This is a genomic window from Alteromonas sp. ABV2_168, assembly GCF_056161165.1.
The window spans coordinates 1-57,671 of sequence record NZ_JBSWYQ010000012.1 but is presented as its reverse complement, the minus strand read 5'-3'; the positions used below and the strand labels follow the sequence as shown (position 1 = coordinate 57,671).

The following is a 57,671-nucleotide window of genomic DNA, read 5'->3' as shown; positions in this document are numbered from 1 at the left end:
TGATTCTATTGCTTCTCCAAGCTACAGCGATAAGCGTTACGGCTTTAATGTAGGCTTTCCGCTGCTTAAAGATACTGTGTTCGGTTTCGTTTCATATGAAAAGTATGAAGGTTCAAGCATCTTTACCCGTGGCGCAATTGGTTCCGGTGCCATTAATGAAGTTGGCCTGCGTCAGGAAGATCTGGATGAAATCGTCCGTATTTCTAACGAGCTGTACCAGTATGACCCGGGCCCGGTGCCTACCAGCATTCCTGAAGAAGATGAAAAGCTGCTTGTTCGTCTTGACTGGAACATCAATGATGCACACCGTTTAAGCTATACCTACAACTATAACGACGGTAACTTCTTTGCTGAGTCCGATGGTGATCTGGATGAATTTGAACTGCAAAACCACCTGTACGAAGTAGGGACTGAATTACAATCTCACGTACTGTCATTGTACTCTGACTGGAGCGACAAATTCTCTACCGAAATCCGTTACTCTTACCTTGATGTTGATAACCGTCAGAACTCTCTGGAAAACCAGACCGGTGCTGTTGGTGGTATGAACTTCGGTGAAATGCAGATTTACGTTGAGAACCCGGATACCGGTGAAGAAGTTACTGTGTATATCGGTGGTGACGACAGCCGTCAGGCTAACGATTTGAACTACGATGTGACGGGTCTTATTCTTCGTGGTTATTACGCTCTGGATAATGGTCATGACCTGACATTCGGTTACGAGCGCGAAGCCCTCGATGTATTTAACGTGTTCGTTCAGCACACTGAAACAGAAATGCGTTTCTACGGCGGCATTGAAGCATTTGAAGCGGGTTTACCGGGTGCGATTTACTACAACAACGCACCATCCGGCGATCCTAACGATGCAGCTGCGGTTTGGAGCTATGAAATTAACGCACTGTATCTGGAAGACGAGTTTGCCTTTAACGATGACCTGACTCTGACAGTCGGTTTACGTTATGACTGGTACACCACAGATTCAGCGCCGGAAGAAAATGCAGAATTCGTAGAAAGCTACGGTTTCTCTAACAGCGGAACGCTGGATGGCGAAGGTCTGCTGCAGCCACGTATCGGCTTTAATTATTACCTGAACGACAGCACTGAACTACGTGGTGGCTTGGGTCTGTTCTCTGGTGGTAACCCTAACGTTTGGTTATCTAACAACTTCTCAAACAACAACGTATTGCAGTTTGGTGCCCGTGGCCGGGACTACGGTTACACAGACGGCTCACGCTCACTGTTTGACGCAGACGTGGTGTATCTTGGCGTAGAAGACGGTGTACCAGCCGGTCCCGGTTACGGTATCCCATCTGAAATGTTCAATGCCGTTGCTGCAGGTACCGGAGCGAATAACGAAATCAACTATCTTGACCCTGATTTCGAAATTCCGTCAGAGCTTAAAATGGCACTGGGCGTGACTCACCAGACCGAAGACAACTATATCCTTCAGGCCGACCTGTTAGTGTCCCGCACACAAAACCAGGCAATTGTTTTGCGTGGCGATCTGGACCAGGTTGGTACTACAGATGATGGTTATGCCATTTACGAAAGCAACCGTGTTGGTTCTTTTGTACTGACTAACTCTGATGTTGAGTCTACCTCTTACACAGTATCTTTCGGTGTAATGAAGCAGTACGAAAACGGCATCAACCTGGCCGGTGGTTATGCGTATAACCATGCTGAAGACGTTCAGCCTATGACCAGTTCTGTGGCGTTCTCTAACTATCAGTACCGTGCATTTACCTCGCCGAATGAGCAGGTTTCTTCGCTGTCTGATTACAACATTGAACACCGTTTCACGCTGAATGTGAGCTATGACATCGAACTGATTGATGGTTACCCTACAACTCTGGGCGCCTTCGGTCTTATTCAGTCTGGCAAGCCGTACAGCTACACGCTGTCCCGAAACGACTCCAACGGCGTATTCGGCTTTACACCATACCTGGATAGTAACAACGTGCTGCCAGTTGGCGGAGAGCGTAACGGCGAAGACGGTTCATGGTGGAACAAGATTGACCTGCGTTTAACTCAGCAACTGCCGGGTTTCACAGATGGTCACAGTGCCAGTGCATTTATCGTATTTGATAACTTCACTAACTTCCTGAATGACGACTGGGGTGTCGCTGAGCGTGTGCTTTTCAACACTGTTGAAGTCGGTGCCTCAGAACCTGAAGCCCGTATGGGTGATGCGTCTCTGTGGGAAGTACGTGTAGGTGTAAACTACAACTTCTAATCTGACGACAGGTAGCTCAGCTTCTTAACTCAGAAAAAAGCATATAAACCGCCGTTTTTACGGCGGTTTTTTTTAGCTTAAAGAAAAACTACCTCAGCATTTACCCTCCGGCAGTTTCAGCACTGCCATCATCAACATCACCCAGACCTCCGCCCATCACCCGGTAAAGGGTAATGCGGTTGCTTAAGTCAATTAACTGTGTAGAAATCAGCGACTGTTGTGCACTGTACAGGGTTCGTTGTGAGGTGAGGGCATCCTGAAAACTGTTCACGCCATTTTCATAGCGGGCCAGTGACAGGCGGTAACTGTCTGATGCGACATCGACTAAATCCTGCTGCGCGCCAAGCTGACGGGCAATGGTGCCCCGTCTTGCCAGTGCATCTGCCACGTCAGAAAATGCGGTTTGGATGCTGTATTCATAAGCGGCAACCATTTTGTCCCGATTGGCCTTCGCGTAATCAAGTTGCGCATCGTTGGCGCCACCAGTGAATATTGGCACCGATACTGAAGGGATAAGACTCCAGATTGTGGACGCGCCACCGCTAAAAATGTCTGCCAGCACATTACTGGCCAGGCCGCCGGTCGCGGTTAGCGTAACAGACGGGAAGTAGTTTGCCCTGGCGGCACCAATATCTGCATTGGCGGATTTAAGGTTATGCTCAGCGGCAAGTATATCCGGTCTGTTGAGTAAAATGTCGGACGTCAGCCCTGCCGGGATCACGCTAATGAAATCATCGCTCTCCGGCAGACCATCAGGTAACCATTGCTTATCTATGCCACTGCCTGCGAGTAACATGAGCGCATTAATATCCTGTGCGACCTGCGTGGTGTAGCTGGCAATATCTGCCATTGCAGTGTGGTAGGTGGTTTGCGCATCCAGCACATCCACTTTTGAGTCGACGCCCAGCTCATTACGGCGGCGGGTGATCTCCATGGCTTTCTGTGCGTTTTGTGCGGTTTCTTCCGCCAGTTTCAGCAAGCTCTGATCCGACGCCAGCGTCAGCCAGGCATTGGCGGTTTCGGCAATAAGCGTGATCTTTGCCGCTCTGGCTGTTTCCACAGAATAAAGCAAGCTTTGCTTATCAGCTTCGGTTGCGCTCTGATTCTTGCCGAACAAATCAATTTCGTATCCGCTTAGGCCGGCATCAGCTTCATAGCTGGTGCTAACGGAGCCGTCTGACGATTTCGCCCGCGTACCGGTTACACTCGCATTCAACGTAGGAAACAATTCAGCCCGCTGAATGCGGTAGGTGGCTCTTGCTGCCTCTACATCTGCAAGGGTTTGTCGTAAATCGCGGTTGTTATCCAGTGCCGTCTGAATCACTTTCTGCATTCTGCTGTCGGTAATAAACGACTGCCAGGGAAGCTGCAAAATGGCGTCAGCATTCTGCAGCGACGTTTGTTCAACATTCGTTGAATCAGTGTAAGCCTCGCCTGCCGGCCACTCAGAGGGCACCGGTGATGCAGGGCGCTCATAATCCGGCGCCAGGGTTGCGCAGCCGCTCAGCGACAGGGCGACAACGACGGCGCACAGAGATATCTTGCTAAAATGACGTGTAGGTTGCATTGATTACTCCTTATCCGCAGCAGTGTCATAAACGGGCTTTCTGGCCGGAAACGCAGTTCTTACCAGTACGAAAAACATGGGAATGAAGAATATGGCCAGCAAAGTCGCGGTTAGCGTACCGCCCAAGATACCTGTTCCGATGGATATCCGGCTGTTTGCTCCTGCACCCGATGCGATAACAAGGGGGAAAATACCAAAGACAAAGGTAAGCGAGGTCATAATGATCGGGCGCAGACGTTGTGCTGCTGCCTGAATGGCGGCATCCACGGCGCTTTGCCCTTTTTCATAAGCGGCTTCGGCAAACTCAACAATCAGGATGGCATTTTTAGCGGATAACCCGATGGTGGTCAGCAGCGCAACCTGAAAGTAAACATCGTTTTCAAGGCCACGGAAAGTGGCTGCCAGTGCTGCACCAATTAATCCTAGCGGAATAACCAGCATTACCGAGAATGGAATAGACCAGCTTTCGTAAAGTGCTGCCAGTGCCAGAAAGACTACCAGAATAGAAATGGCGTACAGGTAGACAGATTGCCCGCCGGACAGATTTTCCTGATAGGACAATCCGGACCAGGCATAGGTCACCTTGCCGTTACCCACTTCATCTGCAAGGCGCTCCATTTCCGCCATCGCTTCGCCGGAACTGACGCCCGACGCTGCGTTGCCTTGAATCTCATAGGAAGCCAGGCCGTTAAAGCGGCTTAAGGTTTGCGGCATCTGCGACCAGGAAACACTGGAAAAGGCACTGAATGGTGTCATGGTGGTGTTGCCGTCACTGTCAGTACCACGCACGTGCCACTGGCGCAAATCTTCCGGTTTGGCGCTGTAGTTACTGTCGCCCTCAATGTAGACTTTTTTCACCCGGCCGCGGTCAAGAAAATCGTTCACATAAGAACCGGCCCAGGCCGAAGATAAGGTGTCGGCCACATCTGACAAACTTAACCCCATGGCAACCGCTTTCTCGTTATCAATATCGATATCCAGTTGCGGGGTTTCACTTAGCGTACCTTCACGCACACCACTCAGCAGCGGATTGGTGCGGGCTTGTTGTAAAAAAGCATTCTTTATTTCTGTCAGTTCGTCACGGGTTGTGCCCGCTGCTGCCTGCAACTCAAAGGTAAAGCCGTTACTTTGACCGAGACCCTGAATCACCGGCGGCAGCATAGCTATAACACTGCCATCGCGGAGCTCGCTCATCTTCATCATCAGGCGACCGGCAATGTCTGATGCCGATTCACCGTCGCCGGTTCTTTCGTCCCAGTCTTTCAGTGACAGGAAGCCCATACCTGCGTTCTGGCCGCTACCGGAAAAGCTGAAGCCTGAAACTGTAAAGAAGTGATCAACCAGATCCGATTCCTCTTCCTGAATATAAGTCTGAATTTCATCGGCAATGGCGGTGGTACGGGTAATCGATGCACCGGCAGGTAAGTTAAACATCACCATTACATCACCCTGATCTTCTTCTGGCAAAAAGCTGGAAGGGAGTTTCACCATCATCAGGCCCATCACCGCAATAATTACCACATAACCGGCCAGCCAGAATTTAGGGCGCTTAATCGCCGATACCGCACGCAGGTTATATTTGTCGGCAAACTTATCGAACATACGGTTAAACCAGCCGAAAAAGCCCCCTGTCTGACGGCTTGCGCCGGTATCTTTTAGCAGTGATGCACACAGCATTGGGGTTAGCGTTAACGCTACAAATACCGATAACAGCATGGACGAAATCACGGTTACCGAAAACTGACGGTAGATAACGCCGGTTGAACCACTGAAAAAAGCCATAGGCAGGAACACGGCGCAGATCACAATGGATGTACCGATAAGGGCAGAGGTGATCTCTTTCATAGATTGGATCGTGGCATCCCGGGGCGACATCTTTTCCTCTGACATCAACCGTTCCACGTTTTCAATCACTACGATGGAGTCATCTACCAGTAAGCCGATGGACAGCACCAGGCCAAACATGGTCAGGGTATTAATGGAGTAGCCCATTGCGGCCATGATGCCGAATGTACCCAAAAGCACCACGGGCACGGAAATGGTCGGGATAATTGTTGCCCGCCAGTTTTGCAGGAACAACCACATGATCAATACCACCAGAACAATGGCGATGATCAGGGTTTCCACGACTTCCAGAATTGATAACTTGATAAACGGGGTAGCGTCTTTCGGAAACGCCATTTTGTAGTTGTCCGGGAAATTCTTTTCCAGATCACTCAATACCGCTTTAACCCGTTCTGATGTATCCAGCGCATTGGCACCGGGAGCCAGCATAATGGCAATACCGGATGCAGGATGACCGTCGAGACGGGGAACAGCTGTGTACGATTCACTGCCCATTTCAACACGGGCAACCTGAGATAACCGTACATCGGTGCCCTGGCGGTCAGACTTCACAATGATGTTTTTAAAATCGGAAACACTCTGCAGCATGGACTGAGCCGTTACGGTAGCATTCAGCTCCTGCGTATCGGGAGAGGGCATGTCACCGATTTTACCGGCGGGTACCTGCACGTTCTGGGCGCTCAGGGCAGAGGTAATATCTGAGGGCATCAGTTCGTATGCCGCCAGCTTTGCCGGGTCGAGCCATATGCGCATGGCATACTGGGAACCGAATACGTTGATATCACCCACACCTTCAGTACGGGCAATGGTGTCCTGCATATTTGAGGCGATATAATCCGAGATATCGAACTCAGAGTCCTCGTCGGTTTCGTCGTAAACAGCAGCAATAAGCAGCATATCGCTTTGCGATTTGGTTACCGTCACCCCTTCAGATTGCACGGCAGAAGGCAAGCGGGAGTTCACCTGTTGCACTTTATTCTGAACCTGTACCTGCGCGTAATCGGCATCCGTTCCCTGCTCAAATGTCAGCGAGATACTGGCACTGCCGCTGGATGAGCTGGAGGAAGAAAAATATAATAGTCCGTCAAGACCAGTAAGCTGCTGTTCCAGTACCTGCGTGACGCTGTTCTCCACGGTTTGGGCGTCTGCACCGGAATAGTTGGCACTGATGCTCACAGTAGGCGGCGCAATATCAGGGTATTGGGCAATGGGTAAAGAGAGTATGGAAGCGGTTCCCGCCAGCATAATAATAATGGCGACAACCCAGGAGAATACGGGCTTATCTATGAAGAATCGGGCGAACATTACTCATTTCCTTCCTGATTTTTTGCTTTCGGCGCTGCCACTCTGCCATCTTCGTTCAGCGTGACTTCAGTAACGGTGATGTCTGCGCCGTCCTGTAAACCGTCGATGCCTTCCACTATCACTTTTTCACCGGCCTTGATGCCGGACTCAGTCAGCCATTTATTACCGGTGGCTTCCTGTAAGGTCAGCGACCTTTTCACTGCTTTACTCCCTGAAGCTACCCAGGCGAAAGCATTGCCTTTATTGTCAAACTGCACGGCTTGCTGGGGTACAAGAATCGCGTTTTCGTCTACCGCTATGGTGACTTTGGTGCGGATAAACATGCCAGGCATGAGAATGCCGTCCGGATTGGGAAAAGTCGCCCGTAAGGTAATAGAGCCGGTGGCTTCATCAACAGCTACTTCATGCATAGTGAAGGAGCCGGTTTCATCATATTCAGTATTGTTTTCCAGCATGGCGATAACATCACTTGAGCCGGATGTTACGCCCTCACGCTGCATCATGGCACGGCGCTCAAGCACACCTTCGCTGGTTTCTGTCATATCTATATAAATCGGGTCGAGTTTGCGAATGGTGGTTAACGCCGTGTCCTGGCCCTGAGTAAGCAATGCGCCTTCGGTCACATTAGAAATACCGGTACGGCCACTGATGGGTGCAGTAATGCGGGTGAAAGCAAGATTAACGTTGGCAGAGTCCAGTGCCGCCTGCGCTTTCGCCAGTGAGGCCTGAGCAACCAGATAGTCTGCATGGGCGTTATCGGCATCTTGTTGGGAAATGCCTTCTATCTTTAATAAGTTCTGGTAGCGCTCATCAATAAGCCGGGTTGACTCCACAGACGCTTTGGCGCTCACCAAGTCTGCTTTGGCTTCGTTTACGCTGGCGCGATAGGTTGAATCGTCAATCTGATAGAGTAGTTGCCCTTTTTCTACAAAACTGCCTTCTTCAAACAAACGCTGTTCGAGCACGCCGCCGACCTGTGGCCTAATCTGAGCGGTTTGTTGTGCAACAACACGGCCTTGCAGCGTGCGGGTAATCGGGAACGTTTGTGTGGCTATGGTAATTGCACTAACGGCGGTGGCGCGGGGCGCAGAGCTTTGATTTTGTGTTGTGTCACTGCAGGCTGAAAGGGTAAGCAGGCTGGTGAGAACACAGAGGGTGGTGGCGATCTTCATGGCGATTCCTTGTTTAATCCGGAGCTGACGGCACTAAGCGCTTTCCCGTCAGTTTGCTGAAGCAGAGTGTATCGACAAGGAGGGTTAAGGCAGGGTTAACGCGGTTTTATGAGAAGGCAGATTAGCGAAAAAGCGGGACGAATTTACTCATTCACCGGCGTTTTTGCCGTGAATGAACGCGCCATTTACAAAGGGGGTACAATGCTGAAGGAATAAAAAAAGCACCTGAAAAGGTGCTTTGTGCAATAGCAACTGTGTCAGACGTTTTCGAACAGGTTCTCTACGCGCTGACGAATTTCTTCGATACGGGTGACGTCAGCCGGGGCGATAAAAATCGTATCATCACCGGCAATGGTACCCAGCACGCCGTCTTTCTGACTCAGAGAGTCAAGCAATCTTGCGATAAGCTGTGCGGCACCGGGGCTGGTTCTTATGATTACCATCACATTATTGTGTACAATGTCGAGCACGAGCTGTTTAAGCGGACTTTTCGCCGTAGGCATGCCAAGTTCAGGTGGTAAACAGTAAACCATATCACCGCGGGCATTTCGCGTTCTTACCGCGCCGAATTTACTCAGCATACGGGACACTTTTGATTGGCTGATGTTATCAAAACCCTGTGATTTCAGTGCTTCAACGATTTCACCCTGAGACCCGAAGCTTTCTGCTTTCAGGATCTCTTTGAAGGCTTTGATCATCTTTTCTTGTTTTACGTTAGCCATATTTTCCTGTCGTATTTGGTGTTTAAGGGTACAAACCGCTATTATTGTGCCGTAGTCATCACATTTAAGCAATATTTATGCATATCCATTCAAATTATTGCATAATCTTGCGGCTTATACCCATTATGCATGCATAAGACCATTGGGTGATTGAGTTTTTTTACGCGTTGATTTACTGTGACGCTCCGTTTTTTTGACGAGTAACTATTCCATAGGAGAAATGGTATGAAAGTAGCCGTGTTAGGTGCTGCCGGTGGTATTGGTCAAGCGCTGTCATTGTTGTTGAAAACACAATTGCCAGCAGGTTCTGAATTAGCGTTATATGACGTTGCGCCAGTTGTTCCTGGTGTTGCTGTTGACCTGAGCCACATCCCCACCGCGGTGAAAGTTACCGGTCATGGTAAAGATGATCTGGCTGATGCGCTTACCGGTTGTGACGTTGTTCTTATTCCGGCCGGCGTTCCGCGTAAGCCTGGTATGGACCGTTCTGACCTGTTCAACATCAATGCCGGTATCGTTAAGAACCTGATTGAAGGTGTTGCTGATAACTGTCCTTCTGCTTGTGTTGGTATTATCACTAACCCTGTAAACACTACTGTTGCTATCGCTGCTGAAACGCTGAAAGCAAAAGGCGTTTACGACAAGAACAAGCTGTTCGGTGTTACTACTCTGGATGTGATCCGTGCTGAGACTTTCGTGTCTGAACTGAAAGGTCTGGACGTATCAAGCGTACATGTTCCTGTAATCGGTGGTCACTCCGGTACGACTATCCTGCCTCTGCTGAGCCAGGTTGAAGGTGTTTCTTTCACTGACGAAGAAGTAGCAAGCCTGACTACACGCATCCAGAATGCAGGTACAGAGGTTGTTGAAGCGAAAGCTGGCGGCGGTTCTGCGACGCTTTCTATGGGTCAGGCTGCAGCACGTTTCTGTCTGTCTCTGGTTGCTGCAATGCAAGGTGAAAACGTTGTTGAGTACACCTATGTACAAACTGACGACAGCGATGACGCGGCATTCTTCGCACACCCTGTACGTTTAGGTCCTAACGGCGTTGAAGAAATTCTGCCATACGGCGAGCTGAGCGCTTTCGAACAAAAGGCGAAAGACGACATGTTGGAAGGCCTGCGTGGCGACATCAAAATTGGTGTTGAATTCGTAAACGGCTAATCCCGTTTCAATAATGCATTGAAAACCGGCTTTCAAAAGCCGGTTTTTTTATGCCCTGATTTCAGGCACAGAATGAATTGTTTGAAAGTACAGGATGATTTAAGGATGACTGCGTTCCACAGCGATATCAGAGCGACTTAATACACATCCCTGTGATAACGGTGGCTGTCGGTTAACTGTTGCACCTGTTCCTCTCCGAGCATCCTGATTAATGTGTGGTGTACGCCTTCACCCATACCATCGTAGCTGCCACAAACGTATATCTGGCCGTCATTGTTTACCACATCACGCAGCGCATCTTCGCTTTGTTGCAGTGCTTGTTGCACATACATGGGATGGTCCGGACAACGTGAGAATACCCGTTTCACGTTAACATTGGCTGCGTTCAGCGCCTGTGCAGGAATAACTTCTGACAGGATGTCATCATGTTCCCGTGTGCGTTCACCGAATAGTACATAGACCGGTGCTGTATGTTGCTGTTCTGCTGCCTGCATCCACTGAGCACGAATACCTGCCAGTCCACTGCCGGCAGCTATCAGAAGTAGTGGTTTGTTGTTAAGTGTAAGGTGGCATGCGGGGTTTACATGCAACTTAGCTTTAACTGTGTTGTTAATCTTCAACTGCTGTGTCAGCCACCCTGAGGCCAGGCCCTGACTGCCGTCCTCTTTTATCGCCAGCCTTATAATCAATTTAATGATGTTACTTTCGCTGCTTACAGAGGCGATAGTATAGCTGCGGGCGATTTCCCCTGATGTATTCAAAGGCAGTACATCAAGAATATCACCGGCTTGCCATTGCTGAACATTGTGCCCGGCGTACAGATCGATTTCAAAAAGCGGGTGACGGGGACCACTGTTGAGTTGTCGCCGGCGGATAAGCGTGAAATCCTCATACGCGGGTACAGCCACATTTGCAGATGAGTATTGTGCCAGTGCGGCAGTCTCTTCACCTTTACTGTGATCAAGCTTAACCAGTGGTGCAACGGGGCTTGCACCCAATGCATTCAACCGCTTATCAATATGTTCGCCGAAAGCACAAAAATGCGGATACTTACTGTCTCCCAGCGCGACGACTTCATACTCGAGATGAGATAATTCAGTTTCGTTCCTGCGGGTGCGGTTCAGGGCTTTAAAAAATGAACGTCCGTTATCGGGCGGCTCACCATGACCGTAAGTGCTTACTACAAATAAAGCCCTTTTGAATTCTTTCAAACGCTCCGGTGTGATGGCTGATAATGGCATCAGCACACCGTGTTTAAATTCACTGTGGTTTGCAGCATATGCTTTTGCCAGTGCCTGTGCGGTACCTGTCTGGCTTGCCCAGGCAATCACAATGTTGCTTTCCTGAGTGTGCTGCCTCAGCAAGTTCTTCCCTTTGTTTTTCCAGAACAGATAGCCAACCCAGAGGGTGTAGGCCGCTACCATAAAAAGACCCGTCAGCAGACGTTCAAACTCGGTCACAACCAGAATACCTTAATGAATAAAAACCAGCATAATAAAAACAGGGATGAGGAAACCCAGTGCCGTTACCGGCCAGGTTGACGCTTTGTGCGGCGCCTGTTTAATCAGTAATTGCAGTCCGGTGACGGTGAAAATAATCACTACCACAGAAAAAATATCAATAAACCATTGCCACACTGTGCCGGTATTCCGGCCTTTATGTAAATCGTTAAAGTAAGCTATCCAGCCGCGATCTGAGCCTTCGTACACTAATTCACTCATTTCGGTATCCACCGACAACCAGTGATCCTGACCGGGACCGGGCCAGGAAACATACAGCTCAACACCATCCCATTCTCCTTCCTTATCTGACGGCGGCGTGATGCGCTGAGCGTCAGCCAGCCAATTTCTTAATGAAGCGGGCAGAGCGACAGAGCCTTCAGGCAACTCACTGATATCAGACAGCACATGATCCGGTAATTCCGCCTCAACATTTCTTACCTGCGGGGCGACTTCAATATCCGCCGCGTGATTAAGCGTGATACCGGTTATGGCGAACATGAACATGCCAATTATACAGATGGCGGCTGAGATCCAGTGCCATTGCCGGGCACTGCCAAGGGAAAATCGCATAGTGTTACTCTAATTCGGGAATACAGGCTTTGTAACATAATTCAAAGCAGGATAGGGATATGATAATGGGAATTATTATTTTTTGAAGTGAAGCCGGCCCGCATAGCAGGCCGGTTATCGTCATATCAGAGTAATTTGCTTATCAGAAAGTGTAAGTGATATAGGCACTTGCGCTTCGTCCCGGTTCAGAGAACCGCTGGTAACCGGTACCGCTGACACCTGAGAAGAAACCACCATTACCTGAGCGAAGATTGTCCACAACACCCCAGTTGTAGAACTCCTTATCTGTCAGGTTGTAGATAGCCGCTGTGAGTGTCAGGTTTTCTGTGATCGCATAGAAACCTGTGAGGTCAAACACGGTATAGCTTTGCGGGTAGAAGAAAGGGCCACTGCCGTTGTTCAGCGAGGTGAAACTCTTCTGATCAGACTCATCCATTCCGGCTGAATAAACCATGTGGGCTTTAATACCCCAGTTGCGCTCGTCTGAAAGGTAACCAACGCTCACCGTCGCAGAATCAGGTGCCAGCGTCTCAAGATCATCTCCTTTATCATAAAAGTCGAAATCACCCTCGCTGGCCGGCGTGTATTCAGACAGGTATTCACCGTCCAGGGCAGAATACGTCAGGCGACCGGTAATGTTGTCTGTGAATAAATAAAAGGCACTGAATTCAATCCCTTCAACTTTTATTTCACCGGAGTTCTGTGCCTGGGTATAGACGTCTTCTGTCAGTACTTCACTTGTACAGGTACCGGTGTAGTAACTGCAGGTCTCAATATTTACTTCAGCATCGTAAGGGGTAGAAAAGGTTTCGCTTTGGATGCGGTTTGTATAGTTTGTTCTGAACGCGCTCAGGCTGATAAAGCCTCGTTCGAACTGAGCCAGGTAGCTGATTTCATAGTTAACAGACTTTTCCGCATCCAGGTTCGGATTCGATATTTCGTCAATGTCCTGATAAACCGTGCCGGTAACTGTATCCGTAATTTCTTCGCCGGAGTTAGTACCAAAATAGAGTTCCTGCAGCGTCGGTGCTTTATAGCCCTGACTGATTTTTGCCTGAATTTCCTGACCGGGTATGAATTCATAGCTTAATCCTACTTCACCGATTAGAGCGTTAAATTGTGCATCGGAAACGCTCTGGCCCAGCGGATCGGAAAAACTGTCATTTAATTCCGGCTCATAGTCTGTTTTGTCGTAGCGTGCACCTACATACAGTTTTACTACTTCGTTCAGTGCCATGGTGTCGGCAGCATACACAGACAGGACATGTTTATCTGATGCAGGAACAAAGCCCTGATCCAGAATAGGGTAACCATCCAGTACCGGGTCGCTGGTGGTTTCACCATCGTAGCGGCGGTCATACATGATGTTTTCTACAGACACAGATTGATAATTCACACCATAAGCAAAGTCATGGTTGATATCTCCCTCAACCGACTTTTTAAGGTCGATTTTCAGACTGGTGGAATCCTGTTCAAAGCTGCGATCTTCCTGACGAAGGATCACGGCACCCTGGCTTGAGTAAAGAAAAGAGGTCAGGCCGGATGTGTACAGTTGTTGATAATCTGCTTTCACTTCAATGCTGTCGAAGAAAAGGTTACCGGCATTGTCCTGTTTATAGAAAATACCCGCGCGCTCGCGGTTATTTTCGTCATTACTGCTGAAATTGTAATAGCTGGCAGTTTCACCTTCAGCCGGTTCACGGGATAACGGCGTGCCATCTGAAGAGCGGTCAGTTTTTTCGTAAACCACACCAATTTGTGCATCTTCAGATAAGTTATAGGCCAGCTTCAGCAGCACGGCATCTGAAGTGTTATCCATCGGATCGGCCTGTCCACGTGCAGGTCCGGAAATATCTGCACCGTTGCTGTGGGCTTCCGTTTCATTGCCGTCACGTCGGGTGTATTGCAACAGGCTTTCAAAATTGCCGGTACGGTTTGCAACAGAGCCGTTGATCAACCATTCGTTTGAACGTGAATCGAAACCGGTTTTGACTCTGCCGCCGGTTGCATCGCCGGACACAGGCAGAAAATCTGCGGCATCATTAGTGACATAGGTTACTGCCCCGGCCAGTGCGCCTGAGCCGTTTGCGACAGCACTTGGACCTTTCGAAATTGTTACGGTTTTAACGTGTTCAAGTTCTACCTGACCACGGCTCGAACCGAACATACCGTAAGCCGCAAAGCTTGACGGGTTAAGGGTTTCACCCTGAGAGATACCGTCTACGGATACGGCAACAGCATCGCCTTCCAGACCGCGGATATTGAATCCGTCATCACCGAAGCGGTTTCCCGAATCATTAATTTGAACGCCGGCTTCATAGCGGGCGGTATCTTCGATGTTGGTAATTGATTGTTCTGCCAGCGTTTTAGCATCCAGAGTAACCGCAGTGGATGTCATTTCTTTACTGTCTTCGCTCTGTACTTTGGTTGTGGCGAGTTGTTCTTTTTCTTGTGCGAAAACATTACCAGACAAGATCGCCGTGACTGCAAAAAACAGGGCTGACCGTTTGAAGTTCATGAGTGGCTCCGTGCAATATTAATAAAAGTGCAAATAATTAGTATTTAGATCTAAGTGGCGAAAAAAGGAGAGTTATGCGATGCGCAGAAAAGGTGTTTAACACTATCGCCGCTCAGATTTGATTGAGGATGATATTGATAACAATTCCCATTTGCAATAAGATCGGGAAACTTTTTACAACCTAAGTACTAAAAAATGAAAATAAAATCCTTAGCACTGGCAAGTACAATGATGATGCTTGCACCCATAGCGAACGCCCACACTCCTTACCTGAAACCGCTTAGTTTTGAGCCGGTTAGCCGTGACTCGATGACCCTGGATGCGTCATTCGCAGAGCAGTTTTTTGTGCCCGAAGTGGCCATCAGTAATGCACCTTTCGAGGTTGAGCAACCCGATGGCAGTATCGTACCGGTAGAAACGGTGGTGAATCTGAAAACCCGTAATGTCCTTGAACAGACACTGGAACAGGAAGGGACCTATAAGTTTTCCACCGGTAAGCGGTTGGGGGCGATTTTTCGCGTTTACGATTTGAATGGTGAGCGCGGTTCGGTGAGAGGAAATGAAGAACCTTTACCGGAAGGGGCTGTGTTGACAGAGCACTTTCAGTCGGTGACCAGCGCGGTTGCCTATGTAACGAAGAAAGGCCCTACTGAAAAAGTATTAGCCGGCACGGGTAAAGGACTGGAGATTGTGCCAGCGACCCATCCTAATGGTTTGTTTGCGGGAGACCGGTTTGAATTCACCCTGCAGTACGAAGGCAAACCACTGGCTGAGCAGACGGTAACGGTGTATTTCGCCAATGATCAGTTCAGCGAAGAAGCAGATTTTCAAAAGTTAACGACCAACTCAAAAGGTGTTGCATCGGCCACCCTGGATAAACAGGGATTGTACTTGCTGCAGGTCCGCGTGAAAGAAGCCGCACCGGAAGGCGAAGCGGTACCGCTTTACAGCTACACAACCACGTTAACGTTAGAAGCTTTTTAAGGAGCCCATCATGAAAACACGTATTTCTTTTATCGCTACAGTTTTAACCCTGCTTAGCTGCACCTGCCCACTGGCCGCCCCTCACAGTGCCAGCGGTATTATTTTAACCTACGATCTGGATGGTAACGAAAAGCTGTCTCTGGAAGAATTTGTTGATGCCCGCAGACAGCGCTTTGCCGCAACGGATACCAACCACAACGGTACCATCGAAGAAGATGAGTATGTTTACGAGTGGGAAGGTCATATGAAAACACGCATGGCGGCTGACAGAAAAGCATCGGTGAAACAGACACATATTCGCTTCAACGCCATAGACAAAGATGACGATAAACAAATCACCAAAGCTGAAATGGATGCAGTGGGCGGTCGGGGCTTTGACTTCATGGATCAGAATAAAGACGGATTGATCCTGGCCTCTGATCCTGACCCGGTACGCGAAGGCCGCAGTGCAGACAGTGATGACAAGCCAAAGCTGGAGCAGCGCCCCATGTTGCGCATGCCGACCACACATAATATCAAAGGCTTCATGGATTTATATGACACCAATGGTGACGGCAAAGTCGATAAGGCTGAATTTCAGGCTGTCAGAGATGAGCAATTTGCCCGCACTGACGAGAATGGCGATAAGGTACTGACTGAGCAGGAATATGTGCTGGAGTTTGAAGACCGTCTGGACGCGCAGTATGAAAAAACCTATGAGGGACAGGTAAAACAAACTTACGTGCGTTTTGGTGTACTGGACAAAGACGAAAGCGGGCATATGACATTTAACGAATACATGCAGTCCGGCTTCCGTTCTTTCAGCCGTTACGATACCACCGGTGATGGTTTCATCACCATCGACGATCCGGCTCCGGTATTTGAACGTGAAAGCAATGATAATGACGACAAGGCAACGCAAACTGCGAGTGTCAGTAATCCATGAAACGTCGCTTCATTATCTGCCTTCTGAGTGCCTGGACAGCGGCAACTGTTCAGGCCGCCGGTTCAGCTCAACCTGAGCCGGCAAAGCAATCTTTCCACATTCAGCAGCCCGGTTACGACGTCACGGTTATCATGGAAAGTGGCCATGCAAGTGTTGAGCAGGAAGCGCTGAATGCACTGGTGCACGACACAGCAGAGGCTACAAACCCGCAAGGCAGCTTACTGACTAAACTCTCCCGCGGGGGAACGCATGAATTGCCATCCTGGTTGTATGAGGGCATCGCGAAATGTGAAGCCTGGTTTCAACTGACTGAAGGGAAAGTCAGTTGCCGTAATGGTGCGCTGTACCGTTACTGGGTGCAGTATGTTGCCGGGAACGAGTCTTTGGAACGGCGGGATGCACGGAAACTGGCGAGAGCATCCAGAGTTACGGCAGTGTCATTAACTGCGCCGGCACAACTTACCATGCCGCAGGCTATGCCTGACGGACCATTCTGGAACACAGGCATTATTGGTGATGCGCTGATGGTTAACCGGATTTCCGGTTATCTCACTGAGAAAGCCGGTGCCGGGGCTGCGTTTTCCGTTCAGGTGAACGATACAGTGTCCTTTTACGGGGCGTCGCCGCAGGACCGTATGCTATTTGGTGAACCTGTGGCTGATCATAACGAACCCTTTTCCGGCACGGTCATAAATACTGTCACGAGAAAGGTTGTTGCCGGAGCAAAGGAAGCCGGCGTGCTGGACAGCAGTGATGGCTGGCCTTCCTCCGGTTTAACGTCTCATGTGGTGGCGAAAAATGTGTTTGATGCGGCTCTGGCCGCTCAACTGGCGGTGATAACCACAACGACACAGATGCAGGATTTACTCAGCGACAAACAGGATGTGCTGGTAAAAACCACTGATAAGAAAGGCAGGGTGAATACGTCAGACGGTTACTTTGCCTTCTGGCGGGGGAAGGATGATGCCGGTGTGACTGCGCTGGATATCGATGTGACGCTGCCCCGTTTTAATGTCAGTAATTATCATGGTCCCTATGCGTCGGTATGGCTTACCGGTGAAGATGCTCAGCTGGTGAAAAGCTTATTAATTCGCGGAGACAGCCAGCGCTGGCTGACAGAATTAAGAGTGTGGTGGCGTAAAATTGGACGTACACATGAAGATTTCATTGACGGTTTTGCCGGTGCGACCCGCAAGAACAAGCCTCTGCACGTACACTGGGACGGATTTGACGAACAGGGAAGGCCGGTAACGGATAAGAAGCTTGTGCTGAATGTGGAAGTTGCAAGAGAAGATGGCGGTCGTAACTATCAGAAAATCCCGCTGGACCTGGATGCCCTGATCAAGCAGCCCCTCCATACAGCCGGTAAAGGGGAGATTGGTGACATAACCGTATCGTTGTAAGTGTGTGTGGCGGACAAGCCGCAACAGAAGCAAAAAAGCCGTCATAATGACGGCTTTTGCATTTGGCACCGCCGACGGCGGATTAACCGGTGTTCCGCATACCGATTGCGATACCTGCGATGGTTACCATCATGGCACGTTCCAGCACAGGGTTTTGCGCGTCGTCACCGGCGGCACGGATACGTTCCAGTAACTCAATTTGCAGATAGTGCAGAGGCTGTAAGTAACCGGCGCGGATGTTCATGGACTCTTTACCCATAGGATCTTTATCCATGATGCTTTCCTGGCCTGTAAGACTCAGCAGCGAGTCAATACTTTCCTGCAGCTCATCACGCAGTGCTTTACCGAAGTGTTTCAGTTCCGCAGGTACCAGACGCTCATCATAGGCTTCACTGATTCGCGGATCGGCTTTGTTGAATACCATGTCCAGCATAGACAGACGGGAACGGTAGAATGGCCATTCAGCGAACATTTCCTCAACCACTTTCGGGTCGCTATCCGCTTTAACGGCATCGATGGCGCGCATTACGCCAAGCCATGACGGCAGAACCAGACGGGTTTGCGCCCAGGCGAAAATCCACGGGATCGCACGCAAACTTTCAATCCCGCCCTGCGGCTTACGCTTGGAAGGACGACTACCTAAAGGTAACTTACCCAGTTCCTGTTCGGGTGTAGCAACACGGAAATACGGCACAAAGTCTTTGTCCTGACGAACGGTACCGCGATAGTTATCGCGACCATTTGCTGCCATCTTGGTGATCAGCTCTCGCCATTCCGGTTTTGGCTCCGGTGGCGGGAACAGCATCGCTTCGATAATGGCTGATGCGTAAATGCCCAGACTTTGCTTCGCCAGTTTAGGCATACCGAACTTATAACGGATGGTTTCACCCTGTTCAGTCACACGGAAGCCACCGTCTAACGAGCCCGGAGGCTGAGAGTGAATAGCTGCGTGTGCAGGCAGACCACCACGACCAATCGTACCGCCACGTCCGTGGAACAGGGTCAGTGTGGTTTCAAATTCGTCCGCCACTTTTACCAGCGCTTCCTGAGACTCGTACTGTGCCCAGCCCGCTGCCAGTGCGCCGGCATCTTTTGCTGAGTCAGAGTAGCCAATCATGACAAACTGTTTGCCTTTGATATAGCCACGGTACCAGTCGATAGACAGCAGCTTACGCATGACGGCAGGAGAGTTGTTCAGATCGTCCAGCGTTTCGAACAACGGCGCCACCGGCATTGGCCAGTCTACACCGGCTTCCTGAAGCAGCAACTGCACAGCCATAACGTCAGACGGTTCACTGGCCATGGAAATGATGTAAATGCCGAAGCCTTCCTTGCCGTGCTGGGAAATAACCTTACAGGTATCCAGCACTTCTTTTACGTCGGCAGACGCATCCCACTCGGCAGGGAACAGCGGACGCTTCGAGCTCAGTTCGCGTAACAGGAATGCCTGTTTGTCAGCTTCACTCCACTGCGCGTAGTCACCCAGACCCAGATAGCGGGTGATTTCACTGAATACATCAGCATGACGCTCAGAGTCCTGGCGCACATCCAGTTGCAGCAGGTGAATACCGAAACATTTCACCCGGCGGATGGTATCAAGCAATAAACCGTTGGCGGTTACACTCATGCCACACTCAACCAGTGAGTCGTAGCACAGTAACAGAGGCTTCAGCAGTTCATCGTTATGTTGTACCCAGTCAGACTGGTCGACTTTTTTGCCGGACAGATAATCTGCAATACCGTCGCGGGTAGCACCACAGCGGCGAACCAGCGGACGCAACAGAGCGCGGTATGGTTCGTTAGCTTCTTCGCCCACTTCTTCACGAAGGGCAGCGCTGCAATCGAACATGGACAGTTCGACCTGTAAGCGGTCGAGGTCAGAGGCAAACAGTTTTGCGGCGCGTTTACGGGCCAGCAGCAGAACCTGCTCAGTTACTTTTGCGGTAACAAACGGGTTACCGTCACGGTCACCACCCATCCAGGAGCTGAAGTGCACAGGTGCTGCATCCAGCGGCAGACTAACGTTGTAATCGGCTTTTAAGCGCTCATCCAGATCACGGAGGAAATCCGGTACGGCTTCCCACAAAGAGTTTTCGATGACGGAGAAACCCCAGCGTGCTTCATCAACAGGTGTCGGACGAACTGAACGGATTTCTTCGGTATGCCATGCCTGACTAATCAGATCAGCGATACGGGTTTCAATACGCGTACGCTCGTGATCATCCAGAGATTCCTGGTGAATGCTTTGCAGGCATTGGGCAAGTTCTTTCTGTTTATGGATTAGCGTACGGCGGGTCACTTCTGTCGGGTGAGCCGTGAGTACCAGGTCGATGTTCAGCTTCGACACTGCTTTTTGTACGTTTTCAACTGACAGATCAGCTTTATCGAGGTGTTTGAACAATGCATCCATAGATGCATCAACACTCATTGCACTGTTGTATTCCTGCTCGGCAATATTACCTAATGTCAGGAACTGTGCGAAAGCTCGTCCGACCGTCAAAAGATCAGAATCCGTCAGATTTTTGAAAATTTCTTTCAGATTTTCGCTACGGGTTGCATCGCCCTGAAATGAAGAACGACCATCTTTTCTGATGGTCTCAATGCGGTCTAACCATTCCTGACCTAGTTCAGCTTTAATGGTTTCGCCAAGGACTTTTCCCAAGTACCGGACTGTGTCTTTCAGTTCGGCATCATAGTGTGATTGCATAGCATCCTCCTACTGTATATGCCCATAACCTTACTTCAAAATTGTTAAACTTGTCTAACCACTTTGAGTTATAAATTAAACCTTAATGAAAAGTTCATTTAACAAATCCCAAGCCCCAAGCATGTTGCAGCCCGATATGATAAACTTGCCGGCAGGTTATTTCTTGGCCTTCAATGTAGTCATAATTAGCCCAAAAAATAAACAAATCTTGTAATTTAATTTCAGGAGTCAATGTGACCGATAAATATACCAGCGTAGAAACGCAAGCAAGTTACGGTGTTGGTTTCCAAATGGGAGAGCAACTTAAATCTAACCCATTCGAAGGCCTTGCGCTAGAAGCAGTTGTAGAAGGGTTAAGCGATGCGTTTAACGGCCAGGCTGCACAGGTTGACACCGATACCCTGCGTAATGCGTTCGGTGAAATCCATCAGCGTATGCAGGCTGCTAAAGCTGAGCAGAGCAAAGCGGTAATCGAAGAAGGTGAAGCCTATCTGGCAAAGAACGCCGAGCGTGAAGAAGTCACTGTGACTGAAAGCGGCCTGCAGTATGAAGTCATCGAAGCCGGTGAAGGCGACAAGCCTGCTGCTGACAGCAACGTGCGTGTTCACTACCACGGTACACTGATTGACGGTTCTGTTTTCGACAGTTCTTACAAGCGCGGTCAGCCTGCTGAGTTCCCGGTGAACGGTGTTATCCGTGGCTGGACTGAAGCACTGCAGCTGATGCCTGTTGGCTCTAAGTGGAAACTGTATATTCCTTACGAGCTGGCCTACGGCGAGCAAGGTGCAGGTGGCGCAATTGCACCGTACTCTACATTAGTATTTGATGTAGAACTGCTTGATATTCTGGGCTAACTGCCTGCTGCGGCAGTCACCGGACTGCCGCTCTTTGCATCTTTGACGACTTTTCTCTTTAATAATTCAGAGCTGGATCTGCTCAGAGTTGTTATCCCGACAGACGCTATTACAATACGCGCACAATTAATAAAGGAAAAACTACTATGGTTATCAAGCCTAAAGTCAGAGGCTTCATCTGTACAAATGCGCACCCGGCAGGCTGTGCAGCTTCCGTAGCTGAGCAAATTGAATACGTTCGCCAGCAGGGCGTTGCGGGTGAAGGCCCGAAAAATGTTTTAGTGATCGGTTGTTCAACAGGGTACGGTCTGGCATCGCGGATCACTTCCGCCTTTGGCTATGGTGCTAAAACCTTAGGTGTTTGTTTCGAAAAAGAGCCGTCTGAGCGTAAAACAGCTACTGCTGGCTGGTATAACACTGCTGCATTTCATCAGCAGGCAGAGAGTAACGGACTGTACGCGAAAACCTTAAATGGCGATGCGTTCTCTGACGAAATGAAGGCGCAGGTGATTGAGCAAATTAAGGCAGACCTGGGTTCTGTGGATCTGGTCATTTATTCACTGGCATCTCCCCGCCGTACCGATCCTGTTTCAGGCGAAACCTATAAGTCTACGCTCAAGCCTGTTGGTCAGGCGTATACCACTAAAACCTACGACACAGATAAAGACAAAGTTCATGATGTGACGTTAGAGCCTGCCAATGATGAAGAAATTCACAACACCATCAAAGTGATGGGGGGCGAAGACTGGGAACGCTGGATGGATTTCCTCGGCGAAGCCGGTGTTCTGGCTGAAGGCTGTAAGACCACTGCCTATACGTATATCGGTAAAGAACTTACCTGGCCGATATATGGTCAAGCGACTATCGGTAAAGCCAAAGAAGACCTCGATCGCGCAGCCGCTGCGATTATTGGCAAACACACAGAAAAACTGGTTGAAGCGAATGTATCTTCACTGAAAGCGCTGGTCACCCAGGCCAGTTCTGCTATTCCTGTGATGCCTCTGTATATCTCTCTGATCTATAAAGTGATGAAAGAAGAAGGTACCCACGAAGGCTGTATCGAACAAATCGCCGGCTTGTTCAGCGAGTGCTTGTACAGCGACAGCCCGACACTGGACGAAGCGAACCGTTACCGCATGGACGGGAAAGAAACCAATGATGCAACACAGGCGAAAATTAAAGCGCTTTGGGATCAGGTAACGCAGGAAAACTTCCATGAGTTAAGCGATTATGCCGGTTATCATCATGAGTTCCTGAAACTGTTCGGCTTTGACATTGACGGTGTTGATTACGACGCCGATGTGGATCCGCTGGTGAAGTGGTAATTCATTAATATTTTGCAGAAGCCGTCGTGACAGACGGCTTTTTTGTACATTTTTTAATGTATCTGCAAAGTGTGTTTTGACAATGTGGATGAAATTTGTGCAATAAGGGTTAACACGCAGTAATTAGGCGTTAAGTCTTAGTCAGTTTCGAAAAACTTTGTGGTAAACTTTCGCCGCCAATCCCAACCAGTGACTTATGTCATGGCATTACAATGTGTGACCCCGTTAAGCGTCAGACCAAAGATAGACTACAATAGAAGAGTTTTGGCTGAGGCGGATGTAACGATTACATAGCGAAATACACACAGTGGTTATATTAAAAATTAACAAAAATTGTGGATAATCCATTATTTGCATAGCCTAAAGTGCTGCGATAATGCTAAAATCCCGTAGTTAAGTAGAGGGTATTTATATCCCTGCTTCCGGCTCACGCTTCAGTACCGCACCGGCAATAGCATGTGTGCAGGTTTCAGCTGATGTCCGGCCCTATAAAAATATAACGATAATATCCCGGCACGTATCGAGGTTTGCAACGCCGCAAGGTGAGTGCATGAACGCTGCAACGGAAAATCAATAAATAGTTTAGGTGACGGATACCTAATTTAGTAAGTGCGCTTCTGCATGCAGGCAGCGGATGCTGCAGTCATGCATAAGGGTTCTTCTATTAGAGTAGTGCGATTACGTATGATAAAAATCAAGAAAGGTCTCGACCTCCCTATTAAGGGAGCGCCGCAACAGCAAATCTCCGATGGATCTGCTGTCACGCGCGTTGCCGTTCTGGGAGAAGAATATGTTGGCATGCGTCCTACCATGCATGTCCAGGTTGGTGACAAAGTGGCTAAAGGCCAGATTCTTTTTGAAGACAAAAAGAATCCGGGCGTTAAGTTTACTGCACCAGCTGCGGGCGAAGTGGTAGAGGTAAACCGTGGTGCTAAACGTGTTCTTCAATCTGTAGTAGTGAAAATCGAAGGTAACGAAGCTGTTACTTTTGAGAAAATTGCTGCAGACCAGATCGCAAACGCTTCTCAGGAACAACTGCAAACCTTACTGGTAGACTCCGGTCTGTGGACTGCGTTACGCACGCGTCCGTTCAGTAAAGTACCTGCTTTAGGTTCTGTACCATCCTCCATTTTTGTGAATGCAATGGATACCAACCCCCTTGCTGCAGATCCTGCGGCAATCATCGCTGAGCGCAGTGATGATTTTGTTGCCGGCCTGAAAGTGCTGAAGCAACTGAGTGGTGGCAAGGTTTACGTTTGTAAAGCCGCAGGCGCGTCAGTGTCTACCGGTGATGCGACTGTAGACGTTGCTGAGTTTGGTGGTCCGCACCCTGCAGGTCTTGCGGGAACGCACATTCATAACCTTGATCCGGTTGGCGCTAAGAAAACAGTCTGGTCTGTTAATTACCAGGATGTTCTTGCGTTTGGTGCTACCGTGACTACCGGTGAACTGGATAACCGTCGCGTTGTTTCGCTGGCAGGTCCTGCTGCGAAAAATCCTCGCCTGGTCAGAACACTTCTGGGTGCTGACATTGCAGAGCTGACAGCCGGTGAACTGGTTGACGGTGAAGTACGTACAGTGTCAGGTTCTGTCCTGAACGGTACTACAGCGCAAGGTGTTCACGGTTTCTTAGGCCGTTATCACTTACAGGTTTCTGCGTTAAAAGAAGGTCGTGAGAAGAAATTCCTCGGCTGGATCACGCCGGGTTCTGATAAGCACTCTGTAACCCGTGCTTATTTGGGTCACCTGTCGTCGAAAGATTACGACATGACAACCACCACTAATGGTTCAGAGCGTTCAATGGTACCAATCGGTAACTATGAGCGTGTTATGCCATTAGATATTCTTCCTACACTGTTGTTACGTGATTTGATTGCGGGCGATACGGACAGTGCTCAGGCAATGGGTTGCCTGGAATTGGACGAAGAAGATTTAGCTCTGTGTACTTACGTGTGCCCGGGCAAATACAGCTACGGTCCAATCCTGCGCAGTTGTTTAACCACCATTGAGAAAGAGGGTTAAGTCATGGGTTTGAAAGCGTATCTGGAAAAAATCGAGCCGGATTTTGAACCGGGTGGTAAGTATGAAAAGTGGTATGCACTGTATGAAGCAGCGGCAACGATTTTTTATACTCCCGGTAAAGTAAACAAAGCCGGTACTCATGTTCGTGACAGCATCGACCTGAAACGTATTATGATCATGGTATGGATGGCAACATTCCCGGCCATGTTCTTCGGTATGTACAACATCGGTTTGCAAGCGCAAGACGCGCTGGGTGCCGGTGCAACTGTACCAGACAGCTGGCAGGCAGCTATTTTCACTGCATTAGGTGGTGATTTGGCCAGTGCCGGCGGGTTAGGCCTGTTCTTTTACGGTGCCTGCTTCTGGTTACCAATCTACGCAGTAACGTTCGCAGTAGGTGGTTTCTGGGAAGTCCTTTTTGCATCAGTTCGTAAGCACGAAGTTAACGAAGGTTTCTTTGTTACTTCTGTTCTGTTCGCACTGACACTGCCCGCAACGATTCCATTATGGCAGGTTGCCCTGGGTATTACTTTTGGTGTTGTTATCGCTAAAGAAGTCTTTGGTGGTACTGGCCGTAACTTCCTTAACCCTGCACTGTCTGGCCGTGCTTTCTTATACTTTGCGTACCCTGCACAAATTTCAGGTGACCAGGTATGGGTAGCAGCCGATGGTTTCTCAGGTGCTACATCTTTAAGCCAGGCGGCTTCCGGTAACTTAGATTACAGCAACATGGATCAGTGGATGAACAGCTTCATCGGAACCATTTCAGGTTCTGCGGGTGAAGTATCTGCACTGGCTATCATGATTGGTGGTCTGTTCATCATGTATATGCGAATTGCAAGCTGGCGTATTGTTGCCGGTGTTGCAGTAGGTGTAGCCTTCTTTGCTACTCTGCTTAACATGATTGGCAGCGACACGAACCCGATGTTTGCAATGCCTGCTCACTGGCACTTCGTTGTAGGTGGTCTCGCCTTTGGTATGTTCTTCATGGCAACTGACCCTGTATCAGCGTCGTTTACCAATAAAGGTAAGTGGGCATACGGTATCTTCATTGGTTTCATGACGGTACTGATCCGCGTCCTCAACCCTGCCTTCCCTGAAGGTGTAATGTTGGCCATTCTGTTTGCCAACCTGTGGGCGCCACTGTTCGACTATTTCGTCGCGCAAAGCAATATCAAGCGGAGGGTAGCTCGTGTCGGCTAAGAAAGAATCTTTAGGAAAAACAGTTGGCGTAGTCGTTGCCGTCTGTCTGGTTTGTTCAATTGTTGTGTCGGGTGCGGCTGTTGGTCTGCGCTCACTGCAACAAACAAACGCCCAATTGGATAAGCAAACAAACATTCTTACTGCTGCAGGTCTGTACGAGACTGGCATGAGCAACGACACCATCAATGCAAAATTTGATGAGTTTGTTGAGCGCCGTTTTGTCGACTTAGACTCTGGTGAATTCACTGAAATGCCTTCACCTGATTTCGACATGTACAAAGCTGCAAAAGTAACTGAGACAAGTACGAAAGTGGTAAACAGCAATGTTGGCTTCCAACGTCGTCCTAATGTTGCCAGTGTCTATCTGGTGCACAATGACGCCGGTGAAGTTACCCGCGTGATCCTGCCGGTACACGGTAGCGGTCTGTGGGATCTGATGTATGGTTTCCTGGCAGTTGATGCCGACGGTGAAACTGTGAAAGAACTGATTTACTACCAGCAGAAAGAAACGCCGGGACTTGGCGGTGAAGTGCAAAACCCTGCATGGCAGGCAAAGTGGGATGGCAAGAAGCTGTATGAAAACGGTGATGTTGCTATCGAGGTTAAGAAAAATGCTAACCCTGATAATCCTTACTCTGTAGATGCACTTTCCGGCGCAACCCTGACCAGTAATGGTGTTGAAAACACGATTCAGTACTGGGTAGGCGAGCAGGGCTTCGGTCCGTTCCTTAAGAAACAAGCATGGCGTTCATAAAGGGGTCTTATCGTGGCTGACACTAAAGAAATGAAAAAGGTCCTCTTTGGACCGATTTTAGACAACAACCCGATCGCCCTGCAGGTACTGGGTATCTGTTCTGCACTGGCGATTACAACTAAGCTGGAAACAGCTCTGGTTATGTCGCTGGCGCTGACAAGCGTTGTGGCGTTCTCTAACCTGTTTATCTCGGCAATCCGTAACCAGATTCCGTCAAGCGTACGTATCATCATTCAGATGACCATCATCGCTTCTCTGGTAATCGTGGTAGACCAAATCCTGAAGGCTTACTCTTACGAGGTATCCAAACAGCTCTCAGTATTCGTTGGTCTGATCATCACCAACTGTATCGTAATGGGTCGTGCAGAAGCGTATGCGATGAAGAGTCCTCCGCTGATGAGCTTCCTGGACGGTATTGGTAATGGTCTGGGTTACTCTTTCATTCTGATTTGTATCGGTACAGTTAAAGAGCTGTTCGGCTTCGGCACCATCCTTGGTTTCGAAATTCTGCCGCTGGTACAAAACGGTGGCTGGTATCAGGGCAATGGCCTGTTGATCCTGCCATTCAGCTCATTCTTCCTGATCGGTGGCATGGTATGGATTATTCGTACTTTCCGTCCGGAACAAGTCGAGCCTAAGGAGTAATTCGTGGAACATTATCTGTCTTTATTCGTTCGCTCGATTTTTATCGAGAACATGGCGCTGTCGTTGTTCCTGGGTATGTGTACGTTTCTGGCCGTATCTAAGAAAGTAAAAACAGCGATGGGTCTGGGTGTAGCCGTTATTGTGGTACTGGGTATCTCTGTACCGGTAAACCAGGTTATCTATGTAAACATTCTTGCTCCGGGTGCGCTGGCATGGGCCGGTTTCCCTGATGCAGACTTAAGCTTCCTGAACTTCCTGACGTTTATCGGCGTTATCGCTGCGTTAGTACAGATTCTGGAAATGGCGTTAGATAAGTTTTTCCCTGCGTTATATAACGCTCTGGGTATCTTCCTTCCGCTAATCACAGTTAACTGTGCAATCTTCGGTGGTGTGGCATTCGCGGTTCAACGTGAATATAACTTCACTGAAAGTATTGTCTACGGTGTAGGTAGTGGTATGGGCTGGGCGTTAGCTATCGTTCTGCTGGCCGCTGTTCGTGAAAAACTGAAATATGCTGATATGCCAGATGGTGTACGTGGTCTGGGCTCTGTGTTCATGATCGCAGGTCTGATGGCGTTAGGCTTCCAGTCTTTCACTGGTATCGCACTGTAATAACGCAGAGGAGCATATAAATGAGTATAGAAATGTTACTTGGCGTTGGCATGTTCATTGTCATCGTTCTGGCGCTGGTATTTATTATCATGTTTGCCAAATCTAAGTTAGTACCAAGCGGTGACGTGACCATCATGATCAACGATGATCCTGAAAAAGCGATTACCACGCAGCCTGGCGGTAAACTGCTTGGCGCACTTGCTGAAGCGGGTATTTTCGTATCATCTGCATGTGGTGGTGGTGGTTCTTGTGGTCAGTGTCGTGTAGACATCAAAGAAGGTGGTGGTGAAATTCTGCCAACCGAACTTGACCACATCACTAAGCGTGAAGCCCGTGAAGGTTGCCGTTTATCATGTCAGGTTGCTATTAAGCAGGACATGAAGATCGAACTGGAAGAAGAAATCTTTGGTGTTAAGAAGTGGGATTGTGAAGTTATTTCTAACGACAACAAAGCCACGTTCATTAAAGAGCTTAAGCTTAAAATTCCTAACGGTGAAAGCGTACCTTTCCGTGCTGGTGGTTACATTCAGATTGAAGCACCTGCTCACCACGTGAAGTACAAAGATTACGACATTCCTGAGAAGTTCCGCGGTGACTGGGAGCGCTTTGGTTTCTTCGACATCGAGTCTAAAGTCGACGAAGAAACTATCCGTGCTTACTCCATGGCGAACTACCCGGAAGAAGAAGGTATTATTATGCTGAACGTGCGTATTGCTACGCCGCCGCCTAATAACCTGACTCTGCCTGCCGGTAAAATGTCTTCGTACATCTGGAGCCTGAAAGAAGGTGATAAAGCAACGATTTCTGGTCCGTTCGGTGAGTTCTTTGCGAAAGAAACTGACGCAGAAATGGTGTTTGTTGGCGGTGGTGCAGGTATGGCACCTATGCGTTCACACATCTTCGACCAGCTTCGTCGTCTGAAAACCGATCGTAAGATCACATTCTGGTATGGTGCCCGTTCACTGCGCGAAATGTTCTACGTAGAAGATTTCGATGAGCTGGCTGCCGAGAATGAAAACTTCGAATGGCATGTTGCACTTTCTGACCCTCAACCTGAAGATAACTGGGATGGCTATACCGGCTTCATCCACAATGTCTTGCTTGAGAACTACCTGAAAGATCACCCTGCTCCTGAAGATTGTGAATTCTATATGTGTGGTCCTCCCATGATGAACGCAGCTGTTATCAACATGCTGAAAGATCTTGGGGTAGAAGACGAAAATATCCTGCTTGATGACTTTGGTGGTTAATCAGCAAACGGTATAATTGAAAAAGGGGGCATCGCCCCCTTTTTTAATAGATAAGGATAAGAAGTGATTAATCAGTATCTGCGTTTTAGTGTACTTGCTTTCGTTGTACTCTTTCTTAGTGCCTGTGGTGAGGAAGCCAAACAGGTTGTGCATTTACACGGAAATACCATGGGCACCACATACAATGTTAAGTATGTAGTGGATGAGCGTGGTCAGGTTGATGGTCTGCAAGAGGCCATTGATGCCCGGTTAGTAGAAATTAATAAACTGATGTCGACCTATGACCCTACATCAGAATTATCCCGTTTTAACCAGAATCGTTACACCACGCCCTTTCCGTTAAGTGACGAAACGTCATTGGTGGTGACTGAAGCTATCAGGCTCGGCAAGCTAAGTCATAACGTACTGGACGTAACTGTGGGGCCGCTGGTGAATTTGTGGGGATTTGGTCCGAACAAACGTCCTGAAAAGGTGCCATCTGAAGAGCAGATTTCTGAAGTCCGAGAGTATGTCGGGCTGGATAAAATCAGTATTTCAGAACAGGGTCTGAAGAAAACGCATCCAATGGTTTATGTCGACCTGTCGACTATTGCCAAAGGCTACGGTGTAGACCAGGTTGCTGCGATTATGGAAAAGCATGATCTGCACAACTACCTGGTGGAAATCGGCGGTGAAATGCGTGTTAAAGGCGAGCGGGGGAATGGTGAGGAATGGTTAATAGCCATTGAGAAGCCGGTCTCAACGGAACGCTCGGTGCAGAAAATTGTCTCTATTGGTACGAATGCCATTGCCACCTCAGGGGATTACCGCAATTACTATGAAATGGACGGTAAGCGTTATTCTCATCTGATTGATCCCCGAACCGGTAAACCCATTACTCATAATCTGGTATCGGTAACGGTGGTGGACCCGTCATCTATGACTGCTGATGGCCTTGCCACTGCGTTCAATGTGATGGGGTGGGATGAAGCTAAAGCGCTGGCGGAGAAAGAACATCTTGCCGTTTTCTTAATTCGTCGCACAGCAGATGGCTTTGAGGAGTATGCATCTCCTGAGTTTGATACTATGGTTGAAGTTAAGAATTAGGAGACGATGATGTCTACATTTATCCTCGCGTTTGTGTTTTTTCTTGCCATGGTACTGGCAATGGCCGTGGGTTATCTGATCCAGAAGAAGTCCATTTCCGGTAGTTGCGGCGGTTTAGGCGCACTGGGTATTGAGAAAGCCTGTGATTGTCCTGAGCCGTGTGACCGTAAGAAGATGCGCCTGGAGCGTGAAGAAGCCAGACAGAAAAAAATTGCTGAGTGGAAGGATAACCAGATCCTGTAAATTTTCAGGTTTATCAGTACACATCAAGTGATGATAAAAATGGCCGGACGAATGTCCGGCCTTTTTTTTGTTTCTACTCGTAGCTGTAACTTAACGTTACGTTACTGTAAGTGCTGTAAGCTCTCAGGCCGATATGCCAGGTGCCGTCAGCCGGTGCAGTAAACGTGCATACCTCACTGTTGCCGTTCTTGTAAGGACGGCAATCATAGGCCGATGTGGAAGGCTGGCTGCCGTATCTCACATACAGATCGGCATCACCACTGCCGCCGGAGATTTGAATTGTCATCGTGGAAACGCCAGCCGGGATATCCCAGGTGTAGCGATCCCAGGATGACCGTGAACCTGATAATCCTGTTAATTGTCCTGATACCGGTTCCACACCCGGATCGGTCGGGTCTCCACCGCCGTTACTGCTGCCATCACAACCGTTGTTATTCAGGTAGCTGTTCGCCTCCGCTACCCGCACAATGCCGTAACCGTACTGATTATCTCTGCCTGAACTGCCACGATCTTCTGCGGTGGCATTTAACGCGTTTCTAATCTGCGTGGCGCTGCACTGGGGATGAAAGCTCCACACCAGGGCCGCCGCACCGGCAACGTGTGGCGTGGCCATAGATGTGCCGCTCAGGGTGGCGTAGGAGCTGTCCGGATAGGTGGAGTAGACTGAACTGCCGGGGCCGGCAATTTCCACCTGTGAGTTGTACTGTGAATAGCTGGCGCGGTTTTTACCGGAATCAACTGCTGCAACAGACACTACGGCATCGTAGGAGGCAGGGTAAGACAGTGAACTGTTGCCGGCATTACCGGCTGCGGCGACCAGCAGCATGTTATCGTCTGTGAAACCCTGCATGGCAGACGCTTCTGCCGAAGACGAGCCTGAACCCCCTAAACTCATGTTAACCACATCAGCGCCGGCATCCTGACACTGGTCGATAGCAGTGATGATGTCAGAGGCGTAAGTCCAGTCACCGTTGTCGTTGAATATTTTCACAATATGCAGGCTGGCACCGGGATAGACACCGATCACACCCTCTGAATTGTCATAGGCGGCAATCGTACCGGCAACATGTGTTCCGTGGCCGTTACCATCGTTATACCAGTTACCCACTGCACTGTTATTGCCAATTCCGGTTACCCCGTCATTGGTGCCCGGTAAATCCGGATGACCCAGATTATAACCGGTATCAATAATACAGACTTTGCGGGCGCTGGTATCAGACTGGATTAGCTGATTCGCCTGTATCATAGTGTAGCCATATGGCGTGGACTGGGCCATTAACTCCCGCACCGGATCAGGGGCGATATCAACATCTTTATTCTTGCGCAGGGCGTTAAGTGCTTTCTTGTTTAATGTGACGACAGCCATGCCATGGCGTTCCATCACTTTAAGAGTCTTGCCACCTGCCTGTTGTATGGCAGATTTCACTGATGCTACATCCAGCGCCTTATCACTGGCATTAATGCTGCCTTTGCCCGCCACTGCGCCTTTACCATTTTTAAAGGTGACAATGTAGCGTTCATTGCTTTCCTGTAAACGCAGATCCTGGCGCAGGTTCTTTAACTGCTCAAAGGTAAGTGGTTCAGGGGAAACACTGACCGGCCCGTTGCCGGCAGACGCTGCAGTAGCGGTTAATGTGATTAAACTTAACGATGTAGCGAGTAACGATTTGGATGGTAATGTGCGTAATATGGACATTATTTTTTTCCTGTCTTGTTGTTATCCCCTCCCGCTCTGTGGCGTGTTACTACGGGGTATTTTTACCGGGTCTGTACACATCGGTTTATCTGCTTTAGTGATGACAAAAACTGTTCCGTCAGCTTGTCATTCAGGAGAAATAAACCGGCTATGCACAAACGTTGTAAACGCTGCTTTTTTCTGCAGCTCGAAATCCATACTACTTAAGTCTATCGGGAGTTACGCATATAGCCGTATAACTATGAATGGCATTTAATACGTATAAAAAACGGGGGTATTGGTATGCCGGCCAGACATTACGGGCAGCGGAGAAACAAAAACTGACTAAAATTTAAGTTAAGAAAAAGATAAATAAAAACAGATTTATCCCGAAATCCAACTTAAATTTTGTGTAAATATGTAATCAGGAAAAAGGGACGATAGCGTATCTGGGGGCGGAGCCGGAAAGGTTTGCTATGCAATACCTTTCAGTGTCCGGTTTATCCAGCCAAGAAGGAACTTTGCCTGTGAGGGATTATGATTAACAATTTCCGCATAACGGGCGACTTTCTTGAGTGCATAGCCATGCAGAAATACTTCCGGTGGCATGTTGTTGATGGCCTTTAAGGATTTCGTACCGATGATCCCGTCAACGTACACATCAGCAACTTCCTGAGCCAGTTTCGACGCTGCAGACAGGCCGGCATTAACGGCGAAATCAAAGAGGGTTTCAGCTACACGTTGAGAATCAATAAAGTCTCCGCGGATCCGTTCCCAAAAGTGCTGCTGGTAGAACGCTGCGACATGAGGCATCAGTTGACTGTCGGGGACGCCGGCATCAAGTAGTGGCCAGCCTTCCCAGTCAGGATGAAAATTGCGGGCTATACCGGCGTAGGTAGCGCCACCGCGGTCACCCTCCACACGATGAAGTGTATAGCCCCCTTCGTTATCAATCATTTTTTCAAAGGCGGGTAAAAAAGCAGCCATGACATCCTCCCTGATGAATGGTTAAATTTTACGCTTATTACCAGTTTATCTTTTCAATAAGGTTTTACAATCCTGTTGTATTAACTTTTTGCAATATTTTGACCTTTTATTCGGTGTTGAACTTTGCACTGGCATAGTTGACATAATCCGCTAAAATGCTGTTCATATATACAGTGTGGTGGCAGAGTGCGAAAGATTATTCACGTTGATATGGATTGCTTTTACGCTGCAGTTGAAATGCGCGACAATCCGTCATTGATCAATAAGCCCATAGCGATTGGCGGCAGCGCCGATCGCCGTGGCGTGATATCAACGTGTAACTATCCGGCAAGAAAATTTGGTGTGCGCTCTGCCATGGCAACAGCCTATGCAAAGCGTTTGTGCCCTGAGCTCATTCTTGTACCCGGCAGAATGGATATGTACGTCCGCGAGAGTCAGCGTATCCGTGAAATTTTCAATGACTATACCGACCTCATCGAGCCTTTGTCTCTGGATGAGGCCTATCTGGATGTCACTCACACCACTTTGTTTAACGGCAGCGCCACACTCATAGCACAGGATATCCGCCGGCGAATTAAAGAAGAACTGAATCTGACTGCCTCGGCTGGTGTGGCATCATGCAAATTCGTGGCTAAGGTAGCCAGTGACGAAAATAAACCGGACGGGTTATGTGTGATCACACCGGATAAGCTGGATGCATTTGTCAGAAATATGTCGCTGTCAAAAATTCCCGGCGTGGGCAAAGTCACACAGCAGAAGTTGCAGCGTCTGGGCCTGACTACCTGTAATGATGTCCGGCAATATCCCTTTGAACGTCTGCAGAAAGAGCTGGGGAAATTCGGTTCAGTGCTGTGGAACCGTGCTCACGGTGTGGATGAGCGGGATGTCAATGTCAGCCGGGTAAGAAAATCAATCGGAGTGGAACGTACCTTCAGCAGCGATTTGCATACACTTGATGAATGCAAGGCGGTACTGCCTGTGTTGTGGGAGAAGATGCAGCAACGCATTGAAGGGCATTTAAAAAAGACCGGTGAGCGGAAATGTCTGATAAAATCTCAGGGCGTGAAGCTCAAGTTTCAGGACTTCCAGCAAACCACCGTTGAGCACCGTCATCACGATATCGAAGAAGCATTTTTTTATGAATTGCTGGATGAAGCGTGGCAGCGGGCCAGAGGCCGGGGTGTCAGGCTGGTGGGCATTCACATTGGATTAGCCGGCGGTTTGCCGGCAGAGCAACTGCTATTGCCACTGGAGGATGAATAATATGTCAAAGCCGGTTGTGCCCGGAACGTATCAACATTACAAAGGCAACTTTTATACTGTCATCGGTGTGGCTAAGCACTCAGAAGATGAATCGGAACTGGTGGTGTACCGGCCGGAATATGGTGAAAAAGGGCTTTGGGTCCGTCCGCTGACCATGTTCACTGAGCAGGTGGAAGTGAACGGAGAAACGGTTCCCCGCTTCAGACATATTGAAGAGCAGGACCGGGATTAATCATCCGGTAGAATAAAATCACAAAAGGGGCGCAAAGCGCCCCTTTTGAATTACTTGTATCCGCTGTTTTGGCCGTTACTGGTTGCGTTCAGCATCAAATACCTTAATTCCGGCTGTCCAGGTTTGCAGCACCCGGGTGCGCCAGATATCTTTCGGATCCACATCGAAGATATCCTGATCCACAAGAATAAAGTCAGCCCATTTCCCCGGGGTCAGCGTACCCAGACTGTCTTCCATATGTGCGGCGTAGGCAGCATCCAGCGTAAAACCTCTGAAAGCCTGCTGAACGGTCATCGCTTCGTGAGCATACCAGCCCTTTACCGGCTGGTTGTTTCTGTCCTGACGGGTAACGGCAGCATGAATACCGTAAAACGGATTGGCCAGCTCTACAGGAAAGTCTGAACCCAGCGGAATGGGGATCCCTGAATCCAGCAACGTCTTCCACGCATATGCACCGGCCATGCGATCCTTTCCGAGGCGGTCTTCTGCCATATTCTTATCGCTGGTAGCGTGGGTGGGCTGCATGGAAGGCAGTACACCCAGCTCCGCAAACCGGGGCAGATCGTCGGGATGAATCACCTGAGCATGTTCAATACGGTTTCTGAAGTCAGCATCAGGATGTTTTTTCATTTCCTTTTCAAATTGATCCAGCGCCATACGGTTTGCTCGGTCGCCGATAGCGTGAAAGTTGAGCTGAAATCCGGCGTTCATGACTTTACTGAACAGGGGAGCCATTTCTTCAGGCTGGGTAAGCAGTAAACCTGTCTGATGGGGATCGTCGGTATAGGGAGCCAGCAAAGCCGCACCACGGCTTCCAAGTGCGCCGTCACCATAAGCTTTTACGCTGCGGATAAACAGAAAATCGTCACTGCTGCGTACCGGTCCGTTATCCAGCATGGCGTCCAGGTCCTTGTCTGTAGCACTGACCATGGCGTAAATACGTACCGGCAACGATTGTTCTGCCGCACGGGCCAGATAAAAATCGTAAACCTGATGAGGTACACCGGCGTCATGCATGGCGGTAACACCCACAGACAGTAAATGCTGACCGGCGGCATTTAACTGCTGATGGTAAAGTTCTGCGCCCGGGGCAGGCATCACCTTTTCCATCAATCCCATGGCATTATCAATCAGCACGCCAGAAGGATTACCACCGGCATCACGCATAATTTTTCCGCCCACCGGGTCTGGCGTATCACGGGTAATACCGGCCAGTTTTAATGCGGCTGAATTGGCCCAGCCTGCATGGGCATCAACTCTGGTCAGCCACATCGGGCGACGCGGGATCGCTTTATCCAGAATGCCTGCGTCCGGGAAGCTGCGGTCCGGCCACATTTCCTGATTCCAGCCACTGCCAGTGATCCAGCGCTGTTCCGGATTGGCAAATGCGTAGGCAGCAGCCAGCTTAGCCGCATCCTGCGCACTTTTACTCTCACGGACATCCACTTCCAGTAAACTGCTGCCAAGGCCAAGCAGGTGACCGTGGGCATCAATAAGACCGGGCAGTAAGACATTGTTATAGCCATCTACAACTGCATCGGCGCGGGGAGACTCCGGATCCAGTTTTTTCACTTTGCCGTTTTCTATCAGCATTGAAGAAAAGGCGATCAGCTCGCCTTTTTTATTCAGGGTATAGCCGCTGATATTATTGATTAATGTCGTGCCGGCAAGGGAGTTAAATGAGGCAGTAAGCAATACGGCGGCACTCCACCGTAATGAACGTTTAAACAATGACATGGCTTAGTCCTGCTCCTGTTCAGTTAAGTTAGGTGGCTGAAGTAAATAGTCTGTCGCCCAGATTTTTTGCATGCTCTGCTGGCTGATATTACCGCCGGTAAGTATTACCAGGGCGGTCTGGCCTTTTGGTGCTTCCAGTGCCCATGAGGTTACCGCTGCCATGCTCATGGCACTGGTGGGTTCTACATGCAGTTTCAGCAAATGTTGTAACCATTGGGTCCAGTAGGCAATCTGGATTTCATCAACTTCGTAAAAGTCATCCAGTTGCTGTAAAAGCGGGAAGGTATGCAAGCCAACTGCAGGTGTGGCCGCACCGTCTGCGAGCGTGTTTGCGGGCCCCGGTAGTGATTCAATAATACCGCTTTGCAGAGAACGCGATGCATCGTTGGCTACCTGAGGTTCTGCGCCGATGACTTTGGCATCCGGTTGCAGGGCTCTGGCAGCAAGTAAGGTGCCACTGATAAGGCCACCGCCGCCGCAAGGCGCAAATACGGCATCCACTTTACCGGCATCTTCCAGCGCTTCCATACATGCTGTGCCCTGACCGGCGATAATATCCGGATGATCAAAGGGCGGGATCCATACAGTTCCTTCTTCTTTTGCTGCTTCGGCCACCGCTGCATCGGCTTCGGGCCGCGTAGGGTACAACGCCAGTGTCGCGCCATAGCTTTTAGTCGCAGCGGCTTTTACCGCAGAGATATTTTCAGTGGAGTAAATCGTTGCTGGAATATTCTGTTGTGCAGCAGCATAAGCCACGGCCTGGGCATGGTTACCTGAACTGTTTGCCACAATGCGTGAAGGGAGAGCATTTTGCTCTGCCAGCTTGCTGATAAAGTTTGTTGCACCGCGCATTTTAAATGCGCCGGTAGTTTGCAGGCATTCTGCTTTAAACAAAATACGCTGACCCAGCCAGCGGTTTAATAATGAGGATTCCAGCAGAGGTGTGCGGCTTACTTTTCCCTTAAGCCGTAATGACGCCGCATGCACGTCATCGAAGGTGGGAAGGCGGATATCTGTCACTTTTGTTCCTTGATAGTCTTCGCTATTTCAACCTTCTACACTATCACTGTTTCTGTGATGCTGCGACTTAATAAAAGCTTCATACTTTTGTAGTATTTTTCCCGGTTTCAACATAGCCGGGTAGTGATGTGATGCCAGAACGAAAGAAAAGCAGGGTTTACCTGCTCCCGTTCATGCTGTTTTTGTTATTGAGTTTCCTGTTCGTCGCGGCAGGCTTTTACCTCATTAACGATGAACGCCAGTCACGTATATCCAAGGCCACCTCACTGGCCAGTCAGCTGAAAAACAGCCTTGAACTGTTTTCTGCAGAGCGTCGTCAGGCAATGATCAGTCTGATGCAGACCTGGCCTGCTTTCTCTCCCAATGAAATTGACTGGTTCAACGTTCAGGCTGTGTCGCTGATGAATATTCAGCACGGCTATACGTCATTGTCTGTGACAGACAGAAGCGGGAAGATCCGCTGGATGACTATTCCGGAAGGGCAGGGGGCAGAAGCTGCCGGCTTTGCAAAGCCTGAAAGGAAAGAGTCGCCGTTACGGCTCCCTTCACTTCGCCTGTCTGATGATTTTCAGAGTATGCTGGTGCAGTCACGGACAAGTGGCCATTATTTCTTAGTATACGCCCGCGCCATCAGTACGCAGGAGCCTGAACTGGGTTTCCTGGTAGCCACTTTCGATGTCAGTGAAATTCTTAACGCCATGGTCGGGGAGCTGGTTGGGCCTCAGTTTAATTTCATGATCCGCGATATTGATGCACATTTACTGGAAGCCGGTGATTTTGCTGATGACGGTTCAATTGTCGAAACCGGCAAAATTGCTTTTCTGGGGCGCGACTGGTCACTGCAAATACAGAGCCGGCCCGCCAGGTTCGACGCCGGATGGTTGCTGGGCGCGGCGGGTGTGCTGATGTCGTTGCTGGTAAGCTGGATTTTCCATAAACAGTTAAAAGGTGCAGTCAGGTTATCTGTCAGCCAGAAGCGCTATCAGATAGCCAGCGAAGCCGGTCTGGATGCACTGATGATTTACCAGCCCGCGTCCGGTGGCTTTGTACTGCTTGAAGCCAATACCGTTAGCTATGAACTGTTTCCCTCTCTGAAAAACCGGCAATTGCCACACACACTGCACTACCTGATGGCATTTCTTGGTCATCCTGAGCTGACAACCGCAGCAAGGGAAGTGTCAGACTCGGGAGTGCCTTACGAGACCTACGTAAAAGTCGATACAGATGCTACGGCGGCAGGATGGCTGAAAATTCAGATGGTGAAGGCGGGAGAAACCCTGGCGCTGACCATGCGGGATGTATCAGAGCGGTTCCGTGCACAAATTGATTTAAAGAAAAGCGAGGAGCGTTACCGGCGTTTACTGGACAACATGCAGCGCCACTTCGTGTACACCAGAACACCTGATCACCGGTTTGTTTTTGTCAGTGCCGGTCTAAGCGCCATCACAGGATTGAGTGCAGACGAATTTTGTGAACAGTCTGCCAGTCTGACTTACCGCGTACCGGATAATATTCACGCTGTTACAGAGGCTATCGAAAAGGGGGTTAAGCCCGAACCCTATCTTGTTCATTATCAGGGAAAAGACGGAGAGATTTTTGTCATTGAATTCACCGACACACCGGTGTGTGACGACAACGGCAAACTCATTGCCGTGGAAGGGATTGCCAGGGACGTGACAAAAGAGCAGGCTCTGCAGGAAGAGGTGGTGTTTCAGGCCAGTCATGATCAGCTCACAGGACTGGTGAACCGGTATGCTTTTGATAACGAACTGCACGTGTTGCTTGAAAGCGTTAAACGGGGAGAGCAAACCGGTGTGATGTGTTTTATCGACATGGACAGATTTAAACTGGTGAACGACAGCTGCGGTCATCCCGCCGGCGACCGTTTACTGAAAGAAGTCGCCGGTATTTTTGCCCGCCATCTTACTGAAAATGAATTGCTGGCGCGCATTGGCGGTGATGAGTTCTGCATTATTTTTTCCAATCAAACGCTGAAAGCAGTTACGGCAAAGCTTGATGAAATTATCAGAGCCGTGTCTGAATACCGTTTTGTCTATGAAGACCGGCTTTTCTACGTAGGCGCCAGTATCGGCGTCATTTCTATTGATCAAAACAGCGGTTCAGCGGCAGAACTGATCCAGGCGGCTGACAACGCCTGCTATCAGGCAAAATATCAGGGCCGCAACCGCTATGTGGTGCATCAGCCTGATGGCTGCGGAAGCGGGCTGAATAAAGAAAGCAGTGTGTTACATGCACTGCAGCGGGCAATCCAGCACGGGCTGTTTGAATTGCACAGTCAGTCCATAGTGCCAATGCACAAAGAAGAGCAGGCGCTGGAACACTACGAAATATTGCTCAGGCTGCCGGATGGCAATGGCGGGCTGATTAGTCCCGCATTGTTCATTCCGCTGGCTGAAAGACATGGCCTGATGAATCAGGTTGACGGCTGGGTGGTTGACCGCACCTTGTCGGTACTGGAAGCACATCCTGCTCACCTGGAAAGACTGGGTAAAGTGGCAATTAATTTGTCCGGTCTGACTTTAGGCGACCCGTCGGGGCTCGCGGGCATCGTCGACAGGGTAATGCGCTCAACAGTGCCTGCACACAAAATCTGCTTTGAAATAACGGAAACTGCCGCAGTAACCAATATTAATGCAGCCAGACATTTCATTGAGACTTTACGTAGTAAAGGTTGCCTGTTTGCACTGGATGATTTCGGTGCAGGGATGTCATCGTTTACCTATCTGAAAAATCTGGAAGTCGATTTTGTGAAAATTGACGGCTCTTTCGTGAAAAATATGGCCAGAGACAGTATCGACCATGAAACGGTGAAAGCGATCAGTGCTATCGCGCAAAGTATGGGCAAGAAAACCATCGCTGAGTTCGTTACTGACCAGGCTACCTGTGATGCATTGCGGGAACTGAACGTAGATTACGGTCAGGGTTTTGCTCTGGGTAAACCACTACCATTGATGAATCGTCTGCATACCCGTGATAATGTTAATCTGCTTCGGGCATAAACGTCATTTTAAGGAGAACCCATGGGATTGTTTGATGCGTTGTTAGGTAATGCCAGTGAAACTGATGCGCAGGCTGTGGCTGAAGAATTAGCTCCGGTACTGGGCGCAGGTGAGTCTGTTGTAAGTGCTTACAAACTTGTCAGAGACTTAATCGTCTTCACTTCAGGGCGTATGATCCTTATTGATAAGCAGGGGCTGACAGGCCGCAAAGTGAATTACCATTCAATTCCCTACAAATCCATTACCCAGTTTGTAGTGGAAACGGCGGGACACTTCGATACGGATTCTGAACTGAAAATCTGGGTGTCGGGTCAGGATGCACCAGTTGAAATTGAGCTGAGCAAAAATGCCGCGCAGGGCGTACAGAACGCACTGGCTAATCAGATGTTCGGTTAAATCCGGACTGCATGGAAATCAAAACGGGCTGCAATTGCAGCCCGTTTTTTGTTTAATCCGCTTTCGAAGGATGCAGATTACGGTTAAAGAAGTTGGTGATGGTCTTGTACAGGTGAATACCGGTTTCTTTGCCGCGGATACTGTGTTTCTTACCCGGGTAATCCATGGTTTCAAATGGGATCGCCATATCCTGAAGATGCTTGTACAGTTTAGTGCTGTGGGTAAACAGTACGTTGTCGTCTGCCATACCGTGGTAAATCAGCAAATCGCCTTTTAAGTCTTTCGCGTAAGGAAAGACGCTGGAGGCTGTGTAAGCATCATCATCAGTTTTCGGGTTACCCATGTAGCGTTCAGTGTAATGCGTGTCGTACAAACGCCAGTCGGTGACAGGCGCACCGGAGACACCGGCAGCAAAGTAGTCACCGGCTTTGAACATCGACATCAGTGTCATGTAGCCGCCATAGCTGTGACCATGAACACCGATGCGGTCTGCATCCACATACGGCAGTGTACGCAGGAATTTCACACCCGCCACCTGGTCGTCCACTTCTACCGTTCCCATTTTCTTGAAAATAGGATCTTCAAACGCTTTGCCGCGATAGTTTGAACCACGGTTGTCGATGCTGAACACCACATAACCCTGATCTACCCAATATTGCATCAGCAGGCCGCGGTTTCCGCCCCAGCTGTTAGTCACAACCTGTGCATGAGGGCCGCCGTAAAGATAAACAATTACGGGGTGTTTCTTTTCCAGATTTTCCGGCTTGTACAGACGATAGTAAAGCTCTGCGCCATCGTCAGTGGTAATGGTGCCGAATTCAGGTTTTGTCCAGCTGTCCATGTAGGCACTGAGAGGATGATTGTCGTCTACAGCATTCTCTTCAAGCCAGGTAATTTGTTCGCCACCGGCTTTGTGCAGACTCACCTGAGCAGGGTGATTCACCGTTGACATGCTGTCTACATAAATCGAGGCGTCGGAAGAGAAAGTGATGCTGTGGTAGCCGTCTTTCTCTGAGATACGCTGAATGTCACCATCATCAATTGAAACACTGTATAAGTGACGCTCAAGAGGCGTGTCTTTCCTGCCGGTAAAGTAAATGTTGCCCGTTTCAGGATCGATGGCTTCAAGCTCATCCACGACCCATTTGCCTTTTGTTAGCTGCTTTACCAGAGAACCATCATTGTTATACAGGTAAAGATGTTTGTAGCCGTCGCGCTCTGATGCCCAGATGAACTGATTGCGCTCTGGCAGGAAGGTCAAATCATCGTTCAGATTAACCCAGGTATTACTGTTTTCTTTAATCAGTACGGTCTGTTTTTTACTATTCAGATCATAAGCGCGTAATTCCAGCGCCTGCTGGGTACGGTTTTGCCATTGATAGGTGAAAACGCCGGAGGATGGCATCCAGGCTCCGCGGGCCAGATAAATATCTTTATCTTTGCCCAAATCCACCCATTGACGGGCACCGCTGCCAATTTCCTGAATTGCCAGCGTCACTTCCACATTCGGGGTGCCGGCAGCGGGATACTTCTGCTCAATCATTTTTATGCTGTCCGCATAAATTTCAGAGCGGGTAATAATGTCTACCGGCTTTTCATCTACACGGGTAAAAGCAATGTATTTTTCATCGGGTGACCACCAGTAACCGGTCATACGACCCATCTCTTCCTGTGCAACAAACTCGGCCATACCATATTTGATATTGCCGCCACCGCCCTGGGTAATCGCCGTTTCTTTGCCACTGGCGATGTTTTTCACATAAAGGTTCTGATCACGGATGTAAGCAATAAAATTGCCTTTCGGAGACAAAGTGATATCTGTTTCAAATGCGTCCGTATCAAGCAGTTGTCTGGCGCCTGCTTTTCCCAGTTCGTGATAAAACACGTCACCACCTAAAGGAAACAGTAAGGCTTTGCCGTCGGCTGACCACTGGTAGCTGACAATACCGCTGCCGGATAAGCGCATACGTTCACGACGGGCCTTTTCTTCGTCAGACAGTTCACCGTCGCCTTGTGCAAGGGTGGCTGAGTCGAATAACATGCGGGTTTCGCCGGACTGGATGTGGTATTCCCACAAATCCAGCTGATCATAATCTTCCTGCTTTCCGCGCAGGAAGGTGACCCGCTGTCCGTCAGGGGAGACCTGTAAATTCCGCGGGGCATTTCCGTCCAGTGACGGTGATTCAAATATACGTTCGATGGATAAATCTTTGGCGTGAACGAGTGAACTGAGCATAAGGGCTCCGAGTAGTAACGTTTTTTTCATTATTATCTTTGGCAATCGTTAGTTATAAAAGTCTGTCGGATATTTAAAGGATGACACAAGGTGAATAGCAATAAAACCGCTTTAGTGCTGGGTGCGACAGGATTGGTGGGAAAGGCGTTAGTTCGCCAGCTATTGCTCGATCCCAGATATGATTCTATTACTATCCTGGTCCGGCGACCCGTTCCCGCGAGCTTGTTCAGCGATCCGCTGGGTAAGTTGACACCGCTGGTTATCGATTTTGAGCAGCTACAGGATTATCAGGGCTATTTCAGTGTTAACCATGTTTATTGTTGTTTAGGTACAACCCTTAAACAGGCCGGTTCAAAGGCGGCTTTCCGTAAAGTCGATTTCGAGTATATACATGTTTCCGCGCAGCTCACCAGGGCGCAGCGCGCCGACAGTTTTGTGTGGATATCCTCAGTGGGAGCAGATGCGAAAAGCAGCAACTTTTACCTGCGCGTAAAAGGAGAACTGGAAGATGCGTTAATGCGGATGCCCCAACTACCAAACGCATCCGCGGTCAGACCTTCATTACTGCTGGGAGAGCGAAATGAAAGCCGTCCGCTGGAAGCTTTCGGGCAAATGATAGCACCTGCTCTGGGTGTGTTTATGGCCGGGCCACTGAAGAAATACCGCCCTGTGTCTGCCACGGAAGTTGCCCATAAAATGATTACTCTGCAGGAGTTTGACAGCCAGTAATGGGAAGGGGATTTCGCTGTAAGCAGTTCGAGGTGGTCCAGGATAACTGCGCCATGAAAGTAAATACTGACAGTATGTTGCTGGGAAGCTGGGCGCAGCCCGGCAATGCAAAGCGGGTGCTGGATATTGGCACGGGCAGCGGCATACTTGCTCTGATGATGGCGCAAAAGGCCAGTTCTGCTGCACAAATAACGGCGGTGGATATTGACGGGCCGGCAGCCGCACAAGCTGCACAGAATTTTGCCGCATCTCCCTGGTCAACTCAGTTACAGGCGTTAACCGGTGACATCACTTCCCTTACATTGTCTGGCCGTTTTGATGTGATTATAACGAACCCGCCTTACTTTGAATCAGTGTCCGGGGGCTCCCGGGCATACACAACGCTGACCACAGAACGGGCAACCGCCAGAATTGACGACAGCTTGTCGCCCGCTACACTTTTTGATGTTGTTTCCCGTCAATTGACTGACGACGGCACCTTCTACTGCGTATATCCGGCCTCCCGGGAAACATTGATTTCTGAAACTGCAGAAAAGGCCGGACTGTACGCCAGTCAATGGCTGTACGTCAGTGCAGAGGTTGATAAGCAGCCTTATCTGATTGCCTGGCGTTTTAAACGGCAAAGAAATTGCTTAGGTAGTAAGCAACTGGCGATTCGGGACGGTAACGGAGAGTACTCGTCAGAATTTCGCCGCTTATGTCGTGAATTCTACTTAAAATTTTAGCGCATCATTGAATCCATTTTTCTGGTGTTATAACTTCATATAAGTATCAGCCATAAGTTGAATTTATCCTGCCAGGGCACGGCTTTAAACTATGATCTAAGAAATCAGCACGTTTTCCGGTTATCCGGAAAGGCGCTACATTTCCGGGAGCCTTGTGTAATGTCGTTTGATAATTTTCCGCTTCAGGTCAGTGAAGGCGAAGCTTTGAGCAGTGAGTCTGAGAGTTTTTCCGGCACTGAACACTTCCGTGATAACACGGTTTATCAACTGGAGAACTTATGGCAGAACCGTTTACGGCAGTTCTGTGCGGCAGAGAAAGCCCTGCAACGGGCTAAACGTATGATGTTAATCTGGCTGGGGGTGGTGGTGATCAGCCTTTGTATGCTGTGTTTTTCACTGTTTGTCTCGCCCGTATCACCAGTATGGCTGTTTACGCTGGAGTTTATTGCTTTCTTCAGCGGTTGTGTGGTACAGCCGGTATGCTATCTGCTGGTTAAAGAGCAACGTCGTCACAGAGATGCTTTATCAAAACGTTTTTACCAGAGTAATCATGAAGTTGAAGTTACTGACAGTCACCTTGTACTGATTAACCGCGGGAATTATTCAGCAGTTACCCGCGTTCCCATTTTGGAGCGCTGATTTGTTTTCAAATTCTGTTTTCGGTCCCCGTTCCGGGGGGCTGGTGATTGTTTTTATTGCCGGTTTAAGCCTGCTGGGTTTGCTGTTACTGGTGCCTATGGATGCCTGGTCTCAGTTACTGGTTTCCGCCGTACTCCTTATTGCCGTGCACCTCTGTTCCCAGGAGTCACGGGCCTATCACAGGTATCAGCAGTTTTTTCGCATGGTGGCTATTTTCCTCGGCCTGGCGCTTACTGTCCGGTACCTGATCTGGCGCGGGCTGTATACCCTTACGGCAACAGACGTTTTGTCGCTGGTGGCTGTATGGTTGCTTTATCTGGCTGAAATTTACGCCGGCATTACCCATGTAATGGGATGTATTGTGAATTCGTTGCCATTGAGCCGTCCTCTCAAAACTATCCGCAATATTCCTGAAGAAAAGTTACCCACCGTTGATGTGCTTATTCCCACTTACAATGAGCCTGCGGAACTGTTGGAAGTGACCTTGCGCGCGGCGCTGATGTTGAAGTATCCGCAGGAAAAACTGGCTGTGCATCTGCTTGACGATGGCAGTACAGAGCAGAAAATCACGCAGCAGGATGTGACGGCGGCAAACCGCGCCGGGGCACGTAAAGCTGAACTGTCGGCCATGTGTGAACGGCTTGGCGTACATTATCATGCCCGCAAACTGAATCATCATGCGAAAGCGGGGAACATCAACGATGCTCTGCTGGAAACCAATGGTGAACTCATCGTTGTGCTGGATGCTGACCATGTGCCTACCATGGATTTTCTTGATCATACCGTGCCCTGGCTGGTAGAAAACGAAAGAGTTTTTTTGGTACAAACACCTCACTTTATGGCGAACCCCGACCCGGTGGAGCGGAACTATTTCTCTGCATTCAGCAGAATGCCTTCAGAAAACGACATGTTTTACGGCACCATTCAGCGGGGGCTGGATTTCTGGTCAGCCTCCTTCTTTTGTGGCTCTGCGGCGGTACTCCGGCGTAGTCACCTTGAAATGGTGGGAGGGTTGTCCGGAGAGTCGATCACTGAGGATGCTGAGACCGCCTTTGATTTGCACGCCATGGGTTATGAGTCCGTTTATGTAGACCGCCCGATGGTCAGCGGTCTGGCGCCGGAGACATTTGACGCTTTCGTGACGCAGCGTATGCGCTGGGCGCAGGGCATGACACAGATCCTGTTGCTGAAAAAGCCGTTTATGGAAAAGAAGCTGAGCTGGCATCAGCGTATGGGCTATATGAGTTCAATTCTGTTCTGGCTGTTTCCCTTCGCACGTATTATTTTTCTTTTAATGCCGCTGGCCTATCTGGTTTTCGGCATGCAGGTTTACCACGCCTCCATGACTGAGATCATGGCTTACACCATGCCTCACGTCATTGCGACTTACATGCTTTCCACCATGTTATTCGGTAAAACCCGATGGCCGCTGGTATCAGAGCTTTATGAGATCCTGCAGTGTATCTTCACTCTCAGGGCGCTTACAAAAGTGTTCAGGAATCCCCGTGCGCCATCGTTTGTTGTGACGCCCAAAGGGGAGAACCTGACTCAAACCTTTATTTCACCTCTTTCCGGTGTATTTTATGCATTGCTGTTGCTGGTGGGCGTTGCCATGGTAGCCGGAGTGGTAAAAATGGTGAATGAACCCCTTACCCGTGAACTCACCGCCGTGGTGTTGGGTTGGAACGCATTTAATCTGTTGTTGCTTGTCAGTGTAATGGGTGTGCTGGTAGAGCGTAAGCAAGTGCGGGAACAGGCCCGGTTGCCGGCCAATGATTACATCAGTCTTATCGGCTCTGATGGGAATGCCTGGACCGGTCACCTGATAGATTTGTCTCTGGGGGGCGCAAAGCTCAGGCTGAGCGGCGACACTGCCGGATTGCCGGAGAAAGTGACGCTGATCACAGACAGAGAAGGTGACTTAGGCAAGGTCCGACTGCCGTGTCAGGTGCTGTCTGTATCTCCTGACAATAAATTTGTACGATTTCAGTTTGTTCAGGACGAAGGTAATATTGACCAGATCGTCCGTTTTGTTCTGGGCGACAGCCGGCGCTGGCAGAGTTTCCAGCGTCGCAGAACCCGCCCGGTGTCCTACTGGTTCGGTGTTAAACATGTACTGAGGGTAAGTGTCAGACCGGCATTTCAGCATTTGTATCTGAACAGCCGCCGCTACTGGCAAAAGATGCGCACAACTAAAGGAAGCACATAATGAAAAAAATGGTTTTCGTCCTGTTATTTGGCCTGGGTCTGTTAAGTCAGGCAATAGCAGCAGAAACCCACAAAGTGCGACTGTCTGATTTGTATGCAGGTGACAGTACATTGAGAATGGAAGGGGCAGTGGCAGAATTTGAATTATCTGTGCCATTGTCCGGTGGTCTGAAGGTGGAGAAAGCCACACTGGACATGCGGGCGGTAAATTCTATCGCTCTCATCCGGCAGCGTTCGGTTCTGGCGGTCCGGTTTAACAATGCCACCATCAGTCAGATTGCGCTGGATCCTAATGCGCCAAATTTCCGTCCTGAAATTGATATTCCTGGTGAGCTCTGGCGTGAAGGATTCAATACCCTGACGTTCGCTGTGAGTCAGCATTATGCCAATCAGTGTGTTGATAACGCCGCGCCGGAACTGTGGAGTGAAATCGATTTATACCGTTCGGTGCTGTCCGTAGAAACATCTGCAGTTAATGGCCCTGCCGTGCTGGCTGATTTAAAGAACCGGTTTAATCCCGGTATCGGCCGGCAACAGGGCGTCACATTGTTTACTGCGTCCGGAGCTGAACAATCTACTCTCACCACTGCATTGCCACTTGTTGCTCAGGCGCTGGCGCTACGTGCAGATTACCAGAATCTGGCAATCCGCCATGGCGTGCTGGACAATACCCGTGCGCTGCCGGCCAGAGATGATCTGACGCCGTGGAGCGATGAACAGGCGGAACGCTATCGCATCAGCAGTTTTTATCTTGATAACAGGTCGAAGGAAGCCTTACATGTGGTAGTGGGAACGGCGTCTTCTTTGCGTCCGTTTTTATCTGAGCAAACCTTCAATCAAATCCAAGATGCATATTTAGGTATCGAGTCCACACCAGCCATTGTGGTGGATGACGAGGTGCTGGTGCCGGCGCGGCAGCGCCTGATTGTGTCCGGTACTAATGAGGGGCAGGTACAGCGTGCTGCAACTACACTGGCTCTGATGGATGATGCACTGAATCCGGATCCCTTTATTCTTATTGACGGCTTCCAGACTGCCAACAATCAGGTACCGCTGGTGGCCGACACCCTCACGCCCGGGGAAAGTTACTCTTTTCAGGAGATGGGCGACGGTGGTGCGGAATACCGCGGAGAAACTGCCACTACCAAGCGAGTTGAATTCAATTTACCGGCGGATTTCTATGTGCCTGAAAATGCCACGGTAACCTTGTTGCTGGATTTTGCCTACGGCGCTGAGTTTGGTCAGGGTTCAATGATGAATGTGCTGATAAACGGCAAACTGGTGCATGGATTGCCGTTATCAAATCCCAATGGTAATTCCTTCCGCAAGTATCAGTTAAATGTGCCTGCAAGGCACCTGAAAGGAGGCCGTAACCGTCTCGATTTCGACGTGGCGATGCGTGCACCTATTACTGATGTGGTTTGTGATGATGTGGCAGGGCGTCATCTTTACTTCCAGTTGTTACCTGACAGTCGTATAGAGCTGCCGGAAGCGGGACATGTGGCGAGGCAGCCTGATCTGCGCTTGTTTGGAGAAACCGCTTACCCCATGGCATCTGTTGTGCGCAAGTCTGCTGATATTTACGTGACCCGGCCGGACATGACCGGTGGAGCACTGACACTGGCCGGTAAACTGGCGCAGACAGCAGGTACGCTGCTTCCCGATATTCACGTTATTGAAGGCGTGCCAGGCACGACAACCGATACCGCATTTTTGATGACCACACCGGACTCTGTACCGCAGGGTTATGCCACTGCGTTCGGCGCGTCGCTGGAGAGTGCCAAAAAGTGGCCCTACCGCCTGCAAAACATGCTGCACAACCGTCTGCGGGAAGCGGCAGAAGACAAACAGCATAAAAATCTGATCATGCACGGCGTGACAGTGCAGCAAAGCGGGCTGGGCGATCTGGCAGTCCTGATTGCTCAAAAGAACCCGCAGAGTGACGGTACCGGCACAATATTTATGATGGCCGCTGATACCCCCTCACAACTCAATGACCGTGTGCAGGATCTGATTTCACCGTCCATCTGGGGGCAACTGGGGGGAGACTTCTTTGCCTGGGAAAACTCTGAGCAGCCGGCGCTGGTGATGCAGGTTGCCGATGTTTACGTGGTCGGAGAATTTGAAGATAGCTGGCTGCAAACCCGCATGTGGCTGTCGAACCATCCCTGGTACTGGCTAATTGCGTTTATTGTGCTGGTCCTGTTCTGTTCATTCATTGCTTACTGGTTGTTACGCCGCCGGAATAACAAGATGCAGGACCAATGGTGATGAGACGGTTTGGCTTTGTTTTAATTTCTGTGGCGGTGCTGATGACTGCTTGCTCTCCTACCCGCAAAAGTGAGTTCGCTCTCGCCTGGGACACCTACGCGGCCAGATTTTACGACCAGGGTCGTATTGTCGACACCGGTAACAATAATGTGTCCCACAGTGAAGGGCAGGGGTACGGTATGTTGTTCGCTGTGGCGGCTGACGACAAGGCACGGTTTGACGAATTATGGCAGTGGACAGCCACTACCTTACAGCGGGCCGATAAGCTGTTCAGCTGGCGGTACACGCCGTGTCCTCAACAGGACAGAACCTGTGTGGATGATCCCAATAACGCCTCGGACGGGGATATACTTATCGCCTGGGCGTTAATTAAAGCGGCAGATAAATGGCAGGAACCTGTGTACCGTAAATCAGCCATGGCGATTTTGGAGGCTGTAAGGGCCACTATGGTCGTGGCTAAACACCCGTACGTACTGTTGCTGCCGGGGGAAAATGGTTTTATTTACCCCAACGGCGATGTGCAGGTGAATTTATCCTACTGGGTATTTCCGGCGCTGAATGCTGCCGCTGATGCTACCGGCGATGAAACCTGGGACGATCTGGCCGTATCCGGCATTTCACTGATACAGCAGAGTAATAACCAGTGGTCATTAACCCCGGACTGGTTAAGAGTGACAGACGATGGCATCAGTCTTGAAGGTGTAGTAAACCCTGAGTTCGGGTTCAATGCCTGTCGTATTCCGTTGCAACTTGGCTGGCAAAATATCGATAAGCAGGTAGCGAAGCCTTTTCTGGATTACTGGGCAGATACCGCTGCACCGGCAACTAAAAACTTACTTACCGGTGCGGTGGCAGAATATCCCCTGACGCCGGGCATGAAAGCGGCAAGTGCCGCGACGGCACAGCTTTATGGTGAGCCGGTGAAGGGGGATAACGCCGCCGGTGTATTTACCCTTAACGGTGAGCTTGATTACTATTCAGCAAGTCTCATTATGCTTAGCCGTCTGGCAATTCAAGAAGGAAACCGGCATGGCAGTTAAGCGGTTGTCACTTTTAACCGTAGCAGTACTGACGACTCTGGGCCTGAATGCGCCCCTTCAAGCGGCTGAAGCACCGGATCTCACCGGCGTGTGGTATCACATTAAACATAAGCAGGTGGCGCTGGCGAACGCCGAATATCAGCGTTTACAAAGCCGTTATCCTGACTGGCAGCCGGAAGAATCTCTTAAGCAGGCTATCAGCTTGCTGAATAAACCGTTAAAGCCGGTGGTCCCTGTCGAAAGGAAAAAAGAGACCGTTAAAGAAGACCCCGATGCGGCATTTATGGGCCGGCTGGCAGCGATGAAAGAAAAGCAGTGGCAGAGGCTTTCTGTCGTTGCAGTGTCCCGTGCTGCAACCATTGCTAACAGCAAACGTAATGACGCGGACTTGTTACTGACCGGTTGGATTTACATGGCCAGGCAGCAATATAACGAAGCCATGACTCTGTTCTCTCTGGTCAGTGAAGGCAGTGCCGGACAGAAAAAAGATGCCATTGGTGCGGCTGTGGATGCACTCAGCTTTCAGGCCATGGCTGCAGACGATCTTAACGGGTTGCAAGCGCTTTATGATGCATGGCCGCAGCAAGTTGCCGCACTGATAAACGGTGCTGCCTGGCAGGCTTTTGATGCCGGTGAGTTTACCCGCTCGGGATCTTTATTCAGGATAACCGGTAACCGTTACGGTGAGGTATTGAGCCTGGACGGGCAGGGACACAGTAAAGACGCACTTGTACTGGCTTGTACTACTCCTGCCACGACTGAATTAACAACATGGTGCCGTGACGGATTGTCTTCACAGCAAACAGCTGCATGGGAAGCGAAAGATTATGCAGCCAGCATCCGTGCCGCAGAATCCCTTAAAGAGCGTAATCTTCTCAGCCGTGACCAGGCAATGCTGTACGGCTGGGCACTGGATGAAAGCGGTAATAAAGCGGCCGCTTCGAAGGTGTTTCTGTCTGTGCTGGCAGACTCCCCGGCTGACGAAGAGGTTCAGTCTGCCGTTATTCACAGTTTTGATTACAATGCTGAAGCGCTGATGCCGCTGTCAGCAAAGTATCCCTTTATTGCCACGTTTATCAGCAGTCAGGAAGGCGGACAGGCATTCGGGAGAAAACAGTTCGACCTGGCTGATCGTTACAATGCTAATCCGGCAAAAGAATCAACCGCCGGCGATGTGCAGGTTTATGCCGGCTTATCAGCCCGTCACCGTAGCGGTGAAAGGGGGCTTGGCCATCTTGATGAGCATGCCGGTTATACCGGCTTCACTGATGTCTTTAAAGATACCCGTGTCGATGTCAGTGTGCGTCACGAGCAGGTGTTCAGCGGGACACCGGATGCCGGTAGCTGGTTTGGTACAGGCTTGTCTGATGCTGACTTTGCCGGTGAGGCAAAGCAGGCCGGGCAGGGCATCGATGTTTCCTTAACCCGTCAGGAACAGGACTGGACCTGGTACGGTCAGGCCGGGTACTTGCTGCTTGATCAACCTGTCTCTACCCGTCTGACCGGTGCCTTAGGGGCTACCTGGTATCAGGCTGATTTCTTAGTATCAGGTCTGGCTTACAGAGAACGCAGAAAAGACAGTGTTCTCAGTCAGACCGGCACCTGGTTTGATACCTCATCACGTGACAGTAGCGCAGCGTGGGGCGGTGTTATGCAAACAGGTCTGCGTGGATTGGGTGTAGTGGCCCTGAACGATGTGTGGTCAGCATCTTTGTCAGCAGAAACCGCCATGCTTGACGGAGAGCAGGTGAAAGATAACTCCATGCACAGCCTGCGGGTTGAAGTTAGCAGAGAATTATCCGGCGATAAGAAAGACTGGCTGGACTATTTTCGCGTGGCACCGTATCTCGGCTGGCAGCAGTATGATCACGATTTAAGTGGTTTTACGGCCGGACATGGCGGCTATTTCAGTCCGCAGAGATTCTTCAGTACCGGGGTCAGCACTGACCTTCTTACCGCCGAAGGTAGACTGTGGCAGTTGAGAGGCCGTTTCAGTCTCGGCTGGTCTTCAATCAAACAGGATGGCGGGCCGCGCTTTCCGTTAACTGAGGATTCAGTCACGGTGTTACCGTCAACCAATGTGTCAGGCGTCAACGGTGAGTTGCTGATTGAAGGTCAGTATTTGTTTGGGAATCACTGGTCGCTGGCGGGTTATGTCAGCCGCTCACATGCTGTGGCGTATCAGGCAACGTATGCTGGTATTGAGCTTCGCTGGTATGCCGCCCCACGTAAGGGCGTAACCAGCGAAACACTGATAGGGTCGTCTGTGGAATTAAAAGGCTTTGCTTTTTAATAAATACTGACGGAGACCAAATGCCATCAGGATGACGAAAAACAACGCGCCGCCGGGCTCGCTGACAGTAAAGTTACCGAACTGATAGTTATTAATCTGGCCTGTCAGTGTACCCACAGGCGATGTCAGGCTTTTCACAATAAAGTTGCCATCAATATGCCCGTCATAGAATACCGTGTCTGCCAACGGAGCCAGAATACTGCCTTTAAAACCAATGGCGTTCAGGGTCAGTGATGTGGCATCAACAAAGTTAAATAACACATTATTCGCATACGTACCGTCGTGACGGTAAACCCCCGGCTGATTATCTGCAATCTTATTGCCGTCTGCGCCATAAAAACCGGTATTAAACAGAGATACATCCGTACCGGTCACATTGATAATGTTGTAGCTGTCTGTATCAACGTTCAGATAAATGCTTTTGTTTGCTGCAGACAGGGTCGAGGCATCAATAGAGAACACGTTAAAATCGCTGTTGCCATCAAAGCTGATACTCCACACGTCTGTGCCGTTACCGGTTACCGTGGTGGTAGCATTGTCTGACAAAACGCCCCACAACGAAGACGTGGTCAGCAGATCCTGATTGATACTGGTGAAATCAAAGGAGCTGTCATTATAAAAACTGTGTGTATTATTCGTTGCATTAACGCCATACAGGCCAACAGAACTGTCGATATCAATGGTGCCACCGGCAACAGCGTCACCATTGTAAATACGGGCATCCCGCATGGTGACGTTGCCGCCCACTGTAAGGGTGTTTTGTTGACCATTTTCCGGCAGTTCGAGACCAATACCATAGTGCTGCAGGTTTAAGTCGCCACCCACGGCCAGCGTACCCTCTACATCAGACTGAGTGCCTGTCATGTTTTCCATGATGTACGCGTTGAAATCAAAAGCTTCATTCAGATACACAGGCGCGGCACTGGCCAGCTGGCTGCCGAATAACAATCCGATGAAAAGATGTTTTAAACGTAAATGACGCATAAACGCTCCGCTAAGCTTGCCCGAATGCTTCCCTTTTGTGATTTCAGGCATGAATAAAGATAACGTAAAGATTGTATGTTAATTGGCCGGTCAACACCAGCAAAGGAAGGTATGTTGAACAATACTGATGCAAAAAACGCGGCATAAGCCGCGTTTTTAATTTGATAGAAAAGAAATACTGATGGTCAGGATTCTTTCACCAGAACAGATACCTTTTCAATACCTGCAATTTTAACCTGGTTCATTACTTCAACAACGATACCGTGTTCGGTATTTTCTTCTGCCTGAATTGCTGCAGAGTCAGTGTTGTTTTCTGCAAGGAACGTTTGCGCGTTCGCAACAACACGACGGATATCAACTTCACGACCACCCATTGTAATCACGCCATTCGCGTCAATACGGATAGACAGTGATTTGGAAGGCTTGTTGTTGTTTGCCTGGCTGTCATCAGGACGGTTTACGTCCAGACCTTTCTCTTTCACGAAAGAGGTGGTAACAATGAAGAAGATCAACATGATGAACACGATGTCCAACATGGGGGTCATGTCAATCTGAGCCTCGTCATCGGCACTGGTATGCTTTTTTCTTTTCATCTCGTAGTCATTCTTCTCTTTAAGTTCGAGCACCCTAGTATACTGTTTGTTATCAAAACTGGTAGCATTTTGTAATAAACAGACACCATTCTTAACACTTGTTGCTGGCTTTTTAGCCAAAATCACCGGTGAGTTATATTATTACGATGATTTTTTAGTCAGGGCCTTACCCAACTGGTAAAAATACAACATTAATGCATCATTAAGCTGTTTACGCAAATTACCATGAGGATAAATACCAAGTCTAGCCTCAGCAGACTTTTTTGTTCCCTGCACAAGAAACGCATTCTTCACGGGATGATCCTGGATACAAGCTTCGAATGCCCGCGCCGCCATCTCTTGTGGCATAGCATAGTAATACATTTTTAACGTGCGATCAGCCTCTATTGATCGCAAAAGATAATCATTCGGTGCTTTTTGATCGTTCAGGAACATAACCTGAAAACACTCGCAGAGCTTATCATTCAGGGGGTGAGCACGCATTGGCGCACTGTCCAGCCAGGCTTTGGAAGCAAATGATCCCGGCGGCAGATCGCTAAAAACGCGGGATGCAATGTAGTGATCGAAGGCATGAAACCATTCGTGCGCAAGTGCGCCGCCACCGGCGTTCTTTGCCAGAGCCAGTTGCCGCTTAGCACTGTTATAGTGGGCGCTGGCGTGTTTCTGGCCGCCACTGCCAAACGCCAGCGATAATGTGCCGTTCAGCGAGATCACCTGTTCGTTTATTTGTAATATTTCGATCAGATCGTACAGGGCATCGAAGAACAAATTGGCAGCAAGCTGCTGTTCTTCAGCCGTGACCCATTTGCCAATGGTAATTGCAGAGAAATTAAATAACTTGCGGATGTCATTAAAGCTGACGTCCGCACCGTCGCGGTGGGATGGACCGTTGCGGTAGAACTCGCGGTGGAGTCTGCCTGAAGAGGCGTTAGCCGGCGAGTTCATCTAACAGCTGAAGGCACCAGGTGTTGATGCGCTCATCGGTTTGATCAAATTGATTTTCATCGTCGAGGCTAAGGCCGACGAATTGAGACTTATCTTCCGTCAGTCCCTTTGATTCGGCAAACTCATAGCCCTGATTGGGCCAGAAGCCGATAAAGCGGCAACCTGACGGCTCAAGGGCTTCATGCAGCATGCCCAGCGCATCCTGGAACCAGTCGGCATAGCCGAACTGATCACCCAATCCGAACAGGGCAACAGTTTTTCCGGCAAGGTTCAGCTTGTGCACGTCTTCCCAACTGGATTCCCAGTCTTCCTGCAGCTCACCAAAGTCCCAGGTGGAGATGCCGAATAAAAGAATGTCGAAAGCTTCTGCCTGTTGCAGCGCAGTATCTTTGATATTAAAAACGCTGACGACCTGCGCATCAAAAATACTGTTCAGCTGAGCCTGAATTTTTTCGGCTGCCATCTCGGTATAACAGGTGGTGGAACCATAAAACAAACCGATGGACAGGGCTTCATCGCTCATTCTTTTACCTCTATTCTTCTTTCCTGGGCGGGAATTCTACCGTATCCCCGTTACTGCACAACGCTTTGCAAATTACAGTGGTGTCATTCTTGTGTAAAACAAGCTGGCCGATTGCAGAGCGGTTCAACAAGGTTTTACCGTCGATGCCATCGGGAGAGCGCGATCTCACCGACATATTCCGGCGCCGTGTAAACACGTTTAGCGGCGATTTATGACCATAAAACCAACGGTTTAATCTTTCCAGCCAGCGCAATAGTCCTTCAGGAAACGCATTTTTAATACCGCTGCAGGTAAACTGAGTGATATGGGGGCTGTTCCGGCGGAAGCGCAGGCGCACATCATACACGAAAGAGTAGTGCACATCGCCGGACAAAATAATAAATTCCGGCGGCGTTTTATAATGGCGGAAAATATTCAGAATGACGTTTGCCGTGCCACGGTGGGCCATCCAGTTTTCTGCATCTACGGTGAGTGCTTTGCCAAAAAACGTAAATACTTTCTGGATGGCTTCAATCATCTTTACGCCGTAAATGGGGGCGGCAGACACCACAATCACCGCTTCCTTTCCAATTAATGCCTGCTGGAATTCACAAAGTGCTTCCCAGTCCATCAAACCGGATGGCTTATTCAGACTGGATTCTGAACGCCACCGGCGGGTTCGGGTATCCATCACATACACCGGCGGTGACGTCTCCAGTGTGTAGTGCCATTCTTCGAAATCCAGCAGCGTATCAATAAAAGCATCATGTTCCTTCAGGCCGGCGGGAGTGAAAACGCCGGCAGCAGTTTCCAGAATGTCCGTAAACTTATCCGGTTGGTTACCCCAGCCCTGGCAAAGCCAGTAACCCATCAGTGCGTTACCCACCATACGTTTTGACAGGGGATGACCATACACTTCCTGCTCCCATCCTCGGGTCAGATTCCAGTCATCGGTCACGTCGTGATCATCGAATATCATGTAGACCGGCAGGTGTGCCAGAGAACGGCGCACTTCCGGCAAGGTGGCTGCGAAAGCCTGAATAACTGTCAGTTCCTGATTAAATTGAGCTTTGTAGGGTTCAGGGATGTCACTGTCTGAAAATTTGATGTCGCGCCACATCGCCGGCGACCACACCAGGATATACATGGCCATGATTTCTGAAAATGAAATCAAATGGTTTTTTGCATTTACTGAAGTAAACACCGGCTTTTTCTTGGCGCCGAAAAATAGCTCCGACAGTGCCGTGTTCATGGCTATTTTGGGGAGGATTTCGTCCCGCTGATAGTAATTCAATGAGTGAGAGGTCAGTGCATCACTGTGGTCCACCACTGCGCCTTCAAGGGGCTCACCGAAAAGCCCCAGCGCAGTAATGACTTGCTGTATCGCCTGAAGCATTGGACCGGCGACATCGTCGCTGTATACCTGATCGCCGGTCAACAGCAGCATGTCCGGCCGGCAGACACCGCCTTTGAATTCCTCTTCAATTAATCCGTGAACACGGGTAAGCGCATCTTTTTCATCATGATGAGGTTTCCGGCAGGAGCCGTGTAACACGTTTGTCAGT

The 57,671-nt window shown here is 49.5% G+C and carries 44 protein-coding genes (1 of these 44 running past the window's edge); 26 read left to right on the top strand and 18 right to left on the bottom strand.

Annotation, left to right across the window (positions count from 1 at the left end):
• Positions 1-2,233, top strand: the 3' portion of a protein-coding gene (locus ACXAH4_RS16960; protein WP_474882736.1) for a TonB-dependent receptor. Its footprint begins 824 nt before the window's first position; only the last 2,233 of its 3,057 coding nucleotides appear in the window; the start codon falls outside the window, past its left edge; its stop codon occupies positions 2,231-2,233.
• A gap of 100 nt (positions 2,234-2,333) precedes the next feature.
• On the opposite strand, the gene ACXAH4_RS16955 is transcribed toward ACXAH4_RS16960, so the two are convergent.
• The 4 genes from ACXAH4_RS16955 to argR form a co-directional block, all read right to left on the bottom strand.
• Complete coding sequence (locus ACXAH4_RS16955) at positions 2,334-3,800, bottom strand: efflux transporter outer membrane subunit (protein ID WP_474882734.1); 1,467 nt, start codon at positions 3,798-3,800, stop codon at positions 2,334-2,336.
• Positions 3,801-3,803: 3 nt separating this feature from the next.
• A complete protein-coding gene (locus ACXAH4_RS16950; protein ID WP_474846168.1) occupies positions 3,804-6,950 on the bottom strand; it encodes an efflux RND transporter permease subunit in 3,147 nt (1,048 codons plus the stop codon).
• Positions 6,950-8,122, bottom strand: coding sequence for an efflux RND transporter periplasmic adaptor subunit (locus ACXAH4_RS16945; protein ID WP_474846166.1), 1,173 nt, complete (start codon positions 8,120-8,122; stop codon positions 6,950-6,952). The genes ACXAH4_RS16950 and ACXAH4_RS16945 overlap by 1 nt, the downstream gene beginning before the upstream one ends.
• 257 nt (positions 8,123-8,379) lie before the next feature.
• Positions 8,380-8,844, bottom strand: coding sequence for a transcriptional regulator ArgR (argR, locus tag ACXAH4_RS16940; protein ID WP_119502583.1), 465 nt, complete (start codon positions 8,842-8,844; stop codon positions 8,380-8,382).
• 225 nt (positions 8,845-9,069) lie between these two features.
• Between argR and mdh the strand changes: the two genes are divergently transcribed.
• Positions 9,070-10,008, top strand: coding sequence for a malate dehydrogenase (gene mdh / locus ACXAH4_RS16935; RefSeq protein WP_119502582.1), 939 nt, complete (start codon positions 9,070-9,072; stop codon positions 10,006-10,008).
• A gap of 137 nt (positions 10,009-10,145) precedes the next feature.
• On the opposite strand, the gene ACXAH4_RS16930 is transcribed toward mdh, so the two are convergent.
• From ACXAH4_RS16930 to ACXAH4_RS16920, 3 genes are all read right to left on the bottom strand, one after another.
• On the bottom strand, positions 10,146-11,468 hold the full coding sequence (locus ACXAH4_RS16930) for an NADPH cytochrome P450 oxidoreductase family protein (RefSeq protein ID WP_474882732.1): 1,323 nt from the start codon (positions 11,466-11,468) through the stop codon (positions 10,146-10,148).
• A gap of 12 nt (positions 11,469-11,480) precedes the next feature.
• Positions 11,481-12,080, bottom strand: a complete 600-nt coding sequence (locus ACXAH4_RS16925) for a PepSY-associated TM helix domain-containing protein (protein ID WP_474882731.1) — start codon at positions 12,078-12,080, stop codon at positions 11,481-11,483.
• A 142-nt stretch (positions 12,081-12,222) separates the two neighbouring features.
• Positions 12,223-14,598 (bottom strand): TonB-dependent hemoglobin/transferrin/lactoferrin family receptor, encoded by a 2,376-nt coding sequence (locus tag ACXAH4_RS16920; protein ID WP_474882729.1) that lies wholly within the window; start codon positions 14,596-14,598, stop codon positions 12,223-12,225.
• A gap of 195 nt (positions 14,599-14,793) precedes the next feature.
• Between ACXAH4_RS16920 and ACXAH4_RS16915 the strand changes: the two genes are divergently transcribed.
• Genes ACXAH4_RS16915 through ACXAH4_RS16905 form a run of 3 tightly spaced genes read left to right on the top strand, consistent with a single transcriptional unit; the run spans position 14,794 to position 17,910 of the window.
• Positions 14,794-15,582: a DUF4198 domain-containing protein gene (locus tag ACXAH4_RS16915; protein ID WP_474882727.1), complete on the top strand. Its 789-nt coding sequence runs from the start codon at positions 14,794-14,796 to the stop codon at positions 15,580-15,582.
• Positions 15,583-15,592: 10 nt separating this feature from the next.
• Positions 15,593-16,507: a calcium-binding protein gene (locus tag ACXAH4_RS16910; RefSeq protein ID WP_474882726.1), complete on the top strand. Its 915-nt coding sequence runs from the start codon at positions 15,593-15,595 to the stop codon at positions 16,505-16,507.
• The gene (locus tag ACXAH4_RS16905; protein WP_474846153.1) at positions 16,504-17,910 is read left to right on the top strand and encodes a DUF2271 domain-containing protein; all 1,407 of its coding nucleotides are present in this window, start codon (positions 16,504-16,506) and stop codon (positions 17,908-17,910) included. The genes ACXAH4_RS16910 and ACXAH4_RS16905 overlap by 4 nt, the downstream gene beginning before the upstream one ends.
• Before the next feature lie 82 nt (positions 17,911-17,992).
• Here the strand turns inward: ACXAH4_RS16905 and ppc are convergent, their stop codons facing one another.
• A complete protein-coding gene (gene ppc, locus ACXAH4_RS16900; RefSeq protein ID WP_474846151.1) occupies positions 17,993-20,617 on the bottom strand; it encodes a phosphoenolpyruvate carboxylase in 2,625 nt (874 codons plus the stop codon).
• Between the two features lie 233 nt (positions 20,618-20,850).
• On the opposite strand from ppc, the gene ACXAH4_RS16895 reads away from it, so the two are divergent.
• The 10 genes from ACXAH4_RS16895 (at position 20,851) to nqrM (ending at position 30,611) form a co-directional block, all read left to right on the top strand.
• A complete protein-coding gene (locus tag ACXAH4_RS16895) occupies positions 20,851-21,471 on the top strand; it encodes an FKBP-type peptidyl-prolyl cis-trans isomerase (RefSeq protein ID WP_474846149.1) in 621 nt (206 codons plus the stop codon).
• 146 nt (positions 21,472-21,617) lie between these two features.
• Positions 21,618-22,796 carry an enoyl-ACP reductase FabV gene (gene fabV, locus ACXAH4_RS16890; protein WP_474846147.1) on the top strand — a complete coding sequence of 393 codons (1,179 nt, stop codon included), beginning with the start codon at positions 21,618-21,620 and terminating at the stop codon, positions 22,794-22,796.
• Positions 22,797-23,480: 684 nt separating this feature from the next.
• Positions 23,481-24,818, top strand: coding sequence for a Na(+)-translocating NADH-quinone reductase subunit A (locus ACXAH4_RS16885; protein WP_474852616.1), 1,338 nt, complete (start codon positions 23,481-23,483; stop codon positions 24,816-24,818).
• A gap of 3 nt (positions 24,819-24,821) precedes the next feature.
• The gene (locus ACXAH4_RS16880) at positions 24,822-26,021 is read left to right on the top strand and encodes an NADH:ubiquinone reductase (Na(+)-transporting) subunit B (RefSeq protein WP_119502572.1); all 1,200 of its coding nucleotides are present in this window, start codon (positions 24,822-24,824) and stop codon (positions 26,019-26,021) included.
• Positions 26,011-26,775, top strand: a complete 765-nt coding sequence (locus ACXAH4_RS16875; protein WP_119502571.1) for a Na(+)-translocating NADH-quinone reductase subunit C — start codon at positions 26,011-26,013, stop codon at positions 26,773-26,775. Before ACXAH4_RS16880 ends, ACXAH4_RS16875 begins: the two co-directional genes overlap by 11 nt.
• A gap of 12 nt (positions 26,776-26,787) precedes the next feature.
• The gene (locus ACXAH4_RS16870) at positions 26,788-27,420 is read left to right on the top strand and encodes an NADH:ubiquinone reductase (Na(+)-transporting) subunit D (RefSeq protein ID WP_119502570.1); all 633 of its coding nucleotides are present in this window, start codon (positions 26,788-26,790) and stop codon (positions 27,418-27,420) included.
• 3 nt (positions 27,421-27,423) lie between these two features.
• Positions 27,424-28,032 (top strand): NADH:ubiquinone reductase (Na(+)-transporting) subunit E, encoded by a 609-nt coding sequence (nqrE, locus tag ACXAH4_RS16865; protein WP_119502569.1) that lies wholly within the window; start codon positions 27,424-27,426, stop codon positions 28,030-28,032.
• Positions 28,033-28,052: 20 nt separating this feature from the next.
• Positions 28,053-29,282 (top strand): NADH:ubiquinone reductase (Na(+)-transporting) subunit F, encoded by a 1,230-nt coding sequence (gene nqrF / locus ACXAH4_RS16860; RefSeq protein WP_474846141.1) that lies wholly within the window; start codon positions 28,053-28,055, stop codon positions 29,280-29,282.
• Between the two features lie 66 nt (positions 29,283-29,348).
• The gene (locus tag ACXAH4_RS16855; protein WP_474846305.1) at positions 29,349-30,368 is read left to right on the top strand and encodes an FAD:protein FMN transferase; all 1,020 of its coding nucleotides are present in this window, start codon (positions 29,349-29,351) and stop codon (positions 30,366-30,368) included.
• Between the two features lie 9 nt (positions 30,369-30,377).
• Entirely contained in the window at positions 30,378-30,611 is a 234-nt protein-coding gene (gene nqrM / locus ACXAH4_RS16850; RefSeq protein WP_119502567.1) for a (Na+)-NQR maturation NqrM, read from the top strand.
• Between the two features lie 73 nt (positions 30,612-30,684).
• Here nqrM and ACXAH4_RS16845 read toward each other — a convergent pair whose 3' ends face one another.
• On the bottom strand, positions 30,685-32,307 hold the full coding sequence (locus ACXAH4_RS16845; RefSeq protein ID WP_474882724.1) for a S8 family serine peptidase: 1,623 nt from the start codon (positions 32,305-32,307) through the stop codon (positions 30,685-30,687).
• A gap of 453 nt (positions 32,308-32,760) precedes the next feature.
• Positions 32,761-33,273 (bottom strand): glycoside hydrolase family 108 protein, encoded by a 513-nt coding sequence (locus ACXAH4_RS16840; protein ID WP_119502565.1) that lies wholly within the window; start codon positions 33,271-33,273, stop codon positions 32,761-32,763.
• 186 nt (positions 33,274-33,459) lie between these two features.
• Here ACXAH4_RS16840 and dinB point away from each other — a divergent pair, with 186 nt between their 5' ends.
• Positions 33,460-34,536: a DNA polymerase IV gene (gene dinB, locus ACXAH4_RS16835; protein ID WP_474846136.1), complete on the top strand. Its 1,077-nt coding sequence runs from the start codon at positions 33,460-33,462 to the stop codon at positions 34,534-34,536.
• 1 nt (position 34,537) lies between these two features.
• Positions 34,538-34,768 (top strand): DUF1653 domain-containing protein, encoded by a 231-nt coding sequence (locus tag ACXAH4_RS16830; RefSeq protein ID WP_474846134.1) that lies wholly within the window; start codon positions 34,538-34,540, stop codon positions 34,766-34,768.
• A 75-nt stretch (positions 34,769-34,843) separates the two neighbouring features.
• Here the strand turns inward: ACXAH4_RS16830 and ACXAH4_RS16825 are convergent, their stop codons facing one another.
• Both ACXAH4_RS16825 and ACXAH4_RS16820 read right to left on the bottom strand, forming a co-directional pair.
• Positions 34,844-36,505: an amidohydrolase gene (locus tag ACXAH4_RS16825; protein ID WP_474882722.1), complete on the bottom strand. Its 1,662-nt coding sequence runs from the start codon at positions 36,503-36,505 to the stop codon at positions 34,844-34,846.
• Positions 36,506-36,508: 3 nt separating this feature from the next.
• Positions 36,509-37,516, bottom strand: coding sequence for a serine/threonine dehydratase (locus ACXAH4_RS16820; RefSeq protein WP_474852667.1), 1,008 nt, complete (start codon positions 37,514-37,516; stop codon positions 36,509-36,511).
• Positions 37,517-37,656: 140 nt separating this feature from the next.
• On the opposite strand from ACXAH4_RS16820, the gene ACXAH4_RS16815 reads away from it, so the two are divergent.
• Complete coding sequence (locus tag ACXAH4_RS16815; protein ID WP_474882720.1) at positions 37,657-40,545, top strand: putative bifunctional diguanylate cyclase/phosphodiesterase; 2,889 nt, start codon at positions 37,657-37,659, stop codon at positions 40,543-40,545.
• Between the two features lie 21 nt (positions 40,546-40,566).
• Positions 40,567-40,941 carry a PH domain-containing protein gene (locus tag ACXAH4_RS16810; protein WP_119502559.1) on the top strand — a complete coding sequence of 125 codons (375 nt, stop codon included), beginning with the start codon at positions 40,567-40,569 and terminating at the stop codon, positions 40,939-40,941.
• 52 nt (positions 40,942-40,993) lie between these two features.
• Here the strand turns inward: ACXAH4_RS16810 and ACXAH4_RS16805 are convergent, their stop codons facing one another.
• Complete coding sequence (locus tag ACXAH4_RS16805) at positions 40,994-43,207, bottom strand: S9 family peptidase (protein WP_474882718.1); 2,214 nt, start codon at positions 43,205-43,207, stop codon at positions 40,994-40,996.
• 60 nt (positions 43,208-43,267) lie between these two features.
• Between ACXAH4_RS16805 and ACXAH4_RS16800 the strand changes: the two genes are divergently transcribed.
• From ACXAH4_RS16800 to ACXAH4_RS16770, 7 genes are all read left to right on the top strand, one after another.
• Positions 43,268-43,906: an NAD(P)H-binding protein gene (locus ACXAH4_RS16800; RefSeq protein ID WP_474882717.1), complete on the top strand. Its 639-nt coding sequence runs from the start codon at positions 43,268-43,270 to the stop codon at positions 43,904-43,906.
• A 53-nt stretch (positions 43,907-43,959) separates the two neighbouring features.
• Positions 43,960-44,631, top strand: a complete 672-nt coding sequence (locus ACXAH4_RS16795) for a tRNA1(Val) (adenine(37)-N6)-methyltransferase (RefSeq protein ID WP_474882715.1) — start codon at positions 43,960-43,962, stop codon at positions 44,629-44,631.
• Positions 44,632-44,790: 159 nt separating this feature from the next.
• Entirely contained in the window at positions 44,791-45,270 is a 480-nt protein-coding gene (locus ACXAH4_RS16790) for a hypothetical protein (protein ID WP_474882714.1), read from the top strand.
• Position 45,271: 1 nt separating this feature from the next.
• Complete coding sequence (bcsA, locus tag ACXAH4_RS16785) at positions 45,272-47,479, top strand: UDP-forming cellulose synthase catalytic subunit (RefSeq protein WP_474882712.1); 2,208 nt, start codon at positions 45,272-45,274, stop codon at positions 47,477-47,479.
• On the top strand, positions 47,479-49,749 hold the full coding sequence (locus ACXAH4_RS16780) for a cellulose biosynthesis cyclic di-GMP-binding regulatory protein BcsB (protein WP_474882710.1): 2,271 nt from the start codon (positions 47,479-47,481) through the stop codon (positions 49,747-49,749). The genes bcsA and ACXAH4_RS16780 overlap by 1 nt, the downstream gene beginning before the upstream one ends.
• On the top strand, positions 49,749-50,789 hold the full coding sequence (locus ACXAH4_RS16775) for a family 8 glycosyl hydrolase (RefSeq protein WP_474882708.1): 1,041 nt from the start codon (positions 49,749-49,751) through the stop codon (positions 50,787-50,789). Before ACXAH4_RS16780 ends, ACXAH4_RS16775 begins: the two co-directional genes overlap by 1 nt.
• Positions 50,779-53,082, top strand: a complete 2,304-nt coding sequence (locus tag ACXAH4_RS16770; RefSeq protein ID WP_474867501.1) for a cellulose synthase subunit BcsC-related outer membrane protein — start codon at positions 50,779-50,781, stop codon at positions 53,080-53,082. Before ACXAH4_RS16775 ends, ACXAH4_RS16770 begins: the two co-directional genes overlap by 11 nt.
• Here the strand turns inward: ACXAH4_RS16770 and ACXAH4_RS16765 are convergent.
• The 5 genes from ACXAH4_RS16765 to ACXAH4_RS16745 form a co-directional block, all read right to left on the bottom strand.
• Positions 53,062-54,066, bottom strand: coding sequence for a choice-of-anchor A family protein (locus tag ACXAH4_RS16765; RefSeq protein ID WP_474846112.1), 1,005 nt, complete (start codon positions 54,064-54,066; stop codon positions 53,062-53,064). The two genes, ACXAH4_RS16770 and ACXAH4_RS16765, sit on opposite strands and share 21 nt — an antisense overlap.
• A gap of 185 nt (positions 54,067-54,251) precedes the next feature.
• Positions 54,252-54,659: an ExbD/TolR family protein gene (locus ACXAH4_RS16760; RefSeq protein ID WP_119503483.1), complete on the bottom strand. Its 408-nt coding sequence runs from the start codon at positions 54,657-54,659 to the stop codon at positions 54,252-54,254.
• Between the two features lie 141 nt (positions 54,660-54,800).
• Positions 54,801-55,604: a CLCA_X family protein gene (locus ACXAH4_RS16755; RefSeq protein WP_474846110.1), complete on the bottom strand. Its 804-nt coding sequence runs from the start codon at positions 55,602-55,604 to the stop codon at positions 54,801-54,803.
• Positions 55,588-56,127, bottom strand: coding sequence for a flavodoxin FldB (gene fldB, locus ACXAH4_RS16750; RefSeq protein ID WP_474882706.1), 540 nt, complete (start codon positions 56,125-56,127; stop codon positions 55,588-55,590). The genes ACXAH4_RS16755 and fldB overlap by 17 nt, the downstream gene beginning before the upstream one ends.
• A gap of 10 nt (positions 56,128-56,137) precedes the next feature.
• Positions 56,138-57,671, bottom strand: a 1,534-nt coding sequence (locus tag ACXAH4_RS16745) for a metallophosphoesterase family protein (protein ID WP_474882705.1), incomplete at its 5' end; no start/stop codon positions are given.

What these genes read in the sequence shown, in the direction of transcription:
- mdh (WP_119502582.1), top strand. Translation starts at nt 9,070, where the DNA reads ATGAAAGTAGCCGTGTTAGGTGCTGCCGGTGGTATTGGTCAAGCGCTG.
- ACXAH4_RS16795 (WP_474882715.1), top strand. Translation starts at nt 43,960, where the DNA reads ATGAAAGTAAATACTGACAGTATGTTGCTGGGAAGCTGGGCGCAGCCC.
- argR (WP_119502583.1), bottom strand. Translation starts at nt 8,844, where the DNA reads ATGGCTAACGTAAAACAAGAAAAGATGATCAAAGCCTTCAAAGAGATC.
- ACXAH4_RS16760 (WP_119503483.1), bottom strand. Translation starts at nt 54,659, where the DNA reads ATGAAAAGAAAAAAGCATACCAGTGCCGATGACGAGGCTCAGATTGAC.
- ACXAH4_RS16830 (WP_474846134.1), top strand. Translation starts at nt 34,538, where the DNA reads ATGTCAAAGCCGGTTGTGCCCGGAACGTATCAACATTACAAAGGCAAC.
- ACXAH4_RS16950 (WP_474846168.1), bottom strand. Translation starts at nt 6,950, where the DNA reads ATGTTCGCCCGATTCTTCATAGATAAGCCCGTATTCTCCTGGGTTGTC.
- ACXAH4_RS16775 (WP_474882708.1), top strand. Translation starts at nt 49,749, where the DNA reads ATGAGACGGTTTGGCTTTGTTTTAATTTCTGTGGCGGTGCTGATGACT.
- ACXAH4_RS16765 (WP_474846112.1), bottom strand. Translation starts at nt 54,066, where the DNA reads ATGCGTCATTTACGTTTAAAACATCTTTTCATCGGATTGTTATTCGGC.
- ACXAH4_RS16885 (WP_474852616.1), top strand. Translation starts at nt 23,481, where the DNA reads ATGATAAAAATCAAGAAAGGTCTCGACCTCCCTATTAAGGGAGCGCCG.
- nqrF (WP_474846141.1), top strand. Translation starts at nt 28,053, where the DNA reads ATGAGTATAGAAATGTTACTTGGCGTTGGCATGTTCATTGTCATCGTT.
- ACXAH4_RS16790 (WP_474882714.1), top strand. Translation starts at nt 44,791, where the DNA reads ATGTCGTTTGATAATTTTCCGCTTCAGGTCAGTGAAGGCGAAGCTTTG.
- ACXAH4_RS16915 (WP_474882727.1), top strand. Translation starts at nt 14,794, where the DNA reads ATGAAAATAAAATCCTTAGCACTGGCAAGTACAATGATGATGCTTGCA.
- ACXAH4_RS16845 (WP_474882724.1), bottom strand. Translation starts at nt 32,307, where the DNA reads ATGTCCATATTACGCACATTACCATCCAAATCGTTACTCGCTACATCG.
- nqrM (WP_119502567.1), top strand. Translation starts at nt 30,378, where the DNA reads ATGTCTACATTTATCCTCGCGTTTGTGTTTTTTCTTGCCATGGTACTG.
- ppc (WP_474846151.1), bottom strand. Translation starts at nt 20,617, where the DNA reads ATGCAATCACACTATGATGCCGAACTGAAAGACACAGTCCGGTACTTG.
- ACXAH4_RS16825 (WP_474882722.1), bottom strand. Translation starts at nt 36,505, where the DNA reads ATGTCATTGTTTAAACGTTCATTACGGTGGAGTGCCGCCGTATTGCTT.
- ACXAH4_RS16920 (WP_474882729.1), bottom strand. Translation starts at nt 14,598, where the DNA reads ATGAACTTCAAACGGTCAGCCCTGTTTTTTGCAGTCACGGCGATCTTG.
- ACXAH4_RS16780 (WP_474882710.1), top strand. Translation starts at nt 47,479, where the DNA reads ATGAAAAAAATGGTTTTCGTCCTGTTATTTGGCCTGGGTCTGTTAAGT.
- ACXAH4_RS16925 (WP_474882731.1), bottom strand. Translation starts at nt 12,080, where the DNA reads ATGCGATTTTCCCTTGGCAGTGCCCGGCAATGGCACTGGATCTCAGCC.
- ACXAH4_RS16805 (WP_474882718.1), bottom strand. Translation starts at nt 43,207, where the DNA reads ATGAAAAAAACGTTACTACTCGGAGCCCTTATGCTCAGTTCACTCGTT.
- ACXAH4_RS16755 (WP_474846110.1), bottom strand. Translation starts at nt 55,604, where the DNA reads ATGAACTCGCCGGCTAACGCCTCTTCAGGCAGACTCCACCGCGAGTTC.
- ACXAH4_RS16955 (WP_474882734.1), bottom strand. Translation starts at nt 3,800, where the DNA reads ATGCAACCTACACGTCATTTTAGCAAGATATCTCTGTGCGCCGTCGTT.
- fabV (WP_474846147.1), top strand. Translation starts at nt 21,618, where the DNA reads ATGGTTATCAAGCCTAAAGTCAGAGGCTTCATCTGTACAAATGCGCAC.
- ACXAH4_RS16840 (WP_119502565.1), bottom strand. Translation starts at nt 33,273, where the DNA reads ATGGCTGCTTTTTTACCCGCCTTTGAAAAAATGATTGATAACGAAGGG.
- ACXAH4_RS16880 (WP_119502572.1), top strand. Translation starts at nt 24,822, where the DNA reads ATGGGTTTGAAAGCGTATCTGGAAAAAATCGAGCCGGATTTTGAACCG.
- ACXAH4_RS16770 (WP_474867501.1), top strand. Translation starts at nt 50,779, where the DNA reads ATGGCAGTTAAGCGGTTGTCACTTTTAACCGTAGCAGTACTGACGACT.
- ACXAH4_RS16945 (WP_474846166.1), bottom strand. Translation starts at nt 8,122, where the DNA reads ATGAAGATCGCCACCACCCTCTGTGTTCTCACCAGCCTGCTTACCCTT.
- ACXAH4_RS16905 (WP_474846153.1), top strand. Translation starts at nt 16,504, where the DNA reads ATGAAACGTCGCTTCATTATCTGCCTTCTGAGTGCCTGGACAGCGGCA.
- ACXAH4_RS16910 (WP_474882726.1), top strand. Translation starts at nt 15,593, where the DNA reads ATGAAAACACGTATTTCTTTTATCGCTACAGTTTTAACCCTGCTTAGC.
- ACXAH4_RS16815 (WP_474882720.1), top strand. Translation starts at nt 37,657, where the DNA reads ATGCCAGAACGAAAGAAAAGCAGGGTTTACCTGCTCCCGTTCATGCTG.
- fldB (WP_474882706.1), bottom strand. Translation starts at nt 56,127, where the DNA reads ATGAGCGATGAAGCCCTGTCCATCGGTTTGTTTTATGGTTCCACCACC.
- ACXAH4_RS16810 (WP_119502559.1), top strand. Translation starts at nt 40,567, where the DNA reads ATGGGATTGTTTGATGCGTTGTTAGGTAATGCCAGTGAAACTGATGCG.